The organism is Streptomyces alfalfae (assembly GCF_004127445.1).
Lineage (GTDB): Bacteria > Actinomycetota > Actinomycetes > Streptomycetales > Streptomycetaceae > Streptomyces > Streptomyces alfalfae.
The window spans coordinates 282,819-340,157 of record NZ_QEXM01000051.1 but is presented as its reverse complement, the minus strand read 5'-3'; the positions used below and the strand labels follow the sequence as shown (position 1 = coordinate 340,157).

Genomic DNA, 57,339 nt, shown 5'->3' with positions numbered 1-57,339 from the left:
ACGGGCTTGCCCGCCTTGCCGACGCGCGCGTCGTCCCGGCCCACGGTCTCCTGGGTGACGCCCTCGGGGGCGCTCACCTCGACGCGGATGCCGCCGTCGGCGACGGCGGTGCCGTCGTGCAGTCCGCGCAGGCGCTCCAGCGGCGTGAACCGCCACTCCTCCTCGCGGCCGTGCGGCACCGGGAAGCTGTCCACGTCGAAGGACGGGGGCGCGCTCATACGGGTGGCGACGGTGGACTCGGCGGCCACCGCGATCGATCCGGCGGTGGTGCTTCCCACCGGGATGTTCTGGGCCTCAGCCATGGCTGTCGTCGTGCTCTCTCTCTGCGTAAGAAGTCTGCTGGCTGCCGAAGGGGGCGGTCTTAACCGACCGAGCCCTCCATCTGCAGCTCGATCAGCCGGTTGAGCTCCAGGGCGTACTCCATGGGCAGCTCCTTGGCGATCGGCTCGACGAAGCCGCGCACGATCATCGCCATGGCCTCGAACTCCGTCATGCCGCGGCTCATCAGGTAGAAGAGCTGGTCGTCGGAGACCTTGGAGACCGTCGCCTCGTGACCCATGGAGACGTCGTCCTCGCGGACGTCGACGTAGGGGTAGGTGTCGGAGCGGGAGATCGTGTCGACGAGCAGCGCGTCGCAGAGCACGTTCGACTTCGATCCGGCGGCGCCCTCGCCGATCTCGACGAGACCGCGGTAGGACGTACGGCCGCCACCGCGCGCCACGGACTTCGAGACGATGTTCGAGGAGGTGTTCGGCGCCATGTGGACCATCTTGGAGCCGGCGTCCTGGTGCTGGCCCTCGCCCGCGAAGGCGATCGACAGGGTCTCGCCCTTGGCGTGCTCGCCCATGAGGTAGACGGCGGGGTACTTCATCGTCACCTTGGAGCCGATGTTGCCGTCGATCCACTCCATGGTCGCGCCCTCGTACGCCACGGCGCGCTTGGTGACCAGGTTGTAGACGTTGTTCGACCAGTTCTGGATCGTCGTGTAGCGGCAGCGGCCGCCCTTCTTCACGATGATCTCGACGACGGCGGAGTGCAGCGAGTCCGACTTGTAGATCGGCGCGGTGCAGCCCTCGACGTAGTGGACGTAGGCGTCCTCGTCGACGATGATCAGCGTCCGCTCGAACTGGCCCATGTTCTCCGTGTTGATGCGGAAGTAGGCCTGGAGCGGGATCTCGACGTGCACGCCCTTGGGGACGTAGATGAACGAGCCGCCGGACCACACGGCGGAGTTCAGCGACGCGAACTTGTTGTCACCGACCGGGATGACCGTGCCGAAGTACTCCTTGAAGAGCTCCGGGTGCTCCTTGAGCGCGGTGTCGGTGTCCAGGAAGATGACGCCCTGCTCCTCCAGGTCCTCGCGGATCTGGTGGTAGACGACCTCGGACTCGTACTGCGCGGCGACACCGGCGACGAGGCGCTGCTTCTCCGCCTCGGGGATGCCGAGCTTGTCGTACGTGTTCTTGATGTCCTCGGGCAGGTCCTCCCAGGACTCCGCCTGCTTCTCCGTGGAGCGCACGAAGTACTTGATGTTGTCGAAGTCGATGCCGGAGAGGTCCGAGCCCCAGTTCGGCATGGGCTTCTTGTCGAAGAGGCGCAGGCCCTTGAGACGGAGCTTGGTCATCCACTCCGGCTCGTTCTTCTTCGCCGAGATGTCGCGGACGACGTCCTCGTTGATGCCGCGCTTGGCAGAGGCACCGGCGACGTCGGAGTCGGCCCAGCCGTATTCGTAGTTGCCCAGACCCTCGAGTTCGGGGTGGGCAGTCTCCGTGGGGAGCGTCATGCGGGGTTCCTCCCGGCCGTGCGTGCTGATGCTGAATGGGTGGTCTGTGCTGTCTCGGGGGCGCTGCCGCCGCCGCGCGGGACGAACGTCGTGCAGACGCCGTCCCCGTGGGCGATGGTGGCGAGGCGCTGCACATGCGTGCCAAGGAGCTCGGAGAACATCTCCGTCTCCGCCTCGCACAGCTGCGGGAACTGCTCGGCGACATGGGCGACCGGGCAGTGGTGCTGGCAGAGCTGCTCTCCGACCGGTGCGCTACGCGCCGTAGCAGCGTACCCGTCGGCGGTCAACGCCTTCGCCAGAGCCTCGGTGCGCCGTTCGGCGGGCGCGGCCTCGACCGTCTTCCGGTACGTCTCGGCCTGGGCCGCGATGCGCGCCTTGGCGAACGCGACGACCGCTTCCTCGCCGTGGTGCTCGGTGATCCACCGCAGGGCGTCCGCGGCCAGCTTGTCGTACGACTGGTCGAAGGCGTCGCGGCCGCAGTCGGTCAGGGCGAAGACCTTGGCGGGCCTGCCGCGGGTCCGCGCGCCGTAGACCCGCTGCTCGCGGGGGACCACGACGTTCTCATGGGCGAGTGCGTCGAGGTGCCTGCGGACGGCCGCCTGGGTGAGGCCGAGGCGCTTCGCGAGGTCGGCGACGGTGGAGGGGCCGTGGTCCAGGATGGACCGCGCGACGCGGTTGCGCGTGGAGCGCTCCCCGGTCGCGAGTTCCTCCTGCGGAGCCTCGCCAACGTTTTTCACAACGCCATTGTTGCGTAATTCCTCAGAGCCTGACAACCCGTGCCTCGATCGCCGACCGGTGCGCTGCGTCACTTAGGTTCACCTAAGCTGACCTGCGGAAACGATCACTGATCGATCATCCGGGCGGGGCGCGCGCGACCCGCCCGGCAACCCCGCGCACCGCCGTCGCACCCCCGGTGACCGGCCCTTCGTCGCCCCGCCCGCCCGTGGGCGCCGCCGCGTCCCTAGACTGGTCCACCATGCGAAACGAGCCCGTCGTCCAGATCCAGGGTCTGGTCAAGCGGTACGGAACGAAGACCGCGGTCGACGGTCTCGACCTGACGGCCGGGGCGGGCATCACCGCCGTCCTCGGCCCCAACGGCGCCGGCAAGACCACCACCATCGAGACCTGCGAGGGCTACCGGAAGCCGGACGCCGGCGCCGTCCGCGTCCTCGGCCTCGACCCGGTCCGCGAGGCCGGCGCGCTGCGGCCCCGCATCGGCGTGATGCTCCAGTCCGGCGGCGTCTACTCCGGCGCCCGCGCCGACGAGATGCTGCGCCACGTCGCCAAGCTCCACGCCGAGCCGCTGGACGTCACCGACCTCATCGAGCGCCTCGGCCTCGGGAGCTGCGGCCGCACCACCTACCGGCGGCTGTCCGGCGGCCAGCAGCAGCGCCTCGCGCTCGCCATGGCCGTGGTCGGCAGGCCCGACCTGGTCTTCCTCGACGAGCCGACCGCGGGCCTCGACCCGCAGGCCCGCCGGGCCACCTGGGACCTCGTACGCGACCTGCGCCGCGACGGCGTCGGCGTCATCCTCACCACGCACCACATGGACGAGGCCGAGGAGCTCGCCGACGACGTCGCGATCATCGACGCGGGCAAGGTCATCGCCCAGGGCAGCCCCGACGAGCTGTGCCGCGGCGGCGCCGAGAACACCCTGCGCTTCACCGGCCGCCCCGGCCTCGACGTCGCCTCGCTGCTGAAGGCGCTGCCGCCGGACTCGACGGCGGCCGAGCTGATGCCCGGCGCCTACCGCGTCAGCGGCACCGTCGACCCGCAGCTCCTGGCCACGGTCACCTCCTGGTGCGCCCAGCACGGGGTCATGCCGGACCGCATCTCGGTCGAGCGCCACACCCTGGAAGACGTCTTCTTGGAACTCACGGGCAAGGAGCTGCGCGGATGAGCGCCGCCGGTACGTACACACCGAAGCCGGGCGCCGCCCCGCTCCCCCGCATGATCGCCGCCCAGGCGGCGCTGGAGACGAAGATGCTGCTCCGCAACGGCGAGCAGCTCCTCCTCACCGTCGTCATCCCCACGCTCCTGCTCGTGCTCTTCAGCGCCGTCGACATCGTCGACACGGGCGAGGGCGAGGCCGTGGACTTCCTCGCGCCCGGCATCCTCGCGCTCGCCGTGATGTCCACCGCGTTCACCGGGCAGGCCATCGCCACGGGCTTCGAGCGCCGCTACGGCGTGCTCAAGCGGCTCGGCGCCTCGCCGCTGCCCCGCTGGGGCCTGATGGCGGCGAAGACCCTGTCGGTCCTGGTGACCGAGGTCCTGCAGATCGTGCTGCTCACGGTCATCGCCCTCGCGCTCGGCTGGTCGCCGCACGGCAACCCCGTCTCCGTGCTCCTGCTCCTGGTGCTCGGCACCGCGGCCTTCTCCGGGCTCGGCCTGCTCATGGCGGGCACCCTCAAGGCCGAGGCGACGCTGGCAGCGGCGAACCTCGTCTTCCTGCTCCTGCTCGTCGGCGGCGGCGTCATCGTGCCGCTCGACAAGTTCCCCGACGCGGCCCAGTCGCTGCTCGGGCTGCTGCCCATCGCGGCGCTCTCGGACGGGCTGCGCGACGTCCTGCGGCACGGCGCGGGCCTGCCGTGGGCCGACCTCGGCATCCTCGCGGTGTGGGCGGTGCTCGGGCTCGGCGCGGCGGCGAAGTTCTTCCGCTGGGAGTAGGCGACCTTCGCCGGTACGGCGTAAGCCGCGTCACAGACGCAGCACTCGCGGGCACCCTCGTGAAGCCGTGCACAAGCGGCCCCCTACGATGGGACGCGTGCCAAACGTGACCCGAGCCGACGTCGCTCAAGCCGTGCGGAACCCGCTCGCCTACATCGCCGAGCGCTGGACGCCCACCCAGCGGACCGTCCAGCGGGCGGCCTTCCTCTCGCTCGCCATGACGGTCGTGATCGTCGTGACGGGCGGCGCCGTCCGCCTGACCGGCTCGGGGCTCGGCTGCCCGACCTGGCCCAAGTGCACGGAGGACTCCCTGACGGCCACCCACGAGATGGGGTTCCACGGGGTCATCGAGTTCGGCAACCGCATGCTGGCGTACGTGCTGTGCGCGGCCGTCGGCTGGGCGATCATCGCGGCCCGCTCCCAGAAGCCGGTGCGGCGCAGCCTCACCCGGCTGGGCTGGACCCAGTTCTGGCTGGTCATGGGCAATGCGGTGCTCGGCGGCATCGTGGTTCTCGTCGGTCTGAACCCCTACACCGTCGCCGCGCACTTCCTGCTCTCCACCGCCCTGATCGCGGTCGCCGCCACGATGTGGCAGCGTACCCGTGAGGGCGACGGCGAGCCGCGCCCGCTGGTCGGCAAGGCCGTGGCGCAGCTCGTGTGGTTCCTGGTCGCGGCCTCGGCGCTGCTGATCGCGGTGGGCACGGTCGTGACCGGCGCGGGTCCGCACGCCGGTGACTCCAGCGACGTGCCCCGGATGAACCTGGCGCCGATCGGCCTGGACTGGGAGGGCGTCACCAAGCTGCACGCCGTCCTCGCCTGGATCGTGGTGACGCTGACGTTCGCCCTCTGGTTCGTCCTCAAGGCGGTCGACGCGCCGCCCGGCCCGCTGGCCCGCACCCGCGACCTGTTCCTGGTCCTCCTCGCGCAGGGCGCCATCGGCTACGTCCAGTACTTCACCGACCTGCCCGAGGTCCTGGTCGGCCTGCACATGTTCGGCTCCTGCCTGGTGTGGATCGCCGTGATGCGCGTGCTCCTCGCGCTGCGGGAGCGGCCGGTGGCCGCGGTCGGCGACGCACCCGTGCGGGCGGACGACTCACAGCTCTCGGCGGTCTGACGGCTCCGGGGCCTCCGGCAGCCCGTAGACGCGGCGGGCGTTGCCCGCCGCGAGCAGTCCCGCCACCCGCCGGGCGTCGGCGAGCGACCAGGCGCCCTCCGCGACCCAGGCCCCGAGGACCCTCTCCAGCGCCTCCCGGAACAGGTGCGCCCCCACCACGTGCAGCTCGGGCAGGCCGTGCGCGCCGCTGGAGAACAGCAGCTTGCCGAAGGGCGCGAGTTCCAGGATCTCCGCAAGCACCGCGGCCGCCCGCGCCCCCGTGCGGACGAGCGCGGGGCCGAGGTCCGCGTAGACGTGCGGGAAGAGCGCCGCGAGGTGCGCGGCACTGCGGTGGTACGGATAGCCGTGCAGCAGGACGAGGTCGGTGCCGAGCCCCTCGGTGGCCCGCGCGAAGTCGCCGAAGTGCGCCCGCGGGTCCCCGGCCCCCGCGTGCAGCTGGAGCGGCAGCCCCGAGGCCACGGCGACCCAGAGCAGATGCCGCAGCAGCACGGGGTCGGCGAGCCGCCCGCCCACCGGGCGGTCCCCGAGCCACCGCCGCGCCGCGCCCCGCACCTCGCCGGGACCCGGCGGGCACGGCGTCAGGGCGAGCGGGTGACGCACCCCCGCGACCGAGGTGAACGCGACGGCGCCCGCGGCCGCGGCGTGCACGGACTCGGCGAGGTTGGCGAGGAAGGCGTCGGCGGTGCCCGAGGTGTCCGCGACCTGCTCGGCGAGGAGTTCGAGGCGGACGATCTCGCGGGCCTCGGCGTCGCCGGCGGCGGCCATCTCACCGGGTCCCGTCAGATCGCCGGGCAGCCCGGTGTCGACGAGGTACGTGGTGATGCCGCTGCCGCGCAGCAGGCGCCGCCCCGACTCCAGGACGCCCAGGTCGCGGCGGCGGGCGAGATAGCTGGCCGGTGGGCAGTGCGCGTCGAGGCCGAGCAGCGGCGGGCACAGGCGGCGCACCGCGAAGCCCGTCTGGGTGTCGAAGAACGTGGTGCCGGGGGCGGGCGGCCCGCCGCCCCGGCCGAGCTGGGTCTCGAAGGTGCCGAGCCCCAGCTCCGTACGGAAGACGCCATGGCAGTACTGGTCCACCAGGGACGGCGTTTCGATCATGCGGACTCCCGCGGACTCCCGCTGAATGGACCTGGCTCCTACCGGTCCTAACGGGTGACACGGGCTCTGGTGTTGCCCTTATCCGGCCACGCTGCGCCGAACAGGGAAGCGAAACGGTCTCCCGGCGGCGGAGTCGGCCGTTCCGGTGCCGTTCGGCCGCCCCGGCGGCTTCCAGGGCGCTCGGCCGTCCGGGGTGCGCGTCACTTGTTCTTCGGGCCGCCGACCTGGATGCCCGCCATGCGCGTCCACTCGTAGGGGCCGGTCTCCACCTTCGCGGCGAACTCCCCGTCGAAGTCCTCGTGGACGGTGATGCCGGCCTTCTCCACGGCGCTCTGCGCGACGGCGTACGTCGGCGCCACCAGGTCGCCCCAGCCGCCGTCCTCGCCGACCAGGACGATGCGGGTGCCCTCGTGCCCGATGTAGGCGAGCTGCCCCTCGGCCCCGCCGTGAGCCTGCGCGAAGGCGCCGATCTCCTTGGCGAGCTTGGCCGCCCGGCGCTCGGCCTTCGCCGCCTTCTTGCTGTCCTCAACCTGCTCGGTCTCTGCCATGAGCAGGATGCTACCGACGGGTAGATCAACGCGCGACGGGCGGGGCGCGTGGTGTACGACACCACGCGCCCCGCCCGTCGGGAAGAGCGAGGGAAGAGCCGGCGGCTCAGCGCAGGAACGGGTCCACGGCCACCGCCACGAAGAGCAGCGACACATAGGTGATGGACCAGTGGAAGAGCCGCATCTCCTTGAGCTTGCCGCCCGTGGCCTCCGCCTTGGCGCGGTTCTGCAGGCCGTGCGCCTCCCACAGCCACCAGCCGCCGGTCACCAGCGCCACCGCGGTGTAGAACCAGCCGGTGTAGCCGAGGGGCTGGAGCAGCAGGGAGACCGCGACCATGACCCAGCTGTAGAGGACGATCTGACGGGCGACCACCTTGTTCGAGGCGATGACCGGCAGCATCGGCACGCCCACGCGCGCGTAGTCGTCCTTCACCTTCATGGACAGCGGCCAGTAGTGCGGCGGCGTCCAGAAGAACATGACCAGGAACAGGACGATCGGCGCCCACGACATGGAGTTGGTGACCGAGGACCAGCCGATGAGGACCGGCAGACAGCCCGCGATGCCGCCCCAGACGATGTTCTGCGAGGTGCGCCGCTTGAGGATCATCGTGTAGACGACCACGTAGAAGAGCAGCGCGCCGAGCGAGAGCCAGGCGGAGAGCCAGTTCACGGCGAGGCCGAAGAGCAGCGTCGAGACCACCCCGAGGGTGATGCCGAAGACGAGGCACTCGCGCGGGCTCACCATGCCGGTGACCAGCGGCCGCTGCGACGTCCGGTCCATCAGGGCGTCGATGTCGCGGTCGATGTACATGTTCAGCGCGTTCGCGCCGCCGGCCGAGAGGTAGCCGCCCACGCAGGTCACGAGGACCAGCCACAGGTCGGGCACACCCTGCTCGGCCAGGAACATCACCGGAACGGTGGTGATGAGCAGCAGTTCGATGATCCGTGGCTTGGTCAACGCCACGAACGCCTTGACACGGGCCCCGAACGGCCGATGGCTCGGGCTAAGTTCCGTCCCGGAAACCCCCGCTGGACGGGATTCAACGGCCGTCACGCACACCCCTGACAGAGACATCCCAGCGAGCCCACCAGCGCTTCTGACATGAAGATCCGGTAAAGACTCGCGCGTACCACGCCACTCTAGACGTTGCCCATACCTCGCTCTTCGCGGGGGTGGGGTCGTGTTGACCGACGGGCCCTGGGTACGGGATGTCCGGCGGGGACCCGTGTGAGCGGTATCGGCCGTCCTTTGAGCGGACACATGAGCGATACGGAGAACCCTTTGAGCGGTCACATGAGCGCTTGTGTATTCACATGGGGAATCGACGCTTATTCCTTTCAGGAGGCGGATACCCGGTTGTCCCGGCAGTCTGGAATGAGTCGAAAAAATGCACGCCTTAGCAGCGGTAGGCTCGACTACGGCCGGTGAGATCGACATCGCCGGCATTCGACATGTGGAGAGGAGCCCTGACTCAGGGTGAGCACCAAGCCGACCACCACAGACCTCGAGTGGACCGAACTGGACGAGCGAGCCGTTGACACCGCTCGCGTCCTGGCCATGGATTCCGTACAGAAGGTCGGCAACGGCCATCCCGGTACGGCCATGAGCCTCGCGCCCGCCGCGTACACCCTTTTCCAGAAGGTGATGCGGCACGACCCGGCGGACGCGGACTGGACCGGCCGCGACCGGTTCGTCCTCTCCGCGGGCCACTCGTCCCTGACCCTGTACACCCAGCTCTACCTGGCCGGCTTCGGCCTGGAGCTGGACGACCTCAAGGCCTTCCGCACCTGGGGCTCGAAGACCCCGGGCCACCCGGAGTACGGGCACACGACGGGCGTGGAGACGACGACGGGCCCGCTGGGCCAGGGCGTCGCCAACGCCGTGGGCATGGCGATGGCCGCCCGCTACGAGCGCGGTCTTTTCGACCCGGAGGCGGCCCCCGGCGCCTCCCCGTTCGACCACTTCGTCTACGCCATCGCCGGTGACGGCTGCCTCCAGGAGGGCATCTCCGCGGAGGCGTCGTCCATGGCCGGGCACCAGAAGCTCGGCAACCTGATCCTGCTGTGGGACGACAACCACATCTCGATCGAGGGCGACACGGAGACCGCGGTCTCCGAGGACACCGTCAAGCGCTACGAGGCCTACGGCTGGCACGTCCAGCGCGTGGAGCCCAAGGAGAACGGCGACCTCGACCCGGCCGCCCTGTACGCCGCGATCCAGGCCGCCAAGGTCGAGACCGAGCGTCCCTCCTTCATCGCGATGCGCTCGATCATCGCCTGGCCCGCCCCGAACGCGCAGAACACCGAGGCCGCCCACGGCTCGGCGCTCGGCGACGAGGAGGTGGCCGCCACCAAGCGCGTCCTGGGCTTCGACCCGGAGCAGACCTTCGAGGTCTCCGACGAGGTCATCGCGCACACGCGCAAGGCCATCGACCGCGGCGCCGAGGCCAAGAAGGAGTGGGAGAAGTCCTTCTCCGACTGGCGCTCCGCCAACGCCGCGCGCGCCGCCGAGTTCGACCGCATCGCCGCCGGTGAGCTGCCCGAGGGCTGGGAGGACAAGCTCCCGGAGTTCGAGACCGGCAAGGCGGTCGCCACGCGCGCCGCTTCCGGCAAGATCCTCCAGGCGCTCGGCGGGGTCATCCCCGAGCTGTGGGGCGGCTCCGCCGACCTCGCGGGCTCGAACAACACGACGATCGACAAGACGTCGTCGTTCCTCCCGACCGGCAACCCGCTGCCCGGCGCCGACCCCTACGGCCGCACGGTGCACTTCGGCATCCGCGAGCACTCCATGGCCGCGGAGATGAACGGCATCGCGCTGCACGGCAACACCCGCATCTACGGCGGCACCTTCCTGGTGTTCTCCGACTACATGCGCAACGCCGTCCGCCTGTCCGCGCTGATGCACCTGCCGGTGACGTACGTGTGGACGCACGACTCCATCGGCCTCGGCGAGGACGGCCCGACGCACCAGCCGGTCGAGCACCTGGCCTCGCTGCGCGCCATCCCGGGCCTGAACGTGGTCCGTCCGGCCGACGCCAACGAGACCGTCATCGCCTGGCGCGAGATCATGCGGCGCTACACCAAGGAGTTCGGCGTGGGCGCCCCGCACGGCCTGGCGCTGACCCGTCAGGGCGTGCCGACGTACGAGCGCAACGAGGACGCCGCCAAGGGCGGCTACGTCCTGTTCGACGCCGAGGGCGGCTCGCCCGAGGTCATCCTCATCGGCACCGGCTCCGAGGTGCAGCTCGCCGTCGAGGCGCGCGAGCAGCTCCAGGCCGCGGGCGTCCCGACGCGCGTCGTCTCGATGCCGTCGGTCGAGTGGTTCGACGAGCAGGACCAGGAGTACCGCGACAGCGTGCTGCCGCCCTCGGTGAAGGCGCGCGTGGCGGTCGAGGCCGGCATCGGCCTGACCTGGCACCGCTTCGTCGGCGACGCCGGCCGCATCGTCTCGCTGGAGCACTTCGGCGCGTCGGCGGACGCGAAGGTGCTGTTCCGCGAGTTCGGCTTCACCGCCGACAAGGTGGCCGAGGCGGCCCGGGAATCGATCGCCGCCGCTCAGCGCTGACGCCCATATACGACCAAGTAGGAGATGTAATTTCCATGACAGACGCACTCAAGCGCCTCTCCGAAGAAGGCGTCGCGATCTGGCTGGACGACCTGTCGCGCAAGCGGATCACGTCCGGCAACCTCGCCGAGCTGATCGACCAGCAGCACGTCGTGGGCGTCACCACCAACCCCTCGATCTTCCAGAAGGCCATCTCGCAGGGCGACGGTTACGACCAGCAGCTCTCCGACCTCGCGGCCCGTGAGGTCACCGTCGAGGAAGCCATCCGGATGATCACGACGGCGGATGTCCGCGACGCCGCCGACATCCTGCGCCCCGTCTTCGACGCGACGGGCGGCCAGGACGGCCGCGTGTCGATCGAGGTCGACCCGCGCCTGGCGCACAACACCAAGGCCACGACGGCCGAGGCCAAGCAGCTCGCCTGGCTGGTGGACCGGCCGAACGCGCTCATCAAGATCCCGGCCACCGAGGCGGGCATCCCGGCGATCACCGAGGTCATCGGCCTCGGCATCAGCGTCAACGTCACGCTGATCTTCTCGCTGGAGCGCTACCGCAAGGTCATGGACGCGTACCTGGCGGGCCTGGAGAAGGCCAAGGAGCGCGGCCTGGACCTCTCCACGATCCACTCGGTGGCGTCCTTCTTCGTGTCCCGCGTGGACACCGAGATCGACAAGCGCCTGGACGGCATCGGCACGGACGAGGCCAAGGCCCTCAAGGGCAAGGCCGCGCTCGCCAACGCCCGCCTGGCCTACGAGGCGTACGAGGAGGTCTTCTCCTCCGACCGCTGGGCCGCGCTCGACAAGGCGCAGGCCAACAAGCAGCGCCCGCTGTGGGCCTCGACCGGCGTCAAGGACCCCGCGTACAAGGACACCCTGTACGTCGACGAGCTGGTCGCGCCCAACACGGTGAACACCATGCCGGAGGCGACCCTGGAAGCCACCGGCGACCACGGGAACATCACCGGCAACACCATCGCGGGCACCTACGACCAGGCGCGCGCCGAGATCGCCGCGGTGGAGAAGCTCGGCATCTCGTACGACGAGGTCGTGCAGCTGCTGGAAGACGAGGGCGTCGAGAAGTTCGAGGCCTCCTGGACCGATCTGCTCAAGTCGACCGAGGCCGAGCTGAAGCGCCTCGCTCCTTCGAAGGGCTGACCCACTTTGTCAAGCAGCAATCCGCTGCGTGACGCCGCAGACCGACGGCTCCCGCGTATCGCGGGGCCGTCGGGCCTGGTCATTTTTGGCGTCACGGGCGATTTGTCCCGTAAAAAGTTGATGCCCGCCGTCTACGACCTCGCCAACCGGGGTCTGCTGCCGCCGGGCTTCTCGCTCATCGGCTTCGCCCGCCGCGACTGGGAGGACGAGGACTTCGCCCAGGTCGTCCACGACGCGGTCAAGCAGCACTCGCGCACGCCGTTCCGTGAGGAGGTCTGGCAGCAGCTCATCCAGGGGATGCGCTTCGTCCAGGGCAACTTCGACGACGACGAGGCGTTCGAGCAGCTCAAGGCCACGATCCAGGAGCTGGACAAGGCACAGGGCACGGGCGGCAACTTCGCCTTCTACCTCTCGGTGCCCCCGAAGTTCTTCCCGCAGGTCGTCCAGCAGCTCAAGAAGCACGACCTCGCCGACGCGCCGCAGGGCGCCTGGCGACGCGCGGTCATCGAGAAGCCGTTCGGCCACGACCTGGCCTCGGCCCGTGAGCTGAACGCGATCGTGCACGAGGTGTTCGCCCCGGACCAGGTGTTCCGGATCGACCACTACCTCGGCAAGGAGACCGTCCAGAACATCCTGGCGCTCCGCTTCGCCAACCAGATGTTCGAGCCGATCTGGAACCGGTCGTACGTGGACCACATCCAGATCACGATGGCCGAGGACATCGGCATCGGCGGCCGCGCCGGCTACTACGACGGCATCGGCGCCGCCCGCGACGTCATCCAGAACCACCTGCTCCAGCTCATGGCGCTGACCGCCATGGAGGAGCCCGCCTCCTTCGACGCGGACGCCCTGGTCGCCGAGAAGGCCAAGGTCCTCGGCGCCGTCCGGCTGCCCAAGGACCTCGGCAGCAGCACGGTCCGCGGGCAGTACGCCGCCGGGTGGCAGGGCGGCGAGAAGGCCGTCGGCTACCTCCAGGAAGAGGGCATCGACCCCAAGTCGAAGACCGACACCTACGCGGCCATCAAGCTGGAGGTGGACAACCGCCGCTGGGCGGGCGTCCCCTTCTACCTGCGCACCGGCAAGCGCCTCGGCCGCCGCGTCACCGAGATCGCGGTCGTCTTCCAGCGCGCGCCGCACTCCCCCTTCGACCACACGGCGACCGAGGAGCTCGGGCACAACGCGATCGTCATCCGCGTTCAGCCCGACGAGGGCATCACGGTCCGCTTCGGCTCCAAGGTGCCCGGCACCTCCATGGAGATCCGGGACGTGTCGATGGACTTCGCCTACGGCGAGTCCTTCACCGAGTCGAGCCCCGAGGCGTACGAGCGCCTGATCCTGGACGTCCTGCTCGGCGACGCCAACCTCTTCCCGCGCACGGAGGAGGTCGAGCTGTCCTGGAACATCCTCGACCCGATCGAGGAGTACTGGGACAGCCACGGCAAGCCCGCGCAGTACCCGGCAGGCACCTGGGGCCCGACCGAGGCGGACGAAATGCTCGCACGAGACGGACGGAGCTGGCGTCGGCCATGAAGATCGACCTTACGGACACCACGTCCAGCAAGATCAACAAGGCGCTCGTGAAGGGCCGCCGGGCGATCGGCACGCCGGCCGTCGGCATGGTCCTGACCCTCGTCATCGTCACCGACGAGGAGAACGCCTACGACTCCCTGAAGGCGGCCAACGACGCGTCCCGCGAGCACCCCTCGCGGACCCTCGTGGTCATCAAGCGCGCCGCGCGCTCGCCCCGGGACCGCACCACCTCGCGCCTGGACGCCGAGGTCCGCGTCGGCGTCGAGGCGGGCACCGGCGAGACGGTGGTCCTGCGGCTCTACGGCGAGGTCATCGACCACGCCCAGTCGGTGGTGCTCCCGCTGCTGCTGCCCGACGCCCCCGTGGTCGTCTGGTGGCCGGTGAACGCACCGCTCGACCCCGCCAACGACCCGCTCGGCGCCCTGGCGCAGCGGCGCGTCACGGACACCTACGCGGCCGAGGACCCGATCGGCGAGCTGACCTCGCGCGCCGCGGCCTACCACCCCGGCGACACGGACCTGTCCTGGACCCGCATCACGCCGTGGCGCTCGATGCTGGCCGCCGCCCTGGACCAGATCGCCTGCAAGGTGCAGTCGGTGCAGGTGGACGGCGAGGAGTTCAACCCGAGCTGCGAACTGCTGGCCATGTGGCTGGCGGACCGCCTCGACGTCCCCGTGAAGCGCGCGCTCTCGCCGGGCCCCGGCCTGACCGGGGTGCGGATGGAGACCGACTGCGGTCCCATCGTGCTCGACCGGGCCGACGGCTCGCTCGCCACGCTCCACATCGAGGGCCAGCCCAACCGCGCGGTGGCGCTCAAGCGCCGCGAGACGGCGGAGCTGATCGCCGAGGAGCTGCGGCGCCTCGACCCGGACGACACCTACGCCTCCGCGCTGAAGTACGGCGTGGAGCGCCTCGGCGAGCCGGCGGCGCCCGTCACGGAGACGGGGCGGGACAAGGACGCCGAGCAGGGCAAGGGCGCCGACGAGGCGGCCGATGCCAAGAAGGCGCCGGCCAAGAAGACGGCCGCGAAGAAGGCGGCCGCCAAGTGACCGCGGCGCCGCGGCTCGTCGTCCACCGTGACAAGGAGCTGATGGCCGCCGCCACCGCGGCCCGCCTCATCACGACGATCGTCGACGCGCAGTCCGCCAGGGGCCACGCGTCGGTGGTCCTCACCGGCGGGCGCAACGGCAACGGCCTGCTCGCGGCCCTCGGTTCGTCCCCCGCGCGGGACGCGGTCGACTGGTCGCGGCTCGATCTGTGGTGGGGCGACGAGCGGTTCCTGCCCGACGGCGACCCGGAGCGCAATCACACCCAGGCGCGCGAGGCCCTGCTCGACGCGGTGCCGCTCGATCCGGCCCGGGTGCACCCGATGCCGGCGTCGGACGGCCCCTACGAGGCGGACGCCGCGGCCGAGGTCTACGCCGCGGAGCTCGCCGCCGCGGCGGGCCCGGACGACCACGGTTCGGTGCCGACCTTCGACGTCCTGATGCTCGGCGTCGGCCCCGACACGCACGTCGCCTCCCTCTTCCCCGGGCTTCCGGCGGTGCGGGAGACGGAGCGCATGGTCGTCGGCGTGCACGGAGCGCCGAAGCCGCCGCCGACCCGCGTCTCGCTCACGCTCCCGGCGATCCGGGCCGCGCGCGAGGTGTGGCTGCTCGCGGCGGGCGAGGACAAGGCGGAGGCCGCGGCCACCGCCCTGTCGGGGGCCGACGAGGTGCGGGCCCCCGCGGCCGGCGCCCGTGGCCGCTCCCACACCCTGTGGCTCCTCGACGAGGCGGCGGCCTCGAAGCTCCCGGACAGGCCCTAGCCGTCCCCGGCATACGAGAAGGGCCCCGCACCGGTCGGTGCGGGGCCCTTACGCGTGCGCGAGAGCGGCGCGGCGGTAGCTGCTGCCGTCCTGTTCGCGGACGAGGAGACCGGCGACGACGCAGTACCTCCGCAGTGCGGCGGTGTCGTCGTGCACCGTACGGAAGGCGTCGTTGACCTCGCCCTCGCTGTAGACGCGGTCGGGGTCGAAGAGGGTGTCCGTGAGGTGGACCAGGAGTTCGTGGCGCACCACGGGGCGCACGGGGATGGCGGTCAGTCGGCCGTGCGAGAAGAAGCCGGTCAGTCGGCGCGGCACGCCGGGGTGGGTGTCCACCGGTCCGGGCACCCGCCGGAAGACGCCCGGGTCGGCCCGCAGTGAACCGTCCGGCCGCCGCTCCACGAGCCCGGCGGCGAGGAGCCTGCCCAGGTGCTTGCGGGCGGCGGCGGAGTCCGCCTCCCGCGGCGGCAGGTCGTCCAGGACGATGCGCGCGTACAACCTCAGTCTCTCGGGGTCGGCGAGCGCGGCGTGCAGCTGGTCCATGCGGGGTCCCTCCCGGCGGGTGACAGAGCTGAAGCAGTGTCACCCGCCGGGCCGGACGCCCGCATCCCATTAACGACCGGTGGGGCTCAACGGCCGCGCAGGTCCCGGTACTTGGCGACCAGAGCCGTGGTCGAGCCGTCCAGGTCCGGCACCTCGGCGCCCTCGGTCAGCGCGGGCTCGACGCGCTTGGCGAGGACCTTGCCGAGCTCGACGCCCCACTGGTCGAAGGAGTCGATGTTCCACACGGCGCCCTGGACGAAGACCTTGTGCTCGTAGAGCGCGATGAGCTGGCCGAGGACCGAGGGGGTCAGCTCCTTGGCGAGGATCGTCGTGGTCGGGTGGTTGCCCTTGAACGTCTTGTGCGGGACCAGTTCCTCGGCCACGCCCTCGGCGCGCACCTCGTCCGGCGTCTTGCCGAACGCCAGCGCCTGGGTCTGCGCGAAGAAGTTGGCCATCAGCAGGTCGTGCTGGGCGGCGAGGCCGGGGGCCAGCTCGGCGACCGGCTGCGCGAAGCCGATGAAGTCCGCCGGGATCAGCTTCGTGCCCTGGTGGATGAGCTGGTAGTAGGCATGCTGGCCGTTGGTGCCCGGGGTGCCCCAGACGACCGGGCCCGTCTGCCAGTCGACCTCCTCGCCGTCCCGCCCGACGTACTTGCCGTTGGACTCCATGTCCAGCTGCTGGAGGTAGGCGGTGAACTTGGAGAGGTAGTGCGAGTAGGGCAGGACCGCGTGCGACTGCGCGTCGTGGAAGTTGCCGTACCAGACGCCGAGGAGGCCGAGCAGGAGCGGCACGTTGGACTCGGGGGGCGCCGCGCGGAAGTGCTTGTCGACGAGGTGGAAGCCGTCGAGCATCTCGCGGAAGCGGTCGGGGCCGATGGCGATCATCAGCGACAGGCCGATCGCCGAGTCGAAGGAGTAGCGCCCGCCGACCCAGTCCCAGAACTCGAACATGTTGTTCGTGTCGATGCCGAAGTCCGCGACCTTCTCGGCGTTGGTCGACAGGGCGACGAAGTGCTTGGCGACGGCGTCCGGCGAGGCCTTCAGCTCCCCGAGCAGCCACTCGCGCGCGGAGGTGGCGTTGGTGATCGTCTCGATGGTGGTGAACGTCTTCGAGGCGATGATGAAGAGCGTCTCGGCGGCGTCCAGGTCCCGCACGGCCTCGTGCAGGTCGGCGCCGTCCACGTTCGACACGAAGCGGACGGTGAGGCCGCGGTCGGTGAAGGAGCGCAGCGCCTCGTACGCCATCGCGGGGCCGAGGTCGGAGCCGCCGATGCCGACGTTGACGACGTTCTTGATGCGCTTGCCGGTGTGACCGGTCCACTCCCCCGAGCGGATCTTCTCCGAGAAGGCGCTCATCTTGTCGAGGACGGTGTGCACCTCGGGCACCACGTTCTCGCCGTCGACGCGGACGACCGTGTCGCTCGGGGCGCGCAGCGCGGTGTGCAGCACGGCGCGGTCCTCGGTGGTGTTGATCTTCTCGCCGCGGAACATGGCGTCCCGCAGCCCGAAGACGTCCGTGGCGGCGGCCAGCTCGCGCAGCAGGCGCAGCGTCTCGTCGGTGACGAGGTGCTTGGAGTAGTCGATGTGCAGGTCGCCGACCTGGAGCGTGTACGACGTGCCGCGCGCCGGATCGGCGGCGAACAGCTCACGCAGCTGCACCTCCCCGAGCTGCTCGCGGTGGGCGGCGAGCGCCGTCCACTCGGGCGTCTGATTGAGCCTGGCGCGGCTTTCTGCGTTCATCTCGGACTTCAGCCTTCTCTCGTACCCGCGTACGTATCTTGCCCCGCTGCATTCCCCAACCTAATCGATCAGAGGGCGGTTTGAGATATCTGAAGCCGTCTGTCCGCACACGTACCGAAACAGGAAACCGGCCGGACACCTCTTCGGTGCCCGGCCGGCCGCCAAGTCTCAGATCTCGCCCCGCAGTTTGGCGAGCGCCTCCGCGAGGATCGCCTCGCCGTCCGCGTCGCTGCGCCGCTCACGCACATACGCCAGATGCGTCTTGTACGGCTCGGTGCGCGGCGGGTCCGGCGGGTTGTCCCGGTCCTGGCCCGCCGGGAAGCCGCAGCGGGGACAGTCCCAGGTGTCGGGGACCTGCGCGTCGCTGGCGAAGCTGGGCTGCGTCTCGTGTCCGTTGGAGCACCAGAAGGAGATGCGCAGTCGCGGCGCGGACTCACCGCGCTCGGCCTCGCCCATCGGCCCCGCCCCGACCCGACTTCCTCGGATCGCGTTGCCACTTGCCACGGTCGTAACTCCCTGCGTGATGGTGCTGCTGCGGGCGCCTCAGTTTACGTAAGGCCCAACGCGCGTCCAGTGTGCGGAGTTACACCCCCACCCCCGACGCAAGCCCCATGATAAGCCGCGCGGGCGGGCGTGCACCGGACAAGCGAGCAGTGCCTGGCGTCAGTTGTTCGCCTTCATCAGCAGACCCAGCGCGACAATGCACGCGAACCACAGCAGACCGACCACGACGGTGATGCGGTCGAGGTTGCGCTCGGCGACGGAGGAGCCGCCGACGGAGGACTGCATGCCGCCACCGAACATGTCGGAGAGACCGCCGCCCTTGCCCTTGTGCATCAGCACCAGCAGCATCATCAGAGCGCTGAAGACGATCAGGGCGATCGAGAACCCCATAACCACGGCTGGACCAACTTCCTCGGTCTGAATCGACTCGGTGTCCCTGAATCGACTCTCTGTCGACGACGGGGGCCGGAGCCTCGCGTTACGAAGCCGCCCGGCCCCCGCAAGGGTACGACGTAATGCCGCTACCGCATACTCACTGCTCGCCGAAGCGGACGATCTTGACGAACTCCTCCGGGTCCAGCGCCGCGCCGCCCACCAGGGCGCCGTCGACGTCGGCCTGCGCCATGATGTCGGCGACGTTCTTCGCCTTGACGGAGCCGCCGTACTGGATGCGCACCTTGTCGGCGAGCTCCTGCGAGTACAGCTCGGCGAGACGGCCGCGGATCGCGCCGCAGACCTCCTGCGCGTCCTCGGGGGTCGCGACCTCGCCGGTGCCGATCGCCCAGACGGGCTCGTAGGCGATGACGATGGTCTCGGCCTGCTCGGCGGGGACGTCCTTCAGGCCGCCGTCGAGCTGGTTCAGCGTGTACTGGACCTGCTGGCCGGCCTTGCGGATGTCCAGGCCCTCGCCGACGCAGAGGATCGGGGTCAGGCCGTGCTTGAAGGCGGCCTTGACCTTGGCGTTGCAGATCTCGTCGGACTCGTTGTGGTACTGGCGGCGCTCGGAGTGGCCCACGGCGACGTAGGTGCACTTCAGCTTGGCCAGCATCGGGCCCGAGATCTCACCGGTGTAGGCGCCGGAGTCCTGCGCCGAGATGTCCTGGGCACCGTACTTGATCTTGAGCTTGTCGCCGTCGACCAGCGTCTGCACGGACCGCAAGTCGGTGAAGGGCGGCAGAACGGCGACCTCGCAGGCCTCGTAGTCCTTGTCCGCCAGGGCGAAGGCGAGCTTCTGCACGTGGGCGATGGCCTCGAGGTGGTTGAGGTTCATCTTCCAGTTGCCCGCCATCAGCGGGGTGCGCGTAGTCATCAGGTGTCAGTTCTCCAGTGCCGCGAGGCCGGGGAGCGTCTTGCCCTCGAGGTACTCGAGGGAGGCGCCGCCACCGGTGGAAATGTGGCCGAATGCGTTCTCGTCGAAGCCCAGCGTCCGCACGGCGGCGGCGCTGTCGCCACCGCCGACGACCGTGAAGGCCGGGGAGTCGAGGAGCGCCTGGGCGACCGCCTTGGTGCCCTCGGCGTAGTCGGGGTGCTCGAAGACGCCCATCGGGCCGTTCCAGAAGACGGTGGCCGCGTCGGAGAGCTTCGAGGCGTAGAGCTTACGGGTCTCGGGGCCGATGTCGAGACCCTCCTGGTCGGCCGGGATGGCGTCCGCGGCGACCGTGGTGGGGTTGGCCGGGGCCTTGGTCTTCAGGTCGGGGAAGTCCGGCGAGACCAGGACGTCGACGGGGAGGACGAACTCGACGCCCTTGTCCTCAGCGCGCTTGAGGTACTCCTTCACCGCCGGGATCTGGTCCTCCTGGAGGAGGGAGATGCCGACCTCGTGGCCCTGGGCCTTGAGGAAGGTGTACGCCATGCCGCCGCCGATGAGGATGCGGTCGGCCCGCTCCAGGAGGTGGTCGATCACGCCGAGCTTGTCGGAGACCTTGGCGCCGCCGAGTGCCACGGCGTAGGGCCGCTTGACGTCGTCGGTGAGCTTCTTCAGGACGCCGACCTCGGTGGCGATGAGGTAGCCCGCGTAGTGCGGCAGGCGGGCCGGCAGGTCGAAGACGGAGGCGTGCTTGCGGTGCACGGCGCCGAAGCCGTCGCCCACGTAGACGTCGGCGAGGGCGGCGAGCCGGTCGGCGAACGCGCCGCGCTCGGCGTCGTCCTTGGCGGTCTCGCCCGCGTTGAAGCGGAGGTTCTCGATGACGGCGATCTGGCCGGGCTGGAGGCCGTCCACCGCGTCGTGCGCGGCCGGGCCGACGGTGTCCTGAGCGAAGGCGACCGGCGCGCCGAGGAGTTCGCCGAGCCGCTCGGCGGCGGGCAGCAGCGAGAAGGCGGGGTCCGGGGCGCCCTTGGGGCGGCCCAGGTGCGAGGCCACGACGACCTTGGCGCCCGCGTCGGCGAGGGCCTTGACCGTCGGCAGGACGGCGCGGATGCGGCCGTCGTCGGTGATGGTGCCGTCGGCGAGCGGCACGTTGAGGTCGGCGCGGACGAAGACCCGCTTGCCTTCGACCCCTTCGGCGAGAAGTGCGTCGATCGTCTTCACTACTGGACTCCTTGGGAGGGCTGACGTGCAACAGGGCCCGTCCTGCGCATCATCGCGCGGGACGAACCCTGTGCTCACATCGGGGTGCCTGCTCTGGCTGTTAGAGCTGACCGCCGACGAAGACCGTGAGGTCGACCAGACGGTTGGAGTAACCCCACTCGTTGTCGTACCAGCCGAGGATCTTCACCGACGTACCCTCCTGGACCATGGTCATCAGGGAGTCGAAGGTGCAGGAGGCCGGGTCGCTGACGATGTCCGAGGACACGATCGGGTCCTCGGTGTAGTACAGGATGCCCTTGAGGTCGCCGTCCTCGGCGGCCTTCTTGAACGCGGCGTTGACCTCGTCCTTGGTGACCTCGCGGGAGACCTCGACGACCAGGTCGGTGGCGGAGCCGGTCGGGACCGGGACGCGCATCGAGACGCCGTCGAGCTTGCCCTTGAGCTGCGGCAGGACCAGGGCGGTGGCCTTCGCGGCACCCGTCGTGGTGGGGATGATGTTCTCGGCGGCGGCACGCGCGCGACGCAGGTCCTTGTGCGGGAAGTCAAGGATGCGCTGGTCGTTGGTGTACGCGTGGATGGTCGTCATCAGGCCCTTGACGACGCCGAAGTTCTCGTCGAGAACCTTCGCCATCGGCGCCACGCAGTTGGTGGTGCAGGACGCGTTGGAGATGACGTGGTGGTTCGCCGGGTCGTACTTGTCCTGGTTGACGCCCATCACGATGGTGATGTCCTCGTCCTTGGCCGGAGCCGAGATGAGGACCTTCTTGGCGCCGCCGGCGATGTGCTTCTCGGCGTCCGCCTTCTTCGTGAAGATGCCCGTGGACTCGATCACGATGTCGACGCCGAGCTCGCCCCACGGGATGTCGGCGGGGTTGCGCTCGGACAGCACCTTGATGGTGTGGCCGTCGACGGTGATGGTGTCCTCGGTGTGCGACACCTCGGCCTTCAGGCGGCCCAGGATGGTGTCGTACTTGAGCAGGTGCGCGGTGGTCGCGGTGTCACCCAGGTCGTTGACAGCCACGACTTCGATGTCCGCACCCTGCTGGAGCAGCGCGCGGAAGTAGTTGCGACCGATGCGGCCAAAGCCGTTGATGCCTACGCGGATCGTCACGAAACCGATCTCCTCGTTGGTACGCCGGTTTTAGACGCCGGCGAGTTGTATGGGATGTCCCCGACCGCCTCCGACCCTACCTCTCAGAAGCCTCTGAGGTGACATCGAGAGGGCCCGCGGGCGACACGAAGGCCCGTACCCCCGAGTAGGGGTACGGGCCACCGGGTCCTTGGTCCCGATTACGGAGCGTCAGCCGCGCAGATGTGCCAGGGCAGCGCCCATAAGAGCGGCCCTTTCGGCCTTTCCGGGGACGTGCTCGAACCCGAAGCCGAGCAGCACGCTGTCACGCGCTGTGACGGCCGCGTGGGGCCGGTAGAGCTCCCCGCTGCGCGTCCAGTCGCCTGTGATATTGGGGCTCCCGGCCGGGGCCGGGGCGACGGTCCAGGAGCCGAGCGAGGACTCGAATCCTTCCGTCTCGGTGGCGGTGCCGCCGACGACCAGCCGGGCGTTGTCGGCGAAGAGGCCGCGACCGCCGGTCGAGGGGTCGGTGACGGCGCTCAGGGAGACCTCGACCTTCTTGCCCGCGTAGGCGCTCAGGTCGAAGGCGACGGGCTTGAAGCCGCTGGAGGACCCGGTGAAGCTGTGCCACTGCCCGCTGGTCCCCGAGGCCGTGCAGGCGTCGGCGCCCTGGGTCAGGTAGTGGCGCAGGAACGGGTGGAGGTTGAGCAGGAACCCGGCCCCGCACTCGGCGGGCACGGCGGCCGAGGAGTTGCCGTTCTTGTCCGGCAGCGTGGTCCAGTCCTCGCCGCCCGCGGTGCGCGCTTCGAGCACCCCGTGGTCGTACCCGTTCTCCAGGTTCCAGTTGAGGGCGAACCGCAGCTCCGGCGCGTCGGCGGCCGTCACGCCGGTCAGGTCGAGGGTGCGGGTGAGCCGCTTGTAGTCCTGGTCGGCGTGGGCGGCGGAGGCCATGCCCTGGCCCTCGAAGGGGGCGTACGGGTTGGTCAGACCGGGGTAGGAGCCGGCGGCGGCGCTCCTGAACCGCGGGAACTTCTTGGCCGGCAGGTTGTCGGAGGTGACGGTGAAGCGGCCCGCCCTGTCGAGCGGGTTGCCCTCGGCGGCGGCGAGCGGGGTCTTCGCCCGTGCGAGGGCGCCCGCGCCGTCGAAGCCGCTCACGCCGGGCGCGGAGAGCCGCTCGTACGCGCCCAGGTAGTACTGCGCGAAGTCGTCGGTGAGCGCTTCGCCCAGGTCGACGTTGCCGCCGGTGCGCTCACCGGACTCGATGAGCTTGCCGCCCTCGTTGAGGTAGGAGCGCAGGGCGAGCTGGGTGGGCGCGCCGGGGACGGGGTCGCCGGTGTAGTGGACGACGGCGGAGAAGTGCGACAGGACGCCGAGCGGGTGCGGGACCCCCTGCTTCGCGACGTCCCAGACGGCGGCCGAGCGGCCGCTGTCCCGCACCGCGTCGACGTACTTCCGCGTCTGCGTGGCGCTCGCGCCCTCCTCGGCGACGACGAGCGTGTTCGCCTTCGGGCGTTCGGCGACGGTGTAGGTGAAGTGCTCGCTCTGGGTGCGGCCCTTCTTGGTGCGGCCGGTGAACCAGACCTCCACCTCGTCGCCGACGCGCGCGTCCTCGATCTCGGCGCGGTACTCGTCGAAGTAGAGGTTGTCCTCGCCGCCGTACGTCTCGCCGCCCTTCCAGGCCCGCAGGTCCTCGTCGTGGGTGCGACCGCCGTTGATCCGGTAGTTCAGCTCCTTGTGGCGCACGGACTTGCGGGCGGTGACGGCGACCTCCTGGTCGCCCCCGCGCGCGTAGGACGTGGTGAAGGAGTCGGGGGTGAAGTCGGGGGCCTCGATGTCGGTGACGGAGACCGGCTGGTCGGGGTGGAGCGCCGTCTCGGCGACGGCGAGCGCGAACGGGACGTTCTTGGCGAACTCCTGCTGGATCAGCTTCTCGTCGTCGGGGAAGGTGAAGATGGAGGCGCAGTCCTCGGGCTTCCAGGCGTCACCGGGGTCGGCGTTCGACGCGGTCTGGCAGGTGGACATCTCCGGTGTGAACATCGCGGTGCCGTTGATGTTGCCCGCGTGGCCGTCGGCCTCGCCGTTGGTGGTGTAGAGCTCGGAGGAGACCTGCGGGTGGTAGCCGGGGACCGCGGGCTTCTCGGGGGTGCCGTTCAGCGCCCGGTAGAGCACGTCGTCCGGCGTCGGCGTGGCGACCTGCCAGCCGACTCCGTAGAGGAGCAGCTGGGCCGCGGAGTGGTAGTTGATCCCGTACGTGAAGCCGATGCGCTTCTGGAAGCGGTCGATCGCCTTGGTCTCGGGCTCGGACATCGGGCCCGTGCCGCGGTAGGTCTCGGAGGAGGGCTCCGGGGACGAGCCCTCGTTGTCGTAGCCCCACTTGTAGGCGAAGTTCCTGTTGAGGTCGACGCCGTCGCCGGGGGCGATCCTGCCGTCGCCGTCGATGTCCCGCAGGTTCTTGCGCCACTGGCGGTTGCCTTCGGCGGCGTGCGTGAAGTCGTATCCGTCGGGGTTGGCGGAGAGCACGAACCACAGCTCGGTGGAGTCCACGAGCTTGGTGATGCGCTTGTCCTTGCCGTAGTTGTCCAGGTAGTGGTGCATCAGGCGGCGGGTCATCTCGGGGGTGATCCACTCGCGCGCGTGCTGGTTGGACATGTAGAGCGTGGACGGCTTGGAGCCGTCCTTGGACTTCCTGGCGTCCTTGGTGAGCTTCAGGGCGAGGATGTCCTTGCCCCGGACGGTCTTGCCGATGGAGACGACCTTGGTGATGCCGGGGTTGGCCTGCCCGGTCCTGACAATCTCCTCCTTGAGGCCGCCCTTGCCGCTGTACGGGCGGTAGACGCCGTCCCGCGCGGCCTCGATCCGCTTCTCGGCCGCCGCCGGGACCTTGTGCTCGCTGAGTTCGACGCCCTGGCGTTCGACGGCCTTGGCCTGGCCCTCGGTCAGGTACAGCTCGACGCGTCCCGTGCCCTTGTCGGGGGCCTGTCCGGCGAGTTCATGAGCGTCCTGGCCCGCTTCGATCAGGATGGGGATCTGCTGCTTGGTGACGTCGGCCCGGTAGACCTTCACGGCCGCCTGGTCGCCGGCGTCCGCGGTCGCGGCGGGTCCGCTCGCCCGGGCGTGCGGTGCGGCGGCGAGACCGCCCAGGAGCAGTGCGCTCGCCGCGAGGATCGATCTCGCGCTCGCTCTTCGTCTCATGAGCCCCCCTTGTGGTTGTCCGGCACCGGTGTGCCGGATGCCAGGCTCGTGACAGTGCATGATCAAGTCAATACAGCGGGTGAAGGCGGGCGCCACGGGAAACGGAAGCCGCCGACGCCCTCAAGGGGCGCCGGCGGCTGGTGTGACATGGGGGCGCGGGAGGCCGGCGGCGGCTCAGACGGCCATGTTGTCGGCGAGGTCATCGGCCAGATTGGACTCCGTGCCCGGGATGCCCAGGTCCTGGGCCCGCTTGTCGGCCATCGCGAGCAGCCGGCGGATACGGCCCGCCACGGCGTCCTTGGTCAGCGGCGGGTCGGCGAGCGCGCCCAGCTCCTCCAGGGAGGCCTGCTTGTGCTCCATGCGCAGCCGGCCCGCGGCGGCCAGGTGCTCCGGCACCTCGTCGGCGAGGATCTCCAGGGCGCGCTGCACCCGGGCGCCCGCGGCGACGGCCGCGCGGGCCGAGCGGCGCAGGTTCGCGTCGTCGAAGTTGGCCAGGCGGTTGGCGGTGGCGCGCACCTCGCGCCGCATCCGCCGCTCCTCCCAGGCGAGCACCGACTCGTGCGCCCCGAGGCGGGTGAGCAGCGCGCCGATCGCGTCCCCGTCCCGCACGACGACCCGGTCCACGCCCCGCACCTCGCGCGCCTTGCCGGCGATCTGGAGTCTGCGCGCGGCGCCGACCAGGGCGAGGGCGGCCTCCGGGCCCGGGCACGTCACCTCCAGGGAGGAGGACCGGCCGGGCTCGGTGAGCGAGCCGTGCGCGAGGAACGCCCCGCGCCAGGCCGCCTCGGCGTCGCAGGTGGCCCCCGAGACCACCTGCGGCGGCAGCCCCCGGATCGGCCGGCCGCGGCCGTCCACCAGGCCCGTCTGGCGGGCGAGCTGATCGCCGCCCGCGACCACCCGGACGACGTAACGCGAGCCGCGCCGCAGGCCGCCGGGGGCCATCACGATCAGTTCCGAGCTGTGCCCGAAGATCTCCAGGATGTCCCGCTTCAGGCGTCGTGCCGCCATCGCGGTGTCCAGCTCCGCCTCGATCACGATGCGGCCGCTCACCAGGTGGAGGCCGCCCGCGAACCGCAGGATCGCCGAGACTTCCGCCTTCCTGCAGCAGGTCCGGGTGACGGGGAGCCGGGAGATCTCGTCCTTCACCGCTGCCGTCATCGCCATGGGCCGATCCTTCCATGCATCCGAAAAATACGGTCGTACGCGGCTGCCAGGAGCTCCGGATCGTGCCTGGGAGTCCCGTCGGGCCGGGCCACCGGCGCCAGCTCGACCGTGGCGCCGAACCGCTTCGCGGCATCGGTGAGTGACTCACGGTCGGGCACGGCGGCCTCGTCGGCCAGCACCACGTCCAGGGCGAGTTTAGGGGCGTGTCGGGCCAAAACCTCCAAATGACGCTGCGGAGAGAAGCCATCGGTTTCTCCCGGTTGCGGCGCGAGGTTGAGCGAGAGGACCCTGCGGGCCTTCGTCTCGGTGAGCGCGTCGAGCAGTTCCGGCACCAGGAGGTGGGGGATCACCGAGGAGAACCAGGAGCCGGGGCCGAGCACCACCCAGTCCGCGTCGAGGACGGCGGCGACCGCCTCGGGGACGGCCGGCGGGTCGTGCGGGACCACGTGCACGGACTGGACCTCGCCCGGGGTCAGCGCCACCGTGGCCTGGCCGCGGACGGTGTCCACGGCCTCCGGGCGCGCCGGGTCGTGGCCCTTGACCAGGGCCTGGAGTTCCAGCGGCACGGCCGACATGGGCAGGACCCGGCCCTGCGCGCCGAGCAGCCGTCCCACCAGGTCCAGGGCCTGGACGTGGTCGCCGAGCTGCTCCCACAGGGCGACGATCAGCAGATTTCCGACCGCGTGTTCGTGCAGGTCGCCCTTGGACTGGAAGCGGTGCTGGATGACGCGGGCCCAGGTCTGGCCCCAGTCGTCGTCGCCGCAGAGCGCGGCGAGCGCCTTGCGCAGGTCGCCGGGGGGCAGCACGCCCAGTTCGTCGCGGAGGCGGCCGCTGGAGCCGCCGTCGTCGGCGACCGTGACGACGGCGGTGAGGTCCCCGGCGCCGGTGATGCGGCGCAGCGCGGCGAGCGAGGCGGACAGGCCCATGCCCCCGCCGAGCGCGACCACCTTCGGCTGGGTGCCCCGCTTGCGGCCCAGACGGCTCAGGCGGACGGTCCGGCGGGTCGGCTTCACTCGCGCCCCATGTCCCGGTGGACGATGACGGTCTCCACGCCCTCGGACGCCAGGCGCGCCGCGAGCTTCTCCGACATGGCGACGGAGCGGTGCTTGCCGCCCGTGCAGCCGACCGCGATCGTCACATACCGCTTGCCCTCGCGGCGGTAGCCCGCGGCGATGAGCTGGAGCATCTCCGCGTACCTGTCGAGGAACTCCTTGGCGCCCGGCTGGTTGAAGACGTACGCCGCGACCTCCTCGTTCAGACCGGTGTACTGGCGCAGCTCCGGGACCCAGTGCGGGTTGGGCAGGAAGCGCATGTCCACGACCAGGTCGGCGTCGACCGGCAGGCCGTACTTGAAGCCGAAGGACATCACGGTGGCCCGCAGCTCGGGCTCCTCCTCGCCCGCGAACGAGGCGTCCATCTTGGCGCGCAGCTCGTGCACGTTCAGGCTGGAGGTGTCGATGACCAGGTCGGCGTCGCCGCGCAGCTCGCGCAGCAGGTCGCGCTCGGCCGCGATGCCGTCGACGATGCGGCCGTCGCCCTGGAGGGGGTGCGGGCGGCGGACCGACTCGAAGCGGCGGACCAGGGCGTCGTCGGAGGACTCCAGGAAGACGATGCGCCGCGTGACGTTCTTGGACTCCAGCTCGGCCAGGGATTCGCGCAGGTTGTCGAAGAAGCGCCTGCCGCGTACGTCGACGACGACCGCGATGCGGGCCACGTTGCCCTGGGAGCGGGCGCCGAGCTCCACCATCGTGGGGATCAGCGCGGGCGGCAGGTTGTCGACGACGAACCAGCCGAGGTCCTCCAGGCACTTCGCGGCCGTGCTGCGTCCGGCGCCCGACATGCCGGAGATGATCACCAGTTCGGGGATCGCCGCTTCGGGGACTCCGGGCGTCTCGATGGGCGTTCCCGCGTTGGGCGTTCCCGCGCTCACTTGCTCTCCACCTTCGTCGTGCTCGCTCATGTCGTGTGCCCCCGTCGTTCTTCCGGGGAACCCGTGGTCACGGGCTCCCCACCGTCTTCAACGCTCTCGTGCCCGCCGGGCATGCCCTCGGCGGGGAGCTCCTGATTCTCGGCCATCCTGGCGGCGTCCGCGGGAAGCTCCGGGTTCTCCGCGGGCGCCTCGTCCTCCGGGATGATCTCCCCTGGCGCCTCGTCCTCCGGGACATTCATCGCGGGCTCCTCGTCCTCCAGGATCTCGCCGGTCGTCATGTTGACCGCGGGGGCCGGGGGCGCCGCCTGGGCAAGGGCCACCGCGATGGCCTCGGCGGTCTTGCGGCCCACCCCGGGGACCTCGCAGATCTGGTCGATCGTCGCCGCGCGGAGCCGCTTCACGGAGCCGAAGTGCTTGATCACCGTCCGCTTGCGGGCGTCGCCCAGGCCCCGCACCTCGTCCAGCGGCCCCGCCTTGAAGCGCTTGGCCCGCTTGGTCCGCTGGTAGGTGATGGCGAAGCGGTGCGCCTCGTCGCGCACGCGCTGCAGGAGATAGAGCCCCTCGCTGGTGCGCGGCAGGATCACCGGGTCGTCCTCGTCAGGGACCCAGACCTCCTCCAGGCGCTTGGCGAGGCCGCAGACCGCGATGTCGTCGATGCCCAGCTCGTCGAGGGCCCGCTGGGCGGCGGCGACCTGCGGCCGGCCGCCGTCGACCACGACGAGCTGCGGCGGATACGCGAACCGCTTGGGCCGCCCGTCCTCCTCGGTCAGGCCCGACAGGGGGCCGTCCTCGCCGGCCCCGGGGGTTCCGGCGGCCCCGGCGCTCCCGGCGTCCTCGGGGGACCACTCCCCCGTCCGCTCCTTGTCGGAGAGGTAGCGCCGGAAGCGGCGGGTGATCACCTCGTGCATGGAGCGGACGTCGTCCTGCCCCTCGAAGCCCTTGATCTGGAAGCGGCGGTACTCGCTCTTCCTGGCGAGGCCGTCCTCGAAGACCACCATCGACGCCACGACGTCGTCGCCCTGGAGATGCGAGATGTCGTAGCACTCGATGCGCAGGGGGGCGCTGTCCAGCTCCAGGGCGGCGGCGATCTCCTCCAGGGCGCGGGAGCGGGTGGTGAGGTCGGAGGCGCGCTTGGTCTTGTGCAGGACGAGGGACTGCTGTGCGTTCCTCGCGACGGTCTCCATCAGGGCCTTCTTGTCGCCGCGCTGCGGGATGCGCAGCGAGACGTTGGCCCCGCGGCGCTCCGTCAGCCACGCCTGCACCGGCTCCACGGGGTCGGGCAGGGCGGGGACCAGCACCTCCTTGGGCACGGTGTCCCCGCTCTCCTCTCCGTAGAGCTGCTGGAGGGCGTGTTCGACGAGGTCGCCGCTGGTGACCGCCTCCACCTTGTCGGTGACCCAGCCGCGCTGGCCGCGCACCCGGCCGCCGCGGACGTGGAAGATCTGGACGGCCGCCTCCAGCTCGTCCTCGGCGAGGGCGATGAGGTCGGCGTCGGTGGCGTCGGCGAGGACGACGGCGCTCTTCTCCATCGCCTTCTTGAGCGCCTCTATGTCGTCGCGCAGCCGCGCCGCCTTCTCGTACTCCATCTCCTCCGCGGCGTCCGCCATCTGCCGCTCCAGGCGGCGGATGTACGTGCCGGTGCGGCCCGCCATGAAGTCGCAGAAGTCTTCGGCAAGCTCCCTGTGGGCCTCGGGGGTGACGCGCTCCACGCAGGGCGCCGAGCACTTGCCGATGTAGCCGAGCAGGCAGGGGCGGCCGGTGCGGGCGGCGTTCTTGAAGACCCCCGCGGAGCACGTGCGGACCGGGAAGGCGCGCAGGAGCAGGTCCACGGTGTCACGGATGGCCCAGGCGTGGCTGTACGGGCCGAAGTACCGCACGCCCTTCTTCTTGTGGCCGCGCATCACCTGCACGCGCGGGAACTGTTCGTTCAGCGTCACCGCGAGGTAGGGGTAGCTCTTGTCGTCGCGGTACTTGACGTTGAACCGGGGGTCGAACTCCTTGATCCAGGAGTACTCCAGTTGGAGCGCCTCGACCTCGTTGTTGACCACGGTCCACTCGACGGAGGCCGCCGTCGTGACCATGGAGCGCGTACGCGGATGGAGGCCCGCCAGGTCCTGGAAGTAGTTCGCCAGGCGCTGGCGCAGGCTCTTGGCCTTCCCGACATAGATCACCCGGCGGTGCTCGTCGCGGAATTTGTAGACCCCCGGGGCGTCGGGGATCTGTCCCGGCTTGGGGCGGTAGCTGGAAGGGTCGGCCATGACGGACAGCCTACTTGCGGGCACCGACAGTCCGGCCGCCCCGGGCCACGGGCGGGGGCGGCCGGAGGCCCGTCAGCCGCGCTGCCGCCGCCGGCGCCGCAGGACCGCCGCGGCCGAGAGGCCGAGCGCAAGCAGCGCCCCGGCCCCGGCGACCGAGGAGGCCGCCGCCATGGGCTCGCCGGAGGGCGCGGAGGCGCCCTCGTGGCCGTCCGCCCGGCCGGCCTTCTCCGCCCGGCCGGCCTTCTCCTCGTAGCCGCCCGCCTTGCCCGACTTCTCGTACGCCGAGCCGGGCAGCTTGTCGCCGTACGCCTCGTGGACGCGCTCGCGGTAGGCGTCGAGCGAGGCGCCGTCGGCGCCCACGGCACGTCGCGCGTCCTTGTCGAGCGGCAGCACGCGCGCGTGGCCCCGCACGTCGCCCTGGACGTACCAGGCGTTGATCTGCGGCTCGTGGAAGACGGTGCCTCCGGGGAGCTTCCGTGCGCCCACGCGCGCGTAGTGCGTCTCGTCGTCCCCCGTGGCGATGTTCACCACCTGCCACGAGCGGCCTCGCTCGACGGTCCAGAGGGAGGCCTCCTGGCCGTCGGAGGAGACCGCCTTGCTGGCGAGGAACTCCAGGCGGGCGACCGGCGCCCCCTTCTCACCCGCGACGAACGCCGGGGAGAGGTAGTAGACGGGCACGGCCTTGCCCTCGACCCGGGGGTCGGCCGCGGCCCTGCTCACCGCCCCTTCGCGGGCGAAGAACCGGGAGAGCGTGTCGAGGGTGCCGGGCGCCTCGGCGGCCCGGTGCGCGGCGGCGCGGGAGGCCGCGGAGGGGGCGGCGGGGCCGGAGTCGGCGACGGCGGAGGGAGCCACGAGGCCGAGCAGCAGCGTGGCGGCCGAACCGGCGAGCGCGGCCCTGCCCAGGTGGCGGGGGAGGTGGCGGGTCATCGCGGTCACGCCCCGATCCGGTAGAGCGAGTGGGTCCAGGAGAAGGTGTTGTTGTCGACGTACCAGGCGTGCGACGCCCAGTTGTATCGGTCGCTGGAGGGCCAGGGGTCGCCCCAGTAGACCCAGCTGTTGGCGTCGTCGTAGCCGTAGACGACGTGCATGTGGCCGCCGCCGTTGGACCACTGGATGCGGGTCTCGACCGGGCGGCCCGCGTCGACCTCGGCCTGCACGGTCGCGTAGCGGAGCCAGCCGCTGACGTACGAGCCGGGGTTGACGCCCGCCCAGCGCAGGCCGGTCTGCACGTTGCCGAGGGTGGCCTGGTTGTTGGGGCACTCGGTGTTCTGGCTCCGGCCGAAGGCCGCGTTGCAGAACTGGTTCTGGCTGTAGTTGCGGCCCAGGTAGGCCGCGATGGTGTTGCCGCCCGCGGCCCAGCACCAGTTGCTCTTCTGCTGCGCCTGCATGGTGATGTTCAGGCGCCGGGCGGCCAGGGCGGACGAGTCGGCGGCCGTCGTGCCGCGCGCCTGGCCCGCGGCGGGGGCGACGGAAGTGACGGGGGTCGGGGCGGGGGCTGCCGTGGCGGTGGCCGTGGGGGCGGTGAACAGGGCCGCCGCGGCGAGTGCGAGGGCGATCTTGCCCCTGCGTCTGCCGCTGCTGCTCCTGCTGTGGGGTGGGCGCATCGCGTTCCTCCCGGTGGGGATGTGAGGTGCGAAAGGAGCGCGTCCGGACGCTGCGATTGAGCATCGAGTGTTGTCCGGTGCAGGTCAACACGCTTCAATGCGGAATCACCTGGGCCGTGAACGGCGGGCGAACGGATGTGAACGCAGACCTCACACCGACCTGCTGGCCCGCTCCGACCGGCGGGAACGCCCGGGCGGCAGGTGTGAACGTTCACAGAAGGAGCCCGGTGTGCGGCAGGGAACACGGCTCGCGGAGAGCGCGTCCGCGACGGACACGGCACGGACGCCGGACGACGACCCGGCGGACCTCGCGGCCGCCTTGCGCACCGGCCCCTTCCACACCGCGCTGCGCGCCGCGATCGCCGCGCGCAGGCTGCCGTTGCAGCGCGTACGGCACCATCTGGCGCAGCAGGGCGTCACCGTCGGGGTGACCAGCCTGAGCTACTGGCAGCAGGGCGCCCGCCGGCCGCGGCGCGCCGAGTCGCTGCGCGCCGTACGCGCCCTGGAGGAGATACTCCAGCTCCCCGAGGAGTCACTGATCCGGCTGCTGGCCCGGCCGGCCGAGCGCGGGGACGGGGAACGGCCCGCCGCCCGTTCGTACCGCTCCCTGGTGGAGGCGTCGGACGTGCTGCGCACGCTCCTCACCGAGCTGGGCTGCCCCTCGGACGGCGGGCTGCACACCATCGGGCACCACGAGCGGGTGCGGATCGGCGCGCACCGCGAGATGACGGGGCGGGAGTCGCAGCACATCGTGCGCGCCCACCGGGACGGCGTCGACCGCTACGTGGCCATCTACCACGGCGACCCGGGCTGCGCCCCCGACCGGGTGCGCGTGCGCGCCCTGGAGAACTGCCGCACGGGCCGGGTGCGCTGGCACCAGGACACGGGCGTCCTCGTCACGGAGCTGCTCTTCGACACGCGGCTGCGGGCGGGCGACACGCATCTGTTCGGCTACGGCTTCGAGGACGGCACGGCGGGCCCGGCCGCCGAGTACGTCCGGGGCTTCCCCTTCGCGGGCGGGCAGTACGCGCTGCAGATCCGCTTCGACGACCGGGCCCTGCCCGTACGCTGCCACCGCTTCACCCAGCACTCGGCCGCCGCCCCGCGCGGCGGCCGGCAGGAACTGACGCTGAGCGGCAGCCACCGGTCGGTGCACCTGGTGGAACCGCAGGTGCGGGCGGGGCTGCTCGGAATCGCCTGGGACTGGGAGTAGTTGGGGCGTTCGGCGGAGGCTAGGCCTCCGGGCCCGCGACGAGCTTGCCGTTCTCCACCTTCACCGACAGCTCGGGCAGCGGGCTGACGGCGGGCTCGTGCAGCACCTTGCCGTTGGTGGCGTCGAACTGGCTGCCGTGGCACTGGCAGATCAGCTTGTGCCCCTCCAGCTTGTTGATCGGGCACCGCGCGTGCGTGCAGATCGAGCTGTACGCCTTGTACTCGTCCTCGGAGATCCGGCTGACGACCACGCGCTGGTCCGTGTACAGCTTCGAGCCGCCCACCTTCACGTCGTCCGACGCGCCCAGGTCCACCGGAGCGGTCGGCGCCGAGCGATTCGACCCGCCCTCACCGGACGAGCAGGCGGTGAGCCCGAGCCCGACGGCCGGGGCGAGTGCGGCGGCCCGCAGCACGGTGCGGCGGGCGGGGGGCGTGCCGGACATGGCGTCTCCACTGGTCAGGGGCATCGGTGACGGATCAGACCATACCGGTGCGGGAGGCCGCGACCGGGTCGGGCGCGGGCGTGACCGAATGCTGCCCGCCTGCCGTCGCGGGGCCGCGCACCGCCTAGCCTGTGCGCAACGCCGGGCTCGCGTGCCGCGCCGCCCGAGCCCAGCCAAGGCAGCGCCCGGAAGGAACCGCCCGTGATCGTCGTCGCCGGAGAGGCCCTGATCGACCTCGTGCCGCAAGAGGCGGGCCGCGCCCCCGACGGCCGCGCCGCCCTGCCCGACCTCGCGCCGCGCCTCGGCGGCGGCCCGTACAACACGGCGGTGGCGCTCGGCCGCCTCGGCTCACCCGTGGCGTTCTGCTCCCGCGTCTCGCGGGACACCTTCGGCGAGGCGCTGCTCGACGGGCTGCGGGCGGCCGGGGTCGGACTCGCGTATGTGCAGCGCGGCCCCGAGCCGACGACGCTCGCCGTCGCCTCGATCGGCGAGGACGGCTCCGCCGGGTACTCCTTCTACGTCGAGGGCACGGCCGACCGGCTGTTCACCGCCCCCGCGCGGCTCCCCGACGGCGTGCGGGCCATGTCGTTCGGCACCTGCTCACTGGTCCTCGAACCGGGCGCGAGCGCGTACGAGGAGCTGCTGCGGCGCGCGGCGGCGAGCGGGGTCTTCACCGCGCTCGACCCCAATGTGCGCGCCGCGCTCATCCCCGACGCCGACGCCTACCGCGCGCGCTTCACGAGCTGGCTGCCCTCGGTCACCCTGCTCAAGCTGTCGCAGGAGGACGCCGACTGGCTGGGCGGCACCCCGCACGAGTGGCTGTCCCACGGGCCTGCGGCCGTGGTCGTCACGCGCGGCGGCGACGGCCTCTCCCTGTACACCCGGGACGGCTCGGAGCTGCGCGTGCCCGGCGAGCGGGTCGACGTGGTGGACACGATCGGCGCGGGCGACACGGTCAACGCGGCGCTCCTGCACGGCCTCGCGGAACGGGACGCGCTCTCGGCGGACGCCCTGCGCGGGCTGGACGCGGGGGGCTGGGAGGCCGTCCTGCGCTTCGCGGCCCGCGCGGCGGCGATCACCTGCTCACGGGCCGGCGCGGAGCCACCGTACGCGAGGGAGCTCGGCTGACCCGTCGGGGGTGGCGAAGGCCTTGAGGTCCGCGCCCGCCCGGCAGGCGCCGCCCTCGCCCCGGTGCACGGCGCCGGCGGCCCCGGAGTCGGCGTCGAAGGCTCCGCACGGCGCGGAAGGCGTCTGCGAGGGCACGGGCGGTGGGCCCGTCGACGGCGTTCCGCACGGCGGAGCGGGAGAGCACCACGGTGGTGACGAGGCCCGCACGTCCGGCGCGCAGGGGGCCCTCACGTTCCATGCGTACCGGCAGAGGGCCCGGCCGACCGCGGCCGGGGCCGCCGGACGAGAGAACGCGGAGCGCCCCGCTCCCCGGAGTGCACCGTGGGAGCGGGGCGCCGCTTTTCTCGGCCCTAGGCCTTGCGGGCCCGCGTCGTCTTCTTCGGGGCGGCGGCCTTCTTGCCGGTCGCCGCCGTCTTCTTCGGGGCCGCCGTCTTCTTGGCGGCGCCCGTCCTGGCGGTGGCCGTCTTCTTGGCCGTGGCCGTCGCGGCGGCCGCCACCTTCCTGGCGGGGCTCTTCTTCGCCTTCGCGGCGGGCTTGCGGCCCGGCGAGGGCACGGCGTCGCTGATGCGGTCCGCCGAGATGATCTCGCGCAGGAACTTGCCGGTGTGGCTGGCCGGTACCCCCGCCACCTCCTCCGGCGTGCCCTCGGCGACGACCAGGCCGCCGCCGCTGCCGCCCTCGGGACCCATGTCGACGACCCAGTCCGCGGTCTTGATGACGTCGAGGTTGTGCTCGATGACGATGACCGTGTTGCCCTTGTCGACCAGGCCGGAGAGGACCTTGATCAGCTTGCTGATGTCCTCGAAGTGCAGACCGGTGGTCGGCTCGTCGAGGACGTAGACCGTACGGCCCGTCGAGCGCTTCTGCAGCTCGGAGGCGAGCTTCACGCGCTGCGCCTCGCCACCGGAGAGGGTGGGCGCCGACTGGCCGAGGCGGACGTACCCGAGGCCGACCTCGTGGAGCGTCCGCAGATGCCGGGCGATGGCGGGCACGGCCTCGAAGAAGTCGAGCGCCTCCTCGATCGGCATGTCGAGGACCTCGGCGATGGACTTGCCCTTGTAGTGCACGTCCAGCGTCTCGCGGTTGTAGCGCGCGCCGTGGCAGACCTCGCACGGGACGTAGACGTCCGGCAGGAAGTTCATCTCGATCTTGATGGTGCCGTCACCGGAGCAGTTCTCGCAGCGTCCGCCCTTGACGTTGAAGGAGAAGCGGCCGGGGAGGTAGCCCCGCACCTTCGCCTCCGTCGTCTCCGCGAAGAGCCTGCGGACGTGGTCGAAGACGCCGGTGTACGTCGCCGGGTTCGACCGCGGGGTGCGGCCGATGGGCGACTGGTCGACGTGCACGACCTTGTCGACGAGGTCGTCGCCCGCCACGCGCGTGTGGCGGCCGGGGACGGACCTCGCGCCGTTCAGCTCGCGGGCCAGGTGGGTGTAGAGGATGTCGTTGACCAGCGTCGACTTGCCGGAGCCCGAGACGCCCGTGACGGCCGTGAGGACGCCGAGCGGGAAGGAGACGTCGATGTCCTGGAGGTTGTTCTCCCGGGCGCCGTGCACCGTGAGCTGCCGACCGGGGTCGGTCGGGCGGCGCACGTCCGGCACCGGGATGGCCTTCTTGCCCGACAGGTACTGCCCGGTGACCGACTTGTCGTTGGCGAGCAGCTCCTTCATGGAGCCGCTGTGCACGACCTTGCCGCCGTGCTCACCCGCGCCGGGGCCGATGTCGACGACCCAGTCGGCCACCTTGATCGTGTCCTCGTCGTGCTCGACGACGATGAGCGTGTTGCCCATGTCGCGCAGGCGTACGAGGGTCTCGATGAGCCGGTGGTTGTCGCGCTGGTGGAGGCCGATGGACGGCTCGTCGAGGACGTAGAGCACGCCGACGAGGCCGGAGCCGATCTGGGTGGCCAGGCGGATGCGCTGGGCCTCGCCTCCGGAGAGGGTGCCCGCGGCGCGGTTCAGCGAGAGGTAGTCGAGGCCGACGTCGACCAGGAAGCGGAGCCGTTCGTTGACCTCCTTCAGGACGCGCTCGGCGATCTTCTTGTCGCGGGCGCTGAGCTTCAGCTCGGCCAGGAAGTCCGCGCAGTCGCTGATGGACATCGCGGAGACCTCGGCGATGGACTTCCCCATGACCGAGACGGCGAGGACGATCGGCTTGAGGCGCGTGCCCTCACAGGTGGGGCACGGTACCTCGCGCATGTAGCCCTCGAAGCGCTCGCGGCTGGAGTCGCTCTCGGCCTCGCTGTGGCGGCGCTTGACGAAGGGGACGGCCCCTTCGAAGGCGGTGGTGTAGACCCGCTCGCGGCCGTACCTGTTGCGGTAGCGCACCTCGATCTGGGTCCTGTGGCCGTAGAGCAGGGCCTTCTTGGCGCGCTGCGGGAGTCCGGCCCAGGGCATGTCGGTGGCGAAGCCGAGGGCGTCGGAGAGCGCGTTCACCAGGCGGGCGAAGTAGTCCTTGGTGTGGCCGTGCGACCAGGGGTGGATGGCGCCCTCGTCGAGCGACTTGTCCTCGTCCGGGACGATCAGCTCGGGGTCGACCTCCATGCGCGTGCCGATGCCGGTGCAGTCGGGGCAGGCGCCGAAGGGCGAGTTGAAGGAGAAGGAGCGGGGCTCCAGCTCCTCGAAGGACAGGTCGTCGTACGGGCAGTAGAGGTGCTCCGAGTACATGCGCTCGCGCTCGGGGTCGTCCTCGGGGAGGTCGACGAAGTCGAGCACGACCATGCCCGAGGAGAGGCCGAGGGCGGTCTCCACGGAGTCGGTCAGGCGGCGCTTGGCGGAGTCCTTCACCGTGAGGCGGTCGACGACGACCTCGATGGTGTGCTTCTCCTGCTTCTTCAGCGTGGGCGGCTCGGAGAGCTGGATCGTCTCGCCGTCTACGCGCGCGCGGGAGTAGCCCTTCGTCTGGAGGTCGGCGAAGAGGTCGACGAACTCGCCCTTGCGCTCGCGCACCAGCGGCGAGAGCACCTGGAAACGGCTGCCCTCGGGCAGTTCGAGGACCTTGTCGACGATGGCCTGCGGCGACTGCCGGGAGATCGGCCGGCCGCACTCGGGGCAGTGCGGCTTGCCGACGCGCGCGAAGAGCAGGCGCAGGTAGTCGTAGACCTCGGTGATGGTGCCGACCGTCGAGCGCGGGTTGCGCGAGGTCGACTTCTGGTCGATGGAGACCGCCGGGGAGAGACCCTCGATGAAGTCGACGTCGGGCTTGTCCATCTGGCCGAGGAACTGCCGGGCGTACGAGGAGAGGGACTCGACGTACCGCCGCTGGCCCTCGGCGAAGATCGTGTCGAACGCGAGCGAGGACTTGCCCGACCCGGAGAGACCGGTGAACACGATGAGGGAGTCACGCGGGAGATCGAGCGAGACGTTCTTGAGATTGTGCTCGCGCGCGCCACGGACGATGAGACGGTCGGCCACGCCGGTCCGCACCTTTCTTGAGAGAAGTGACAGGGGCTGAACCCCGTCTTTCACAGAGTAGGGCGAGCCACTGACAACGCCGGGCTGCTTCCCTGGTTCCACGTACACAACAAACCGGGACCGTGAAGAATGCCCGATGCCGCCCTCGACCATATAGCACGTACATTCGATTAGCGCTGTATCCAGGAGCCTTCACCCGAACGTGTGACCCAGCTATCGTCGGGCGCATGATTGATCATGTGCGCGACCTGGCGTCTGTACGTGACGCGACCGACCGGCTGCTCAGCGCAGCGTCGAAACTGAACAACGATTCGATCGCCGAGCCGTCACGGCTCCCCGGCTGGACCCGCGGCCACGTCCTCGCCCATCTGGCACGGAACGCGGACGCCCTGGTCAACGTCCTGGCCGAACGGCCCATGTACGAGAGCGCGCGGCAGCGCGACAGCGACATCGAGCGCGACGCCCCGCGGCCGCTCGCGGAGCAGCTCGACGACGTCCGCGAGTCCATGGCCCGCTTCGAGGCGCAGGCCGCGCTCCCCGCCGACTGGTCCCGCACCATCACCCTGCGCAACGGCGTCACCGACTCGGCCTCCCGGGTCCCGTTCCGCCGCTGGGTGGAGGTGGAGCTGCACCACGTGGACCTCGGCATCGGGTACGAGCTCGAAGACCTGCCGACGGAGTTCGTGCGGCGCGAGACCGCCTTCCTCACCGCGCGCTTCTCGGGGAACTCCGACGTGCCGCCCACCCGCGTCACGGACGGCACGCACGCGTGGAGCACGGGCAGGGCGGGGGAACCGGAGGTCACCGTCTCGGGCGCCGCGCCGGACCTGGTCGGCTGGCTCGCCGGCCGCCGTGACGGCTCCGCCCTGACGGCCGAAGGGGGCCTCCTGCCCTCCCTTCCGCCGCTATAGGGTGACGCACATGACGTACAGCGGAGCGGTGAAGGTCGGCGGACCCGCGGATGTGCACGAGCTGCCGGACCTCATGATCTCGAAGGTCGCGGTCGGGCCGATGGACAACAACGCCTATCTGCTGCGCTGCCGGGCCACCGGCGAGCAGCTCCTGATCGACGCGGCGAACGACGCCGAGACGTTGCTGACCCTCATCGGCGACGACGGCATCGCGTCCGTCGTCACCACGCACCAGCACGGCGACCACTGGCAGGCGCTGGCCGCCGTCGTCGCGGCGACCGGCGCGCGGACGTACGCGGGCCGCGCGGACGCCGAGGGCATCCCGGTGCCGACGGACGTCCCCGTCGACGACGGCGACACGATCCGTGTGGGCCGGGTCGAGCTCACCGCCCGCCACCTGGTGGGCCACACGCCGGGCTCGATCGCGCTGGTCTACGACGACCCGCACGGCCACGCGCACGTCTTCACCGGCGACTGCCTCTTCCCCGGCGGCGTCGGCAACACCCGGAACGACCCCGCGGCCTTCGCGAGCCTCCTCGGCGACGTCGAGACGAAGATCTTCGGGACGCTGTCCGACGAGACCTGGGTCTACCCGGGCCACGGCAGCGACACGACCCTGGGCGCCGAGCGGCCGCACCTCGGCGAGTGGCGCGCCCGCGGCTGGTGAGCCGAGGCGGCGCCGGTGACCCCGGAGGCGGGCCTCACGCCTTCGCGGAGACCAGCGCCGCCACCCGCTGCACCGCGAACACGTACCCCTGGACACCGCAGCCCGCGATGACCCCGTCGGCGCGCTGCGACACATAGCTGTGGTGCCGGAAGGCCTCCCGCTGGTGGATGTTGGAGATGTGCACCTCCACCACGGGCAGGCCGTCGCAGGTGTTGAGCGCGTCCAGGATCGCCACCGAGGTGTGGGAGTAGGCCGCCGGGTTGATGACGATCCCCGCGTGGTGCTCGCGCGCCTCGTGGATCCAGTCGACCAGCTCGCCCTCGTGGTTGCTCTGCCGCAGGTCCACGCTGCCGCCGTGCGCCGCGGCCGCCTCGGCGCACAGGGCCTCGACGTCCGCGAGGGTGTCGGTGCCGTAGATCTCGGGCTGACGGCGCCCGAGGAGGTTCAGGTTCGGACCGTTGAGGACCATGATCGGCGCGGTGGCGAGGCTGCGGGTACTGAGGGTCATGCAGGAGGTCTATCACGCCTCCCGCGCACCGGAACCCGGGTGTTCCTGACACCGGTGGAGCCCTACGCTGCTCGCCATGATCTCCGAATCCGTCGAACCCGTGTACCCGCCCAAGCCCTCCCCGGGCGATCGCGTCGCCGTGATCTCTCCCTCCAGCGGTCTCCCCGGCCTCTTCCCGCTCCCCCACGAGCTGGGCCTGCGACGCCTCAAGGAGGAATTCGGCCTCGACCCCGTCGAGTACCCCGCGACGCGGAAGATGGGCTCGACGCCCCGGGAGCGGGCCGACGACATCCACGCGGCGTTCGCCGATCCGACCGTCAAGGCCGTCATCGCGAGCATCGGAGGCGATGACCAGATCACCGTGCTGCCGTACCTGGACCGGGAGTTGATCCGCGCCCATCCGAAGCCGTTCTTCGGGTACAGCGACAACACCAGCCTGCTCGCCTTCCTCTGGCAGTGCGGCGTGGTCGGGTACCACGGCTCGTCCGTCATGTGCGAGCTCGGCCGCCCCGGCGCGATGGCGCCCCTGACCGCCGACTCCCTGCGCGCCGCGCTCTTCACCTCCGGGCCCTACGAGCTGCGCCCCGCCGACCGTTTCCGCGACATCGACCTGCCCTGGGACGACCCGGAGTCCTTCGCCGGGGAGCCGCCCACCGAACCGGCCGGCGGCTGGCACTGGCACCGTCCCGAGCGCGTCGTCGAGGGCCGCTCCTGGGGCGGTGAGCTGGAGATCCTGTCCTGGCACCTGATGGCGGACCGGGAGATCGCCCCGGATCCGTCGGCGTACGACGGCTGCGTGCTGTTCCTGGAGACCAGCGAGGAACTCATGAGCGCCGAACACGTGTTCCGCATTCTGCGCACCATGGGCGAGCGCGGGCTGCTGCGCCGCTTCCCCGCGCTGCTCATGGGGCGCCCCAAGACCTGGTCCTTCGCCCGCCCGCTGGACGCGGAGGCGAAGGCGGCACACGCGCGTGAGCAGCGCGAGGCGGTACTGCGGGCGCTGGAGACGTACGCGCCGGAGACCATGGCGGTCTTCGACGTGGACCTCGGGCACACCGACCCGCAGGTGGTGATCCCTTACGGGGGCACGGTACGGGTCGACGGTCCCGCGCGGCGCGTCACGGTCACCTACTGACGCGCACGCCCCTACGGGGTGATCGCCAGCTCCAGGTACGCGGCGAACAGCACCAGATGGACGCCGCCCTGCAGCGGCGTGGCCCGCCCCGGCACGACGGTGAGCGTGCCGACGATCACGGTGAGGACGAGCAGGATCATGTGGGTCGCGCTCAGGCCGAGCACCAGCGGCCCCGAGAGCCATACGGAGGCGACCGCGACGGCGGGGATGGTCAGCCCGATGCTGGCCATCGCCGAGCCGAGGGCGAGGTTCAGGCTGGTCTGCACGCGGTCCCTGCGGGTGGCGCGCACGGCCGCGATCGTCTCGGGGAGCAGGACGAGCAGGGCGATGATCACGCCGACGACGGCATGCGGCATGCCGGCGCTCTCCACCCCGGACTCGATCGTCGGCGAGACGCCCTTGGCGAGGCCCACCACGCCGATCAGCGCCAGGCCGAGCAGCCCGAGGCTCGTGAGGGCCGCCCGGGAGGACGGGCCCTCGGCGTGGCTGTCGGAGTCGATGACCTCGCCCCGCTTGGTGAGCGGCAGGAAGTAGTCGCGGTGCCGCACGGTCTGGGTCGAGACGAACAGCCCGTACAGGACGAGCGCGGCGATCGCGGCGAAGGTGAGCTGGCTGGTCGAGAACTCCGGGCCCTGCTTGGTGGTGGTGAACGCGGGCAGGACCAGGCAGAGCGTGGCCAGGGTGGCGACGGTCGCGAGGGCCGCGCCGGTCCCCTCGGGGTTGAAGACGGCGACGCGGTGGCGGAGCGCGCCGACCAGGAGGCAGAGCCCGACGATGCCGTTGCAGGTGATCATCACTGCGGCGAAGACGGTGTCGCGGGCCAGGGTGGAGCTCTTGTCGCCGCCGTCGGCCATGAGGGTGACGATCAGCGCCACCTCGATGATGGTCACCGCGATGGCGAGGACCAGTGAGCCGAAGGGCTCACCGACGCGGTGGGCGATCACCTCGGCGTGGTGGACGGCGGAGAGCACCGCTCCCGCGAGGACCAGCGTCACCACGGCGACGACGACGCCGGGCAGGTCGCGGCCCCAGGTGAGGACGAGGAGCACGACCGCGAGGAGCGGGACGACGGTCGTCCACTGCGCGCCGAGCGCCCGGAGCCGAGTGACCATGACTCGATGCTGCCCCGGGCGCTTGGGTGCCGCTACTTGGTGCCGCTACTTGCTGCCGGCGGTCGTGGACTCGGCCTGCTCCTCCGCCGCCTGCTCCTCGGCGGCGTTCGCCGCCTGCTTCTTGGAGGCGATGAGGCTGGTGATCGTGGTGATCACCAGGACACCGCAGATCACCGAGAGCGAGAGCGGGATGGAGATCTCGGGGACGTGCACCCCGGACTCGTGCAGGGCGTGCAGCACGAGCTTCACGCCGATGAAGCCGAGGATCACCGAGAGGCCGTAGCTCAGGTGGACCAGCTTCTTGAGCAGTCCGCCGATGAGGAAGTAGAGCTGCCGCAGACCCATGAGGGCGAAGGCGTTGGCCGTGAAGACGATGTACGGGTCCTGGGTGAGGCCGAAGATCGCGGGGATGGAGTCCATCGCGAAGAGCACGTCGGTGGTGCCGATGGCGAGCATGACGACCATGAGGGGCGTCATGATCTTCTTGCCGTTCTTCTTGATGAACAGCTTCGTGCCCTCGTACCGGTCCGAGACGCCGAACTTCTTCTCGACCGACTTCAGGAGGCGGTTCTCCTCCCAGTCCTCTTCCTCCTCGTCGGCACGGGCCTCCTGGATGAGCTTCCAGGCGGTGTAGATCAGGAACGCGCCGAAGATGTAGAAGACCCAGGAGAAGTTGGCGATCACCGCGGCGCCGGCGGCGATGAATATCGCGCGCAGCACCAGGGCTATCAGCACACCGAACAGCAGCACCCGCTGCTGGAGGTGGGTAGGCACCGAGAACTTCGCCATGATCAGGATGAAGACGAAGAGGTTGTCCACGGACAGGGACTTCTCGGTGATGAAGCCCGCGAAGAACTCGCCGGACGCCTGGCTCTCGCCCGCTACCAGCAGGCCGAGGCCGAAGAGCGCCGCGAGGACGATCCAGACGATCGTCCAGGCTCCGGCTTCCTTGATCGACACGTCATGGGGCTTGCGCCCGATGAAGAAGTCGACCGCGATCAGGGCACACAGACCAAGAATGGTCAGCACCCACAGGTTCATTGAAACGTCCACTGCGCCTCCGGCGTCGTACGGCTACTGATCAGCGTCGTCGCTGCCGGAGGTCTCCTCCACCCGCACGGTCCGTGCCGTGGGTCGGGCCGACGCCCCGGGACCGATGGCGGTCCGTATTGACGGGTACGTCGCAGCCGGGAGTACTCCCCTCCGCGGCCTCCAGAGTACGGGAAAAACCAAGGTTTGGTAAAGGCGATGGCAAACGAAAACCAAAAAGCCTGCTCAGGAGGTAGCCAAAGTCGCTTTAACGCCACGAGTGACGGAGCCGCCGCCGGTCACGGGCTCAGCGGCCGCCGTTGCGCCGGGCCGCCGCGACCCGGTCGAGGACCTGCCGCAGCACGTCACTGCCCTGCGGGAAGACCGGCGGATCGTATGTCCAGGTGTGACCGACCCACGGGTCGGCGAGGTGGTCGTCCGGGACCGGGGTGAGGCGCAGCAGCGCCCGCCACAGTGGGTCGAGCAGCGGGCCGTACTCGGCGGCGTCCTCGCGGTCGGCGACCATCATGAGGTGCACGCCGACGGCCGGGCCCTCGTCGGCGAGATAGCGCAGCCGGGTCACCGCGCGGTCGTCGAAGCCGTGCGGGAAGTCGTTGACGATCAGGAGCTGCTCGGCGACGTCGAGGTCCGGGGGCAGCGCGTCGGCCGCTCCGCCGCGCACCGCCATCTGGACCAGGTCCACGCGCCGGGTGAGCCGGGCAAGCACCTCGGAGACCCCGGCGGCCCCGGAGGCCGGTGGCCGGGCCGGCACGCCCGCCGACACCAGCGGGGCGAACGCGGCGGCCGCCGAGCCCGCCGCGTCGATCACGTGCACCGAGAACTCGCCCGCCGGATAGGCCGCGAGCAACCGCGCGGTGTGCGCCACCGCGGTGTCCACGGCAAGCCTGCGCAGCTCGGCCGCGTCGGTGAAGGTGTTGGTCAGGGCCTTGCCGCTGTCGATCCACAGACCGCGCTCCAGCGGCAGCCTGACCAGCATCGGGATGCGCAGGTCGATGCGCTCGGGGAGGTGGAGGTCACCGAGGCGGAGCGCCATCGGGATCTCCATGGGCGCGCGGTAGGCCTGCCAGACGGGGCTGCTCCAGGCCGCGAACGCCGGGGGCAGGGCGGGCTCGACGACATCGGCCTCGGCGGCCAGCTGGGCGAGGTCGCGGTCGAGGGCGGCCCTGGCCTGTCCGGTCAGGTCGGCGTGCTTGGCCCGCGCGGTGTCGCGGGCGGCGTCACCGGGGCCGCCGATGCGGCTGCGCGGGTCGGAGAGGACCTTGTCGAGCTCCTGCTCCATGCGGGAGTCGGCGAAGTCGACGGCGCTGCGGTACGCCGCCGTGGTGCGGGCCAGGTCTTCGAACATGCCCCACACCTGGTTGTAGAGCCGCTCCTCCATCGACCATCCGGTGGCGTCCCCCGCGACGGGCCGCGGGGCCTGGCCGGGGTGGGCCGCGGGCGCCACGGGTGGCGGCGGCGGGGGCGCGGAGGCGCGGCGTCCGGGGTGGGTGTAGTCGACGGGGCCGCCGGGCTGCCGTGGGGCGGGGGCGGGCTGCTCCTGGGGGCCCGCGTCGCGGGCGGCGTCCGCCGGTCCGGCCGGAGCGGACCGCTCGGACCGGCCGTGCGGAGCCGTGCGCACCCGGGTGCCGTCGGCCGGGCGCGGCGGTGGCGTGGCCACGGAACGGGCGAGGCCCCTGGCCACCGCGTCCTCGATGGCGCCCGCCAGCTCGCGGGCCTCGGGCAGGCCCTGGTCGGTGAGCAGGTCGGCGAGTCCGCCCGCGTACCCCTGGCCGACGGCTCTGACCTTCCAGGCGTCCTGGCGGCGGTAGAGCTCCAGGGCGACGACGGCGGACTCGGTGTCCAGGTCGGTGATGGTGTAGCCGGCGACCTCCGCGCCGTCGAGCCCGGTGACCGAGACGAAGGGTGCGGGGAGGGCGCGGAAGCTGACGGGGCCCCCGACGCCCACGGGCAGCGCGAGCAGCACACTGACCCGGTGGACGGTGTCCGGCAGGGCGCCGAGATCCACGGCGAGGCGGTGCTCGGCCGCCGCCTGCTGGGAGACCTCGAGGCCCGGCAGGGCGGGCGAGCCCGGATGGGCCACCCACTCCACCCCACGGACCTTGCCCCGGTCGTCGCCGAGCGTGGCCCCCGCCACGACCGGCTCGCCCGCCGAGACGCGGATCTCCAGACGGGTCCAGGGAAGCGGGTGGTTCTGCCCCCGCACCAGCTCGGCCGCCATCGCTTCGTTCCCCCCAGAAGGGCCCAAAGGCCCCGTCGAGCCTCGTGACTCATGCGTACGGACGCGCTGGCGTGCGGACGCGCTGCCGCACCGCCGCGCTGCGTGCTGACGTGCTGACTGCTGACTGCTGACTGCTGACGTACTTACAGATGCGGCAGGATCGACGGCATCAGGTCCTGGAAGGTGCGGCCGTTGGCCGGATTGCCGATGGCCGTCATCTGCCAGCCCGCGCCCGCCCGGTGGACCTTCGCCATGATCTGGGCGGTGTACTGGCCGCCGCCGTCGAGGGTGTAGCGCGCGAGCTCCTGGCCGTTGGTCTCGTCGACCAGGCGGCAGAACGCGTTCTGCACCTCCTGGAAGGTCTGGCCGGTGAAGGAGTTCACCGTGAAGACGATCTGGTCGATGTGGACGGGGACCCGCTGGAGGTCGACGAGGATCGCCTCGTCGTCGCCGCCCTGGCCCACCCCGCCGACGAGGTTGTCACCGGTGTGCCGCACCGAGCCGTCGTCGCTGACCAGGTGGCGGAAGAAGACGACGTCCACCGGCTGCTTGTCGGCGAAGAGCACCGCCGAGGCGTCCAGGTCGACCTCGCGCGTCCGGGAGCCGAACAGGCCCCGGCGCGGAGCCGCCTGCCACCCGAGTCCCATGCGCACCGCGGTCAGGGCGCCCCCGTCGTCCTTCTGCAGGCTGATGGCCTGACCCTTGGTCATGTTGACCGTCACGCGCTGTCCCCTCTCGAACTGCCTGGGCAACCGCCTTCTGCGGTTGCCCAGCACCTTATGCAGCGCCACCTGCGGAGCAGCAGCACGGACCGTACTTTGTGGCGGTCTTGCAACAGACCGGCCAGTACGCCGGAAACGCCTCCCCCGGCTTCCCCGAGGGGGCCCTCACGCCTGGCCGGCCTCCCTCATCTGCCGCAGCTCCTTCTTCATCTCCGACACCTCGTCACGCAGCCGTGCGGCGATCTCGAACTGCAGGTCGGCGGCGGCCGCGCGCATACGGGCGGTCATCTCCTCGATCTGCTCCGCCAGCTCGGCCGCGGGGCGGTCGGTCGGGACGGTCTGGCCCTTCTTGGCCTTGCCCTTGCCGGGTGCGGCGGCCTTGCCCGCCGCCGCGTCGCCGCCGAGCGCGGGCACCGGGGCCTTGGCGCCCTTGCCCGCCTTCGGCTTGCGGTACTCCGAGCCGAGCAACTGCTCGGTGTCGACCTCCTCGCGCGCGATCTGCGACACGATGTCGTTGATCTTCTTGCGGAGGGGCTGCGGGTCGATGCCCTTCTCCTTGTTGTACGCGATCTGCTTCTCCCGGCGGCGGTTGGTCTCGTCGATGGCCTTCTCCATCGCCGGGGTGATCTTGTCGGCGTACATGTGGACCTGGCCCGAGACGTTGCGCGCCGCGCGGCCGATGGTCTGGATCAGGGAGGTCCCCGAGCGCAGGAAGCCCTCCTTGTCGGCGTCGAGGATCGCCACCAGCGACACCTCGGGCAGGTCGAGGCCCTCGCGCAGGAGGTTGATGCCGACCAGGACGTCGTACTCACCGGCCCGCAGCTCGCGCAGGAGCTCCACGCGGCGCAGCGTGTCGACGTCGCTGTGCAGATAGCGGACCTGGATGCCGAGCTCCAGGAAGTAGTCCGTGAGGTCCTCGGCCATCTTCTTGGTCAGCGTGGTGACCAGGACGCGCTCGTCCTTCTCGGTGCGCGTGCGGATCTCGTGCACGAGGTCGTCGATCTGACCCTCGGTGGGCTTGACGACGACCTCGGGGTCGACGAGGCCGGTGGGGCGGATGATCTGCTCGACATAGCCGTCGCCGCGCGAGAGCTCGTACTTGCCCGGGGTCGCCGAGAGGTAGACGGTCTGGCCGATGCGGCCGAGGAACTCCTCCCACTTCAGGGGGCGGTTGTCCAGGGCGGAGGGCAGCCGGAAGCCGTGGTCCACGAGGGTGCGCTTGCGGGAGGCGTCGCCCTCGTACATCGCGCCGATCTGCGGGACCGTGACGTGCGACTCGTCCAGGACGAGGAGGAAGTCCTCGGGGAAGTAGTCAAGGAGCGTGTTCGGAGCCGTGCCGGGCGCGCGGTCGTCGAAGTGCATCGAGTAGTTCTCGACGCCGGAGCACGAGCCGATCTGGCGGAGCATCTCCAGGTCGTACGTGGTGCGCATGCGCAGGCGCTGGGCCTCCAGCATCTTGCCCTGCTTCTCCAGCTCGGCGAGGCGCTCGGTGAGCTCCTTCTCGATGCCGGTGACGGCCTTCTCCAGGCGCTCGGGGCCCGCCACGTAGTGCGAGGCGGGGAAGACGTAGAGGTGGTCGTCGTCGCTGATGACCTCGCCGGTGAGCGGGTGCAGGGTGGAGAGCGCCTCGATCTCGTCGCCGAACATCTCGATGCGGACGGCGAGCTCCTCGTAGACCGGGAAGATCTCGATGGTGTCGCCGCGGACGCGGAAGGTGCCGCGGGTGAAGGCCAGGTCGTTGCGCGTGTACTGGATGTCGACGAAGCGGCGCAGGAGCTGGTCGCGGTCGATCTCGTCGCCGACCTTCAGCGGCACCATGCGGTCCACGTACTCCTGCGGGGTGCCGAGGCCGTAGATGCAGGAGACGGAGGCGACGACGACCACGTCACGGCGGGTCAGCAGGGAGTTCGTCGCGGAGTGGCGCAGCCGCTCGACCTCCTCGTTGATCGAGGAGTCCTTCTCGATGTAGGTGTCCGACTGGGGGACGTACGCCTCGGGCTGGTAGTAGTCGTAGTACGAGACGAAGTACTCGACGGCGTTGTTCGGCAGGAGCTCGCGGAATTCGTTCGCCAGCTGGGCGGCCAGTGTCTTGTTCGGCGCCATCACGAGGGTGGGGCGCTGGAGCTTCTCGATCATCCACGCGGTGGTGGCCGACTTGCCGGTGCCGGTCGCGCCGAGGAGGACCACGTCCTTCTCGCCTGCGCGGATGCGCCGCTCGAGGTCGGCGATGGCCGTCGGCTGGTCGCCGCTGGGCTGGTACGGGCTGACGACCTCGAAAGGTGCCACCGTGCGTTCGATCTTGGATACGGGCCGCATGGAATCCACCGTACGACCCCGCACTGACAACCGGGCCGGATCACCCGGTCGGCGACGGCCCGCTCACCGGTTCCCGGCGGCGTCCCGCACCGGTTTCCGACGGTGTCCTCACCGGTTCTGCGGGGAGCGGGAGCCGGGCCTGCGGCGGGGGGCCGGCACGTGCCGGTCGCCCGAGCGCGGGACCGGGTAGGGCCCGCGGGCCCCTTTGCCGCCGAGAGCCCTGGTCTCGTGCTGCCCGCCCATGACCATCAGCGGGTCGAACATCACGATCACACCGGCGAGGAGCAGGAAGGCGAGCGGTCCGACCATCATCGGCGCGAGGATCTCGGCGGAGGAGTCACCGGCCGGCAGGGCGTCCGAACCGTGCAGGTGGACGCTGAGGGCCGCCATGCCGGTGTAGTGCATCCCGGTGACGGCGAGGCCCATGATGAGGCTCGCGCCGAGGCTCCACAGGAATCCCTTGACCTGCGCGGCCGCCCAGAGGGCCGCGGTGGCGGCGACCATGGCGATCACGACGGACGCGGCGACGGTGAGGGTGTTGTACTCGAGCGTCCCGCGTAGACGCATACCGGCCATTCCCAGGTAGTGCATCGAGGCGACCCCGAGGCCCGTGATCGTCCCGCCGGTGAAGAGCGCGGTCCCGGTCGCGCCCCGGTAGCCGACGATGAAGATGCCGATGCCGACCATGACGATGGCGACGGCCAGGCTCGCGAAGGTCAGCGCCTTGTCGTAGCGGATGGGCGCCTCCTCGACGGTGAAACCCATCATCGCGACGAAGTGCATGGTCCAGATGCCGGAACCGATGGCGGCCGATCCGAGGGCGAGCCAGCCGGGGCGCCAGGAGTGCGCCACGAGGAGCGATCTGGTCGTACAGCGCAGCCCGAGCGCTCCTCCGAGGCAGGCCATGACATAGGCCACCACCGGGGTGACGACTCCGTAGCTGAACCCGTCGACCGTGCCCTGCATGCGAGGTAGCCCTTCCGCCTGTTGCGTCCCATGACCCGTCGCGCCCCGTGCACTCCTGCCTCGGCCATCTGAAAGGCCGTCGGCTGAGGCAGAGAGTAAGGCTCTCACCGGAACGCACGAACGATTTTCCGGCAAAGAATCACGTCACCCGCGCGCGGGGTCCCTTGCTCCGGATGCCTCCGTTCAGCCTGTGGCCATCCTGCACCTGTCTCCCGTTGGCCCTTGACTGTCACTCTCGACCGGTCCGCGATCTCACGACGCGAGGAGTACTTGTGTACACACGCGCTGCCGCCACCACTGTCGCCGCTCTCATGGGCGCCGGTGCGCTGGTCCTCCCCACCACCTCCGCAGCCGCCGGCACTCCGGCGGCGTCCAGTGCCGCGAAGCCCGGCGCCCCGCTGGTGGTCGCCCACCGGGGAGCGTCCGCCTACGCGCCCGAGAACACCTTCGCCGCGATAGACAAGGCCCGTGACATGGGGTTCACCTGGGTCGAGAACGACGTCCAGCGGACCAAGGACGGCGAGCTCGTGATCATGCACGACGCCACCTTGAAGCGGACGACCAACGTCGAGCAGGTGTTCCCCGATCGGGCCCCCTGGAAGGTCGCGGACTTCACGGCGGCGGAGATCGCCAAGCTGGACGCGGGGAGCTGGTTCAGCCCGAAGTACGCGGGTCAGCGCGTGCCGACGCTGAAGCAGTACATGCAGCGGGTCTCGCGCAACAAGCAGAGCCTCGTCTTCGAGTTCAAGAAGCCCGAGCTCTACCCGGGCATCGAGAAGCAGGGCCTGCGCGTCCTGCGTCAGACGGGCTGGCTCGACAAGCAGCACGTCAAGAAGAAGCTGGTCATCCAGAGCTTCAGCGCCGACAGCGTGAAGACCGTGCATGAGCTGCGGCCCGACGTGAAGACGGGCTTCCTCGGCACGCCCGCCGTCGCGGACCTGCCCCGCTACGCCAAGTTCTCCGACCAGATCAACGCCACCCACACCTCCATCTCGGCGGACTACGTCAAGGCGATCCACGCGCTCAAGGGGCCGCACAAGAAGCGCCTGGAGATCTTCACGTGGACGATCAACGACGCCCCGAACGCGGTGCGTGCCGCGCGCTTCGGCGTGGACGGCATCATCACGAACACGCCCGACGTCGTGCGCAAGGCGGTGCGCAAGGGCTGACGCCCGGTAGTCGCCGGTGACGGGGCACGCCCCGGCGGCCGGGCGATGTCAGTGGCCGGCCGTACGGTGGTCGCATGGACGCCAACATGCAGGGACGGGGCCCGCTCGTGTGGGCCGTCGTCGGCAGCGACATCGGGCCGCTGCTGCTGGCCGCGACCGCCGAGGGGCTGGTCACCGTGGCCTTCCACGCCACCGACGCGGTGCGTGACAGGACCCTGGACCGGCTCGGTTCCCGACTGGGCGCCGAGCCGGTCCACGCGCCGGACTCCCCCCTGCTCACCGAGGCGATACGGCAGCTGTCGGCGTACTTCTCCGGCGAGCGGCAGGTCTTCGAACTGCCGCTGGACTGGTCGCTGAGCTCCGGCTTCAACCGCCAGGTGCTGCGCGAGCTCGCCTCCGGCGTGCCGTACGGCTCGGTCGTGGGCTATGGCGACCTCGCCGACCGGGTGGGCAGCCCGGGCGCGGCCCAGGCCGTCGGCATCGCCATGGGGTCCAATCCGCTGCCGGTCGTGGTGCCGTGCCACCGCGTGGTGGAGAGCGACGGCGGCATAGGCGGCTTCGGCGGCGGCCTGGAGACCAAACGGCGGCTCCTCGCACTGGAGGGAGTGCTTCCGCAGCCGCTGTTCTGAGGTGCGGAGGCCTTGGCTCGGGGCGGAAGCCGTCGCCAGGGGCGGGAGCCGTGGCTTGGGGCGGAGGCCGTCGTCAGGGGCGGAGGCCGTCGTCAGGGGCGGAGGCCGTGGCTCGGCGATGCGGCGAAGGCCACTCGGCGGGGCCGGGCTGCGGCAGGGAGCCCGCTAATTCTGTTTCCGGGGCATGAACCTCCTGGCACACTGCGCCAGTGACTAGGCCCGTCGACGCCCCCGACACCGACATACCCACACCCGAGACGCTGCCCGCGCTGCGCCGCCGTACGACGGCCGTGCTCATCGCCAGCCAGATACTGGGCGGACTCGGGGTGCCCATCGGCATCGCGCTGGCCCCGGTGCTCGCCACCGAGGTGAGCGGCTCGGAGGCGTTCTCCGGTCTCGCACCCACCGCTTCGGTGGCCGGCACGGCCCTGCTCTCGCTGCCGCTCGCCGCGCTGATGACGGCCCGCGGGCGGCGGCCCGGCCTGGTCCTCGCCTATGTGATCGGCGCGGTCGGAGCCGGGCTCGTGGTGCTCGCCTCGGTGATCGGGAGCTTCCCGCTGCTGCTGGCCGGCATGGCGGCCTTCGGCGCGGGGTCGTCGGCGAACCTGCAGGCCCGTTTCGCCGCGGCCGACCTCGTCGAGCCGGACCGGCGTGGCCGCGCCATCTCGCACGTCATCTGGGCCACCACCATCGGCTCGGTGCTCGGTCCCAACATCGCGGCGCCCACGAGCAGGCTCTTCGAGGGCACGTCCGTTCCCGAACAGGCGGGGCCCTTCCTCTTCGCCGCGGGGATCTTCGCGGTCGCCGCGCTGGTGGTGGCGGTGCTGCTGCGGCCGGACCCGCTGCTCACGGCCCGCGCCCTGGCCCCGCGGGAGGACGAGAACCCGCGGAGCAGATCGCTGCGGGCCGGTGTGGCCGCGGTGAAGGCGTCGCCCATGGCCCGCCTCGCGCTGGTGACGGTCGCCGCGTCGCACACCGTGATGGTCTCGATCATGGTGATGACCCCGGTGGACCTCGGTCACCACGGGGCGAGCCTGGAACTGGTCGGCCTGGTCATCAGCGGTCACATCGCGGGCATGTACGCGTTCTCGCCGGTGCTCGGCTGGCTCGCCGACCGGTTCGGCCGCCTCTCCGTCATCGGCCTCGCCGTCGGGCTCCTGGGCTGCGCGGCGCTGCTCGCCGGCACGGCGGGACCGAGCCACGCCCAGACGGCTGCCGGGCTCTTCGTGCTGGGTCTCGGCTGGTCAGCGGGTCTGGTGGCCGGCTCCGCGCTGCTCACCGACTCGGTGCCGCAGCCCGCGAGGGCCGCCGTGCAGGGTCTGTCCGACCTGACGATGAACACGGCGGCGGGCATCGGCGGGGCGATGGCGGGCCTGATCGTGGCGAAGGCCGGCTACGGCTGGCTCAACCTCGTCGGCGGCCTCGTCCTGCTGCCGCTCGCCGCGCTCACCCTCCGCGGGGCCGTCCTCCGGAGGGTGGTCAGAAAGGGCTGAGGCCTCCGAACGCTCCGGAGGGCCTCCACAGGGGCCTGACAGCGCGGGCCCACCAGCACGGGCCCGGCAGCAGGGCCCCGGCAGCAGGGTCAGGGAAGCGTGATGTGGTAGGCCTTGCGCAGCGTCTCGTGCACGGTCCAGGTCGTACGGTCACCCTCGCGCAGCACGGCGGCGTCGCCGGGGCCGAGCTCCAGCGTGGCGCCGCCCTCGACCACGACGGTGGCACGGCCGCTGACGACCACGAAGAGCTCGTTGGCCTCGGTGTCGGTGACCACGCCGGGCGTGATCTGCCAGATGCCGCGCACCTGCTTGCCGTCGGCGGACTCCCACAGCACCTTGCCGGTCACCTCCGGGGCGCCGGAGACGATCTGGGCGGGGTCGAGCGGTTCGGCCGTCAACTCGGCGTCCGGGATGTGCACGGCGAAAGACGGAACGCCTTGATCATTCGTGGTCATGGCCGGTCACCCTAGCCCGGGGCCGGGCGGGGCAACTCCCTGGGTCCGCGCAAGGATTGACGGCTGCCGCGTCCCGCCCGGGAGAAGGAACATCTGGAGCGGAGTATTCCGTTCCCACAGGGCTCAGCGGGAGAACGGAGTCGGCTGGCAGACTGGCATCTCGTCGTCAGCGCTAGGAGCCCCACATGTCGATGGCCGGCAACCTGCGGAAAGTCGGAGGCCTGGGCAAGGTCGGCAGCCTGCGGAAGGTCCGCGGTCTGCGGAGAGTGGCACGCCTCGGCCGTCGTGACGCCCGCGTCGATCTGAGCCACCCCGCCCGGTCCCCGCTCGGTTCGTCGGTGGTCAACTGCGTGACATACAGAGAAGGGGTGCGCCAGCCCCCCGCACGCGATCTCGTCGAGTCGGTGGAGCGCATCCGCAAGTCCGACGACGGCTTCGTCTGGCTGGGGCTGCACGAGCCCACCGAAGAGGAGTTCGCGGACATCGCCGACCTCTTCGACCTCCATCCGCTCGCCGTGGAGGACGCCGTCCACGCGCACCAGCGTCCGAAGGTGGAGCGGTACGACCACACGCTCTTCGCCGTCTTCAAGACCGTCTGCTATGTGGAGCACACGGAGTTGACCGCCACCAGCGAGGTGGTCGACACCGGCGAGATCATGCTCTTCGTGGGCCGCGACTTCGTCATCACGGTCCGGCACGGCAGCCACGGCTCGCTCGGCCCGCTGCGCGAAGCCCTGGAGGCGGCTCCCGAGCAGCTCGCCCAAGGGCCCGCGGCCGTCCTGCACGCGGTCGCGGACCAGGTCGTGGACGACTATCTCGCGGTCACGAGCGCCGCCCAGGCGGACATCGACCAGGTGGAGTCGGACGTGTTCGCCCCGGACGGGGCACGGGTCGACCCCGGCCGGATATACCAGCTCAAGCGCGAACTGCTGGAGCTGAAGCGCGCCGTGGTGCCCCTCGGCCGCCCGCTCCAGACACTCGCCACCCAGCCCATGCGCATCATCGCCCCGGAGATACAGGCGTACTTCCGGGACGTCGACGACCACCTGAAGCGGGCCACCGAACAGATCGCCGCCTTCGACGAGCTGCTGAACTCGATCCTGCAGGCCCACCTGGCCCAGGTGACCGTCGCGCAGAACGAGGACATGCGGAAGATCACCGCGTGGGCGGCGGTCGTCGCGGTGCCCACGATGGTCTGCGGCATGTACGGGATGAACTTCGACCATATGCCGGAGCTGCACTGGCAGTTCGGGTATCCGCTGGTGATGGGCATGATAGCGGCGGTGTGCACCGCGCTCTACCGAGGCTTCCGGCGCAACGGCTGGCTGTAGGAGGGAGCCGGCGGCCCGCCGGGGGGGCGCGTTCCGGCTCGCTCGCCGGCGTCAGCCGTTCCACGCCGGGTGCCGTGGGTCGTCCGCCCGTACCACCACGTCTGCCGCGGCGGCGGGGTCCGTCTCCGTCTCGTACCGCTCGAAGGCCGGCAGCGTCCAGCGTTCCGCTTCCGGAGTGCGCCGCCGCAAGGCGCCCGGCGAGAGGCGTACGTGGACCGTCAGATCGAAGGGGAACCAGTGACCGAGCAGCAGTGGGCCGTGCAGCAGAAGCACACCGCCCGGCGGCAGCCGGGCATACGGGCTGCGCGTCGCGCGGTCGGTCGCCGGGTCCCAGAGGTCGGGCAGCACCCGGCCCGTCCCGCCCGGTTCGAGCGGCCCGAAGACCTCGCGCCACAGCGCGCCGGTGTCGAACCAGCCGCTGCGGTAGGAGTCGACGTCCTCGTGGCCGTACTCGAAGCGCAGCGAGGCCGGCCGCAGGAAACCCTCCGTGGCGACGACGAGGGCGGTCCTGCCGCGCAAGCGCAGCGCGTCGCCCACCCGCCGCGCGAGTTCACCGGTCCCGGCCGCGGGCGCCCCGTCCACGGCGACGCGCGGCCACGGGCCGCCGTCGGCGGGCTTCAGGTCGAGCAGGCGGTCGGCGAGGGTGTCGGCGAGCCGCTCCCAGGTGATCGGTTCGAGGCGCACGGGCCCATGATGCCGCCCGGCGTGCGGGCGCGGCGGCGCGGGCGGGTGCGGGGTTCGGGGAAGGAGAGGGGTATGGCGAGCCCTCCTGCCGGCCTCGTGGCCTTCCAGCCCCTGACCCGACGGTACTGCGCGGAGTGCCGCTCAGGGCCGCTGCCGCTGCTCACCCTCGAAGGCGGCGAGCCGCGCTGCCTGGACTGCGCCGACCTCGGGCACCTCGTCTATCTGCCGCGCGGCGACACGGCGCTCACGCGGCGGGCCCGCGAGGACAGCGGCCTCTCCGCGGTGGTCGTCCGCTTCCACCGCCGCCGTGCCCGTTACGAACGGCAGGGCGCCCTCGTCGAGGAGGCCGCGCTCGCCCGCGCCGAGGAGCGCTGCCTCGCCGACGCGGAGGCGAGGGCCCGCCGCCGGGCGAGGGACGCGGTGCGGCGGGCCGCGGAGGACGTGCGGTTCACCGCGGCCTTCGCGGAGGAGATTCGGCGGCTCTTCCCCGGCTGTCCGGAGGACCGGGTCCGGACGATGGCCGCCCACGCGTCGTTGCGGGGCAGCGGCAGGGTGGGGCGCAGCGCGGCGGGACGGGCGCTCTCGCAGGCGGCGGTGACGGCGGCGGTCATCGCGGCGGTACGGCACACGGCCACGCCGTACGACCGGCTGCTGATGAGCGGCGTCCCGCGCGGCGAGGCCCGCCGCCGCATCGCCCCCGCGGTGGAGGCGACGCTACGGACCTGGCGGACCGCCCCTACCGATCCCCCGACCTGACGCCCGCCTCCCGGCAGGACCCCGCGCACCCGCCTAGCCGATGCCCCGCCCGGCCCGAGACCCCGCCGAGCCCGGCGCCCCCTGGTTCGAGGCCCCGCCCAACCCGAAACCCGCCGAGCCCGACGCCCCCCTGGCCCGAGGCACCGCCCAGCCCGAAACACGCCCAGCCAAGCCTGAGAGCCCGCCCAGCCCGAGACCCCACCGAACCCGAGTCCGAGGCGGCCTGCCCGGCCCAAGACACCCCGCCGAGCCCAAGACGCCCCGCCGAGCCCATGGCGCCCCGGCCAGAAGACGGACGCGTATGCCCCCGCGAGGGTCACGTATGGCTGAAGCGGGCGTCGCGCAATTGACTTGTCGTGACGCGGGCCGCCGTGGAGGATCACTCGGCCCGCCCCTTCTTTCGTAACGGCCCTCATGACTTTGGGAGTTGCCATGATCGACGGACCGTACTTCGTCCTCGCCGTGCTCGGGGCGCTGGCCTGCGGTCTCGCCTCCGGAGCCTTCGCCGCGTTCTCGACCTTCGTGATGAGGGGCCTGGCGGCGCTGCCCCCGGCCCAGGGCATCGCCGCGATGAACGCGATCAACGTCACCGCCGTCGGCCCGTGGTTCATGGCCGTGTTCCTCGGGGCCGCGGGCCTGTGCCTGGTGCTCGCCGTGGTGACGTTCGTGCTCTGGCCCGACGAGGGCACCGCCGGGCTGCTCATAGGCTGCGCGCTGTATCTCGTCGGCTGTTTCGGGGTGACCGTCGCGGCGAACGTCCCGCGCAACGACGCCCTGGCCAAGGTCGACCCGCAGAGCGAGGAGGGCGCCGCGTACTGGCGTACGTACGTCCGTGAGTGGACCCTGTGGAACCACGTCCGCACCGTGGCCTCACTGGCCGCGACGGCGTCCATCATCCTGGCCCTGACCTGAGCCCCGCCCCGCCCGTACCGGGGGCGAGGGCGCACGGCTCACGGCTTGCGGGCCACCGCCCCGTAACCCGGGACCGGCCCGTCCGCCGGGTCCGTCACCCGCTCGCCGAGCTCCGGCTTCCACTGGTCGATGATCGCGACGCCGGGGTCCACCAGCTCGTACCCCTCGAAGAAGCGCGCCACTTCCGCGCGTGAGCGCAGGGCGAGCGTCATGCCGCGCGACTTGTACAGGTCACCGGCCTGTTCGGCGGTCTTCGGGGTGAAGTCGCCCGTGCCGTGCGACAGCATGAGGTGGCTGCCCGAGGGCAGGACGCCCATCATGC

51 protein-coding genes (2 of these 51 running past the window's edge) are annotated in these 57,339 nt (G+C 71.1%); 19 read left to right on the top strand and 32 right to left on the bottom strand.

Annotation, left to right across the window (positions count from 1 at the left end; all coding sequences use genetic code 11):
• The 3 genes in view from sufD to DCW30_RS33505 are tightly spaced (at most 59 nt apart) and all read right to left on the bottom strand, a layout consistent with a single transcriptional unit that may run on beyond the window.
• Positions 1-302: the 5' portion of a Fe-S cluster assembly protein SufD gene (gene sufD / locus DCW30_RS33515; protein ID WP_076686844.1), read on the bottom strand. Its footprint begins 880 nt before the window's first position; only the first 302 of its 1,182 coding nucleotides appear in the window; its start codon is at positions 300-302; the stop codon falls past the left edge of the window.
• A gap of 59 nt (positions 303-361) precedes the next feature.
• Positions 362-1,783, bottom strand: a complete 1,422-nt coding sequence (sufB, locus tag DCW30_RS33510; RefSeq protein ID WP_062776871.1) for a Fe-S cluster assembly protein SufB — start codon at positions 1,781-1,783, stop codon at positions 362-364.
• Positions 1,780-2,520, bottom strand: a complete 741-nt coding sequence (locus DCW30_RS33505) for a helix-turn-helix transcriptional regulator (RefSeq protein ID WP_076686843.1) — start codon at positions 2,518-2,520, stop codon at positions 1,780-1,782. The genes sufB and DCW30_RS33505 overlap by 4 nt, the downstream gene beginning before the upstream one ends.
• Positions 2,521-2,759: 239 nt before the next feature.
• On the opposite strand from DCW30_RS33505, the gene DCW30_RS33500 reads away from it, so the two are divergent.
• From DCW30_RS33500 to DCW30_RS33490, 3 genes are all read left to right on the top strand, one after another.
• Complete coding sequence (locus DCW30_RS33500; protein ID WP_076686842.1) at positions 2,760-3,683, top strand: ABC transporter ATP-binding protein; 924 nt, start codon at positions 2,760-2,762, stop codon at positions 3,681-3,683.
• The gene (locus DCW30_RS33495) at positions 3,680-4,450 is read left to right on the top strand and encodes an ABC transporter permease (protein WP_076686841.1); all 771 of its coding nucleotides are present in this window, start codon (positions 3,680-3,682) and stop codon (positions 4,448-4,450) included. Before DCW30_RS33500 ends, DCW30_RS33495 begins: the two co-directional genes overlap by 4 nt.
• Before the next feature lie 88 nt (positions 4,451-4,538).
• A complete protein-coding gene (locus DCW30_RS33490; protein WP_076686840.1) occupies positions 4,539-5,564 on the top strand; it encodes a COX15/CtaA family protein in 1,026 nt (341 codons plus the stop codon).
• Here DCW30_RS33490 and DCW30_RS33485 read toward each other — a convergent pair.
• The 3 genes from DCW30_RS33485 to DCW30_RS33475 all read right to left on the bottom strand — a co-directional run bounded on the left by DCW30_RS33485 (position 5,544) and on the right by DCW30_RS33475 (position 8,267).
• Positions 5,544-6,659: an amidohydrolase family protein gene (locus tag DCW30_RS33485; RefSeq protein ID WP_076686839.1), complete on the bottom strand. Its 1,116-nt coding sequence runs from the start codon at positions 6,657-6,659 to the stop codon at positions 5,544-5,546. The two genes, DCW30_RS33490 and DCW30_RS33485, sit on opposite strands and share 21 nt — an antisense overlap.
• Before the next feature lie 200 nt (positions 6,660-6,859).
• A complete protein-coding gene (locus DCW30_RS33480; RefSeq protein ID WP_062776858.1) occupies positions 6,860-7,207 on the bottom strand; it encodes a hypothetical protein in 348 nt (115 codons plus the stop codon).
• A gap of 106 nt (positions 7,208-7,313) precedes the next feature.
• Complete coding sequence (locus tag DCW30_RS33475) at positions 7,314-8,267, bottom strand: heme o synthase (RefSeq protein WP_076686838.1); 954 nt, start codon at positions 8,265-8,267, stop codon at positions 7,314-7,316.
• Positions 8,268-8,684: 417 nt separating this feature from the next.
• Between DCW30_RS33475 and tkt the strand changes: the two genes are divergently transcribed.
• Genes tkt through pgl form a run of 5 tightly spaced genes read left to right on the top strand, consistent with a single transcriptional unit; the run spans position 8,685 to position 15,263 of the window.
• Positions 8,685-10,772: a transketolase gene (gene tkt / locus DCW30_RS33470; protein WP_076686837.1), complete on the top strand. Its 2,088-nt coding sequence runs from the start codon at positions 8,685-8,687 to the stop codon at positions 10,770-10,772.
• 35 nt (positions 10,773-10,807) lie between these two features.
• On the top strand, positions 10,808-11,926 hold the full coding sequence (gene tal, locus DCW30_RS33465) for a transaldolase (protein ID WP_076686836.1): 1,119 nt from the start codon (positions 10,808-10,810) through the stop codon (positions 11,924-11,926).
• Positions 11,927-11,932: 6 nt separating this feature from the next.
• Positions 11,933-13,456, top strand: a complete 1,524-nt coding sequence (gene zwf, locus DCW30_RS33460) for a glucose-6-phosphate dehydrogenase (RefSeq protein ID WP_076686835.1) — start codon at positions 11,933-11,935, stop codon at positions 13,454-13,456.
• Positions 13,453-14,505, top strand: coding sequence for a glucose-6-phosphate dehydrogenase assembly protein OpcA (gene opcA / locus DCW30_RS33455; RefSeq protein ID WP_076686834.1), 1,053 nt, complete (start codon positions 13,453-13,455; stop codon positions 14,503-14,505). The genes zwf and opcA overlap by 4 nt, the downstream gene beginning before the upstream one ends.
• Positions 14,502-15,263, top strand: a complete 762-nt coding sequence (pgl, locus tag DCW30_RS33450; protein ID WP_076686833.1) for a 6-phosphogluconolactonase — start codon at positions 14,502-14,504, stop codon at positions 15,261-15,263. Before opcA ends, pgl begins: the two co-directional genes overlap by 4 nt.
• A 48-nt stretch (positions 15,264-15,311) precedes the next feature.
• Here pgl and DCW30_RS37745 read toward each other — a convergent pair whose 3' ends face one another.
• From DCW30_RS37745 to DCW30_RS33380, 14 genes are all read right to left on the bottom strand, one after another.
• Positions 15,312-15,596: a DUF2087 domain-containing protein gene (locus tag DCW30_RS37745; RefSeq protein ID WP_076689454.1), complete on the bottom strand. Its 285-nt coding sequence runs from the start codon at positions 15,594-15,596 to the stop codon at positions 15,312-15,314.
• 293 nt (positions 15,597-15,889) lie between these two features.
• Positions 15,890-17,542 (bottom strand): glucose-6-phosphate isomerase, encoded by a 1,653-nt coding sequence (pgi, locus tag DCW30_RS33440; RefSeq protein ID WP_076686832.1) that lies wholly within the window; start codon positions 17,540-17,542, stop codon positions 15,890-15,892.
• A 168-nt stretch (positions 17,543-17,710) separates the two neighbouring features.
• Positions 17,711-18,046, bottom strand: coding sequence for an RNA polymerase-binding protein RbpA (locus DCW30_RS33435; RefSeq protein ID WP_003957010.1), 336 nt, complete (start codon positions 18,044-18,046; stop codon positions 17,711-17,713).
• Between the two features lie 159 nt (positions 18,047-18,205).
• Entirely contained in the window at positions 18,206-18,436 is a 231-nt protein-coding gene (gene secG, locus DCW30_RS33430) for a preprotein translocase subunit SecG (RefSeq protein ID WP_030784160.1), read from the bottom strand.
• Positions 18,437-18,578: 142 nt separating this feature from the next.
• The gene (gene tpiA / locus DCW30_RS33425) at positions 18,579-19,355 is read right to left on the bottom strand and encodes a triose-phosphate isomerase (RefSeq protein ID WP_062776844.1); all 777 of its coding nucleotides are present in this window, start codon (positions 19,353-19,355) and stop codon (positions 18,579-18,581) included.
• Between the two features lie 6 nt (positions 19,356-19,361).
• Positions 19,362-20,573 carry a phosphoglycerate kinase gene (locus tag DCW30_RS33420; RefSeq protein ID WP_076686830.1) on the bottom strand — a complete coding sequence of 404 codons (1,212 nt, stop codon included), beginning with the start codon at positions 20,571-20,573 and terminating at the stop codon, positions 19,362-19,364.
• Between the two features lie 100 nt (positions 20,574-20,673).
• Positions 20,674-21,684, bottom strand: coding sequence for a type I glyceraldehyde-3-phosphate dehydrogenase (gene gap / locus DCW30_RS33415; RefSeq protein WP_062776840.1), 1,011 nt, complete (start codon positions 21,682-21,684; stop codon positions 20,674-20,676).
• 189 nt (positions 21,685-21,873) lie between these two features.
• Positions 21,874-24,834 carry a M14 family metallopeptidase gene (locus tag DCW30_RS33410; protein ID WP_076686829.1) on the bottom strand — a complete coding sequence of 987 codons (2,961 nt, stop codon included), beginning with the start codon at positions 24,832-24,834 and terminating at the stop codon, positions 21,874-21,876.
• A 174-nt stretch (positions 24,835-25,008) separates the two neighbouring features.
• Positions 25,009-25,998 carry a DNA-binding protein WhiA gene (gene whiA, locus DCW30_RS33405; protein WP_062776836.1) on the bottom strand — a complete coding sequence of 330 codons (990 nt, stop codon included), beginning with the start codon at positions 25,996-25,998 and terminating at the stop codon, positions 25,009-25,011.
• Entirely contained in the window at positions 25,989-27,011 is a 1,023-nt protein-coding gene (locus tag DCW30_RS33400; RefSeq protein WP_062776834.1) for a gluconeogenesis factor YvcK family protein, read from the bottom strand. Before DCW30_RS33400 ends, whiA begins: the two co-directional genes overlap by 10 nt.
• Positions 27,008-27,958 (bottom strand): RNase adapter RapZ, encoded by a 951-nt coding sequence (gene rapZ / locus DCW30_RS33395; RefSeq protein WP_062776832.1) that lies wholly within the window; start codon positions 27,956-27,958, stop codon positions 27,008-27,010. Before rapZ ends, DCW30_RS33400 begins: the two co-directional genes overlap by 4 nt.
• Complete coding sequence (gene uvrC, locus DCW30_RS33390; protein ID WP_079250175.1) at positions 27,955-30,186, bottom strand: excinuclease ABC subunit UvrC; 2,232 nt, start codon at positions 30,184-30,186, stop codon at positions 27,955-27,957. Before uvrC ends, rapZ begins: the two co-directional genes overlap by 4 nt.
• Positions 30,187-30,258: 72 nt before the next feature.
• A complete protein-coding gene (locus tag DCW30_RS33385) occupies positions 30,259-31,113 on the bottom strand; it encodes a hypothetical protein (protein WP_076689452.1) in 855 nt (284 codons plus the stop codon).
• A 5-nt stretch (positions 31,114-31,118) separates the two neighbouring features.
• On the bottom strand, positions 31,119-31,790 hold the full coding sequence (locus DCW30_RS33380) for a papain-like cysteine protease family protein (RefSeq protein ID WP_076686828.1): 672 nt from the start codon (positions 31,788-31,790) through the stop codon (positions 31,119-31,121).
• A gap of 229 nt (positions 31,791-32,019) precedes the next feature.
• On the opposite strand from DCW30_RS33380, the gene DCW30_RS33375 reads away from it, so the two are divergent.
• Positions 32,020-33,003, top strand: coding sequence for a hypothetical protein (locus DCW30_RS33375; RefSeq protein ID WP_076686827.1), 984 nt, complete (start codon positions 32,020-32,022; stop codon positions 33,001-33,003).
• Positions 33,004-33,022: 19 nt separating this feature from the next.
• On the opposite strand, the gene DCW30_RS33370 is transcribed toward DCW30_RS33375, so the two are convergent.
• On the bottom strand, positions 33,023-33,445 hold the full coding sequence (locus tag DCW30_RS33370; protein WP_076686826.1) for a Rieske (2Fe-2S) protein: 423 nt from the start codon (positions 33,443-33,445) through the stop codon (positions 33,023-33,025).
• 201 nt (positions 33,446-33,646) lie between these two features.
• On the opposite strand from DCW30_RS33370, the gene DCW30_RS33365 reads away from it, so the two are divergent.
• A complete protein-coding gene (locus DCW30_RS33365; RefSeq protein ID WP_076686825.1) occupies positions 33,647-34,573 on the top strand; it encodes a carbohydrate kinase family protein in 927 nt (308 codons plus the stop codon).
• Between the two features lie 350 nt (positions 34,574-34,923).
• Here the strand turns inward: DCW30_RS33365 and uvrA are convergent, their stop codons facing one another.
• On the bottom strand, positions 34,924-37,983 hold the full coding sequence (uvrA, locus tag DCW30_RS33360; RefSeq protein WP_076686823.1) for an excinuclease ABC subunit UvrA: 3,060 nt from the start codon (positions 37,981-37,983) through the stop codon (positions 34,924-34,926).
• Positions 37,984-38,210: 227 nt separating this feature from the next.
• Between uvrA and DCW30_RS33355 the strand changes: the two genes are divergently transcribed.
• On the top strand, positions 38,211-38,894 hold the full coding sequence (locus DCW30_RS33355; protein ID WP_076686822.1) for a maleylpyruvate isomerase family mycothiol-dependent enzyme: 684 nt from the start codon (positions 38,211-38,213) through the stop codon (positions 38,892-38,894).
• Between the two features lie 10 nt (positions 38,895-38,904).
• Positions 38,905-39,561, top strand: coding sequence for an MBL fold metallo-hydrolase (locus DCW30_RS33350; protein ID WP_062776820.1), 657 nt, complete (start codon positions 38,905-38,907; stop codon positions 39,559-39,561).
• 34 nt (positions 39,562-39,595) lie between these two features.
• Here the strand turns inward: DCW30_RS33350 and aroQ are convergent, their stop codons facing one another.
• Positions 39,596-40,069 (bottom strand): type II 3-dehydroquinate dehydratase, encoded by a 474-nt coding sequence (gene aroQ / locus DCW30_RS33345; RefSeq protein ID WP_062776818.1) that lies wholly within the window; start codon positions 40,067-40,069, stop codon positions 39,596-39,598.
• Between the two features lie 76 nt (positions 40,070-40,145).
• On the opposite strand from aroQ, the gene DCW30_RS33340 reads away from it, so the two are divergent.
• Positions 40,146-41,204 carry a S66 family peptidase gene (locus DCW30_RS33340; RefSeq protein ID WP_076686821.1) on the top strand — a complete coding sequence of 353 codons (1,059 nt, stop codon included), beginning with the start codon at positions 40,146-40,148 and terminating at the stop codon, positions 41,202-41,204.
• Between the two features lie 11 nt (positions 41,205-41,215).
• On the opposite strand, the gene DCW30_RS33335 is transcribed toward DCW30_RS33340, so the two are convergent.
• The 6 genes from DCW30_RS33335 to DCW30_RS33310 all read right to left on the bottom strand — a co-directional run bounded on the left by DCW30_RS33335 (position 41,216) and on the right by DCW30_RS33310 (position 49,588).
• Complete coding sequence (locus DCW30_RS33335; RefSeq protein WP_062776814.1) at positions 41,216-42,316, bottom strand: calcium:cation antiporter; 1,101 nt, start codon at positions 42,314-42,316, stop codon at positions 41,216-41,218.
• Positions 42,317-42,361: 45 nt separating this feature from the next.
• Positions 42,362-43,369, bottom strand: a complete 1,008-nt coding sequence (locus tag DCW30_RS33330; protein ID WP_076686820.1) for a TerC family protein — start codon at positions 43,367-43,369, stop codon at positions 42,362-42,364.
• Between the two features lie 283 nt (positions 43,370-43,652).
• Positions 43,653-45,584 (bottom strand): TerD family protein, encoded by a 1,932-nt coding sequence (locus tag DCW30_RS33325; RefSeq protein ID WP_076686819.1) that lies wholly within the window; start codon positions 45,582-45,584, stop codon positions 43,653-43,655.
• A gap of 143 nt (positions 45,585-45,727) precedes the next feature.
• Entirely contained in the window at positions 45,728-46,306 is a 579-nt protein-coding gene (locus DCW30_RS33320) for a TerD family protein (RefSeq protein ID WP_076686818.1), read from the bottom strand.
• A gap of 165 nt (positions 46,307-46,471) precedes the next feature.
• Positions 46,472-48,622, bottom strand: coding sequence for an excinuclease ABC subunit UvrB (gene uvrB / locus DCW30_RS33315; protein WP_076686817.1), 2,151 nt, complete (start codon positions 48,620-48,622; stop codon positions 46,472-46,474).
• Positions 48,623-48,730: 108 nt separating this feature from the next.
• On the bottom strand, positions 48,731-49,588 hold the full coding sequence (locus DCW30_RS33310; RefSeq protein WP_076686816.1) for an MHYT domain-containing protein: 858 nt from the start codon (positions 49,586-49,588) through the stop codon (positions 48,731-48,733).
• A 272-nt stretch (positions 49,589-49,860) separates the two neighbouring features.
• Here DCW30_RS33310 and DCW30_RS33305 point away from each other — a divergent pair, with 272 nt between their 5' ends.
• The 3 genes from DCW30_RS33305 (at position 49,861) to DCW30_RS33295 (ending at position 52,879) form a co-directional block, all read left to right on the top strand.
• Entirely contained in the window at positions 49,861-50,757 is an 897-nt protein-coding gene (locus DCW30_RS33305; protein WP_076686815.1) for a glycerophosphodiester phosphodiesterase, read from the top strand.
• A gap of 74 nt (positions 50,758-50,831) precedes the next feature.
• Positions 50,832-51,386, top strand: coding sequence for a methylated-DNA--[protein]-cysteine S-methyltransferase (locus tag DCW30_RS33300; RefSeq protein WP_076686814.1), 555 nt, complete (start codon positions 50,832-50,834; stop codon positions 51,384-51,386).
• Positions 51,387-51,595: 209 nt separating this feature from the next.
• Entirely contained in the window at positions 51,596-52,879 is a 1,284-nt protein-coding gene (locus tag DCW30_RS33295; RefSeq protein WP_076686813.1) for an MFS transporter, read from the top strand.
• Positions 52,880-52,968: 89 nt separating this feature from the next.
• Here the strand turns inward: DCW30_RS33295 and DCW30_RS33290 are convergent, their stop codons facing one another.
• A complete protein-coding gene (locus DCW30_RS33290) occupies positions 52,969-53,334 on the bottom strand; it encodes a cupin domain-containing protein (protein ID WP_076686812.1) in 366 nt (121 codons plus the stop codon).
• A 185-nt stretch (positions 53,335-53,519) separates the two neighbouring features.
• On the opposite strand from DCW30_RS33290, the gene DCW30_RS33285 reads away from it, so the two are divergent.
• Positions 53,520-54,665 carry a magnesium and cobalt transport protein CorA gene (locus DCW30_RS33285; RefSeq protein WP_076686811.1) on the top strand — a complete coding sequence of 382 codons (1,146 nt, stop codon included), beginning with the start codon at positions 53,520-53,522 and terminating at the stop codon, positions 54,663-54,665.
• A gap of 51 nt (positions 54,666-54,716) precedes the next feature.
• Here the strand turns inward: DCW30_RS33285 and DCW30_RS33280 are convergent, their stop codons facing one another.
• Complete coding sequence (locus DCW30_RS33280) at positions 54,717-55,349, bottom strand: nucleoside/nucleotide kinase family protein (RefSeq protein ID WP_076686810.1); 633 nt, start codon at positions 55,347-55,349, stop codon at positions 54,717-54,719.
• A 72-nt stretch (positions 55,350-55,421) separates the two neighbouring features.
• Here DCW30_RS33280 and DCW30_RS33275 point away from each other — a divergent pair, with 72 nt between their 5' ends.
• Both DCW30_RS33275 and DCW30_RS33270 read left to right on the top strand, forming a co-directional pair.
• The gene (locus DCW30_RS33275) at positions 55,422-56,105 is read left to right on the top strand and encodes a DUF2293 domain-containing protein (protein ID WP_076686809.1); all 684 of its coding nucleotides are present in this window, start codon (positions 55,422-55,424) and stop codon (positions 56,103-56,105) included.
• A 432-nt stretch (positions 56,106-56,537) separates the two neighbouring features.
• Positions 56,538-57,017 (top strand): anthrone oxygenase family protein, encoded by a 480-nt coding sequence (locus DCW30_RS33270; protein WP_076686808.1) that lies wholly within the window; start codon positions 56,538-56,540, stop codon positions 57,015-57,017.
• A gap of 38 nt (positions 57,018-57,055) precedes the next feature.
• On the opposite strand, the gene DCW30_RS33265 is transcribed toward DCW30_RS33270, so the two are convergent.
• Positions 57,056-57,339, bottom strand: partial view of an SAM-dependent methyltransferase gene (locus DCW30_RS33265; RefSeq protein ID WP_076686807.1) — the end only. The gene runs 514 nt beyond the window's last position; the window shows 284 of its 798 coding nt (coding positions 515-798); the start codon falls outside the window, past its right edge; it ends in the stop codon at positions 57,056-57,058.

Coding starts and splice junctions, on each gene's coding strand:
- sufB (WP_062776871.1), bottom strand. CDS start 1,783: ATGACGCTCCCCACGGAGACTGCCCACCCCGAACTCGAGGGTCTGGGC.
- DCW30_RS33500 (WP_076686842.1), top strand. CDS start 2,760: ATGCGAAACGAGCCCGTCGTCCAGATCCAGGGTCTGGTCAAGCGGTAC.
- DCW30_RS33495 (WP_076686841.1), top strand. CDS start 3,680: ATGAGCGCCGCCGGTACGTACACACCGAAGCCGGGCGCCGCCCCGCTC.
- DCW30_RS33490 (WP_076686840.1), top strand. CDS start 4,539: ATGGGACGCGTGCCAAACGTGACCCGAGCCGACGTCGCTCAAGCCGTG.
- DCW30_RS33485 (WP_076686839.1), bottom strand. CDS start 6,659: ATGATCGAAACGCCGTCCCTGGTGGACCAGTACTGCCATGGCGTCTTC.
- DCW30_RS33480 (WP_062776858.1), bottom strand. CDS start 7,207: ATGGCAGAGACCGAGCAGGTTGAGGACAGCAAGAAGGCGGCGAAGGCC.
- tal (WP_076686836.1), top strand. CDS start 10,808: ATGACAGACGCACTCAAGCGCCTCTCCGAAGAAGGCGTCGCGATCTGG.
- opcA (WP_076686834.1), top strand. CDS start 13,453: ATGAAGATCGACCTTACGGACACCACGTCCAGCAAGATCAACAAGGCG.
- pgi (WP_076686832.1), bottom strand. CDS start 17,542: ATGAACGCAGAAAGCCGCGCCAGGCTCAATCAGACGCCCGAGTGGACG.
- secG (WP_030784160.1), bottom strand. CDS start 18,436: ATGGGGTTCTCGATCGCCCTGATCGTCTTCAGCGCTCTGATGATGCTG.
- tpiA (WP_062776844.1), bottom strand. CDS start 19,355: ATGACTACGCGCACCCCGCTGATGGCGGGCAACTGGAAGATGAACCTC.
- DCW30_RS33410 (WP_076686829.1), bottom strand. CDS start 24,834: ATGAGACGAAGAGCGAGCGCGAGATCGATCCTCGCGGCGAGCGCACTG.
- whiA (WP_062776836.1), bottom strand. CDS start 25,998: ATGGCGATGACGGCAGCGGTGAAGGACGAGATCTCCCGGCTCCCCGTC.
- rapZ (WP_062776832.1), bottom strand. CDS start 27,958: ATGAGCGAGCACGACGAAGGTGGAGAGCAAGTGAGCGCGGGAACGCCC.
- uvrC (WP_079250175.1), bottom strand. CDS start 30,186: ATGGCCGACCCTTCCAGCTACCGCCCCAAGCCGGGACAGATCCCCGAC.
- DCW30_RS33385 (WP_076689452.1), bottom strand. CDS start 31,113: ATGACCCGCCACCTCCCCCGCCACCTGGGCAGGGCCGCGCTCGCCGGT.
- DCW30_RS33380 (WP_076686828.1), bottom strand. CDS start 31,790: ATGCGCCCACCCCACAGCAGGAGCAGCAGCGGCAGACGCAGGGGCAAG.
- DCW30_RS33370 (WP_076686826.1), bottom strand. CDS start 33,445: ATGTCCGGCACGCCCCCCGCCCGCCGCACCGTGCTGCGGGCCGCCGCA.
- DCW30_RS33355 (WP_076686822.1), top strand. CDS start 38,211: ATGATTGATCATGTGCGCGACCTGGCGTCTGTACGTGACGCGACCGAC.
- DCW30_RS33350 (WP_062776820.1), top strand. CDS start 38,905: ATGACGTACAGCGGAGCGGTGAAGGTCGGCGGACCCGCGGATGTGCAC.
- aroQ (WP_062776818.1), bottom strand. CDS start 40,069: ATGACCCTCAGTACCCGCAGCCTCGCCACCGCGCCGATCATGGTCCTC.
- DCW30_RS33340 (WP_076686821.1), top strand. CDS start 40,146: ATGATCTCCGAATCCGTCGAACCCGTGTACCCGCCCAAGCCCTCCCCG.
- DCW30_RS33335 (WP_062776814.1), bottom strand. CDS start 42,316: ATGGTCACTCGGCTCCGGGCGCTCGGCGCGCAGTGGACGACCGTCGTC.
- DCW30_RS33325 (WP_076686819.1), bottom strand. CDS start 45,584: ATGGCGGCCGAGCTGGTGCGGGGGCAGAACCACCCGCTTCCCTGGACC.
- uvrB (WP_076686817.1), bottom strand. CDS start 48,622: ATGCGGCCCGTATCCAAGATCGAACGCACGGTGGCACCTTTCGAGGTC.
- DCW30_RS33310 (WP_076686816.1), bottom strand. CDS start 49,588: ATGCAGGGCACGGTCGACGGGTTCAGCTACGGAGTCGTCACCCCGGTG.
- DCW30_RS33300 (WP_076686814.1), top strand. CDS start 50,832: ATGGACGCCAACATGCAGGGACGGGGCCCGCTCGTGTGGGCCGTCGTC.
- DCW30_RS33290 (WP_076686812.1), bottom strand. CDS start 53,334: ATGACCACGAATGATCAAGGCGTTCCGTCTTTCGCCGTGCACATCCCG.
- DCW30_RS33285 (WP_076686811.1), top strand. CDS start 53,520: ATGTCGATGGCCGGCAACCTGCGGAAAGTCGGAGGCCTGGGCAAGGTC.
- DCW30_RS33275 (WP_076686809.1), top strand. CDS start 55,422: ATGGCGAGCCCTCCTGCCGGCCTCGTGGCCTTCCAGCCCCTGACCCGA.
- DCW30_RS33270 (WP_076686808.1), top strand. CDS start 56,538: ATGATCGACGGACCGTACTTCGTCCTCGCCGTGCTCGGGGCGCTGGCC.